The following is a 54,760-nucleotide window of genomic DNA, read 5'->3' as shown; positions in this document are numbered from 1 at the left end:
CCACCCGGGTCGTGGAGCCCCGCGCGATCACCCGGGTCGGCGACGCGACGTACCTCGACGCGTGGTGCCACACCGCGGGTGGCGACCGCGTCTTCCGGCTGGACCGGATGCTGCGGGCCACCGAGCTGGACGTGCCGGTGTCCGACCGGGCCGGCCACGCCCGGGACCTGGGATCCGGTTGGTTCGCCGACGAGGGGTCGGCCACGACGGTGACCGTCCGGCTGGCCCCGCCCGCGCACTGGGTCACGGAGTACTACCCGGTGACCGCCACGCGCCCCGGGCCCGACGGCAGTCTCGACGTGGATCTCGAGGTCGCCGGTGAGGCATGGCTGCGCCAGCTACTGTTCCGGGTGGCTCCGCACGCCAGCGTCGTGGCCCCCCGGGAGTTCGCCGACTCGTTCACCGCCAGTGCCCGAGCGGCGGTCGGGCTCTACACCGCACCCGGCGTACGATGAAAATGAACCGCACGATCCCCGACTCACCCTGGAGAGACTCATGATGATCCACCCCCTCATCGGCATGCCGCAGGGCGCGGAGTGGCTGGTCATCCTCGCCATCGTGGTCCTCGTCTTCGGCGCGGCCAAGCTCCCCGACCTCGCACGCGGCACCGGGCAGGCGCTGCGCATCTTCAAGACCGAGACCAAGGGTCTGCGCGACGACGACGACGAGAAGTCCACGCCGCCGGCCGCCACCTCCGAGCTGCCGCCCCTGCCCCCGACCCACACCGACCTCGGGCGCGACAGCACGCGCGGCCAGGGCACCGACCTGCCCACCGATCCGCGCTCCGACAAGCACACCAGCTGACCTGCGCGGCCGTCGTACGTCAGTGAAGGCCCCCGGACCCCTCCGCTTCTTCTCCACCCGCCCCTCCCACCCGGTCGGTCCCGACGGCAGCATGGCGCTGTCGGACCACCTGCGTGAGCTGCGCGCGCGGATCCTGCGTGTCGCCCTGGTGGGCATCGTGGCGCTCGGCCTCGCCCTGTGGCAGTTCGACTTCCTCTACGACCTCGTCTACGGGCCGTACCAGAAGGCGTCCGCGGCGCTCGCCGAGGGCACGACGTTCGCCACCACCAGCGGGGCCGGCGGCGGGCTCATGCTCTACCTCAAGCTGTGCGGCTTCGCCGCCCTGGTGGCGACCGCTCCCTACTGGCTCTACCAGGTGTGGGCGTTCATCCTGCCCGGCCTGCACGCCAACGAGCGCAAGTGGACGCGGGTCTTCGTGCTCGTCGCAGGGCCGCTGTTCCTCATCGGCGTGGTCCTCGGCTACGTCACGCTGCCCAAGGGGCTGGAGGTCCTCATCGGACTCAACCCCGAGGGGGTGACCAACCTGGTCGACTTCACCGAGTACCTCCAGTTCTTCACCCGCACGCTGCTGGTCTTCGGGCTGGCCTTCGAGATCCCGGTCTTCGTGGTGATGCTCAACCGCGCCGGCGTCGTGTCGGGCAAGACCCTCGCCGCGCACCGGCCGTGGATCATCGTCGGGATCTTCATCTTCGCCGCCGTCGCGACGCCGTCGGCCGACCCCTTCACGATGACCTTCATGGCCGTGCCGATGGTGATCCTCTACATGATCTCCGAGGTCCTCGCCCGCTCCCACGACCGTCGCAAGGCGAGCAGCAGCCCCAATGCCGGCCTCAGCCCCGACGAGCTCTCGCCCCTCTGACGTCTGACAGGCTGCACCCATGGACGTGCAGCCGGTGGTCGATGTCGACCCCTTCGACCTGCCCGACTGGCTGGGCACCGCCCAGGTGGTCTGGCACGCCGATGCGGGCCTGCGGGACGGCCACCGGGTGGCGGGCCGGCTCACCACCCCCGGGGAGCCCGACCTCGTGTGCGACCTGCTCGCCGTCGACGAGGCCTACCCGGTCCCGGTGGCCGACGACGTCGCCCGGCTCCGGGCCCACCAGGCCTGGCGGCACGAGCAGGTGCTCATCGTGGAGTACGCCGACCGGCTGACGCTCGCGGTGCCCGGCACCCGCTTCGACGCGGGTCTGGTCCTCGAGGTGATGGGTCGCCTGGCGAAGGCCGTGGGTGCCTCACCCGACCACTGGGCCGCCCTGCTGCGGATCGGCGAGGAGAAGTCGCGCCGCTCCGGCTGACGCGGGCTCCCCGGCGCTAGGGTCGCACCCATGGACGCGGGCGCGGGACGAGTCGCTGGTGGCGCAGGTGTCGGCGAGGTGGCCATGCTCACCAACCCGACCGCGGGCGGCGGGCGCGGTGGCCGCTACCGCGAGGCCGCCCTGGGACGCCTGCGTGACAGCGGCCTGGTCGTGCGCAACCTCGCCGGGCGCGACGCCGACGAGGCGGCCGACCTGGCCCGGGCCAGCGTGGCCGACGGGGTCGAGGCGCTCGTGGTCTGCGGGGGCGACGGGCTGGTCCACCTCGCCGTGCAGGCGCTGGCGGGCACCGGCGTCCCGCTGGGCATCATCCCGGCCGGCACCGGCAACGACGTCGCCCGCTACCTCGACCTGCCGCGGCGCGACCCCGTGGCGGCCGCGGACCGCGTCATCGCGCGGCGTACCCGGACCATCGACCTGGCGCGCAGCGGCTCGCGCCACTACGTCACCGTGATGGCGGCCGGCTTCGACGCCGTCGTCAACGAGCGGGCCAACACGATGCGGTGGCCGAAGGGGCAGATGCGCTACAACCTGGCCACCGTCGCCGAGCTGCGGACCTTCCACCCGCTGCCCTACACGCTCGACCTCGACGGCGCCGCCCGACGGGTGGATGCGATGCTCGTCGCGGTGGGCAACGGACCCTCCTTCGGGGGCGGCCTGCGCATTACCGAGGGGGCCCTGCTGGACGACGGTTTGCTCGACGTGGTCATCATCAAGGAGATGTCTCGAGCCAAGCTGGTCCGCACCTATCCGAAGCTCTTCTCCGGCACCCACACCACGGTGGCCGAGTACGAGCACCACCGAGTCCGTCGGGTGACCGTCGCCGCACCCGGCATCGTGGCCTATGCGGACGGCGAGCGCTTCGGCGAGCTGCCGATCACCGTCGAGGCGGCGCCCGAGGCCCTGGTGGTGCTGGCATGAGCGAGGACATGGAGCTCCCCGGTCCGGCGCAGCGCTACGCGGCGTACGCACGTGACAAGGCCTATCCCGCCTTCCGCGACTTCGCGGGCCACTACGACTTCCCCCTCGACGACTTCCAGGTGCGCGCCTGCAAGGAGATCGAGGAGGGCCGCGGCGTGCTCGTCGCGGCGCCCACCGGCTCCGGCAAGACGATCGTGGGCGAGTTCGCGGTCCACCTCGCGCTGGCCACCGGTCGCAAGTGCTTCTACACGACGCCGATCAAGGCGCTGTCCAACCAGAAGTACAACGACCTGGTCGCGCGTCACGGCGCCGCGAACGTCGGCCTGCTCACCGGCGACAACGTCGTCAACGGCGAGGCACCCATCGTCGTGATGACGACCGAGGTGCTGCGCAACATGCTGTACGCCGGCTCGCGCACCCTGCTGGGCCTCGGCTACGTCGTGATGGACGAGGTGCACTACCTCGCCGACCGGATGCGGGGCGCGGTCTGGGAGGAGGTGATCATCCACCTGCCGGAGTCGGTGTCGCTGATCTCGCTCTCGGCCACCGTCTCCAACGCCGAGGAGTTCGGCGAGTGGCTCTCCACCGTCCGCGGTGACACCGCCACGATCCTGGAGGAGCGCCGACCGGTGCCGCTCTTCCAGCACGTCATGGTCGGACGGCGGCTGCTCGACCTCTTCGCCTCCTCCGACGTGGACGCCAGTGCCGGCTTCGTGCGCGAGGGTGCGCCCGTCAACGACGAGCTGGTGCGGATCGCCCGCGACGACTGGGCCAGCTCCCGGCTGATGCGCGACCGTCGCTCGCCGCGCAAGGGCAAGCCCGGCTCGCCCAAGGCCAAGGACTCCAAGGACGGCCGACAGGTCGGCAACGGCCGCAGGGTCTGGATCCCCAGCCGCGTGGACGTGATCGACCGCCTCGACCGCGAGGGCCTGCTCCCGGCGATCGTCTTCATCTTCAGCCGGGTCGGCTGCGACGCGGCGGTCACCCAGTGCCTGTCGGCCAACGTGCGGCTCACCAGCTCCGAGGAGCGCGACGAGATCTACGCGTTCGTCGAGGAGAAGTGCCGGCACCTGCCCGACGACGACCTGCACGTGCTCGGCTACCACGAGTTCCTCGACGGACTCACCCGAGGCGTCGCGGCCCACCACGCCGGGATGCTGCCGACCTTCAAGCAGTGCGTCGAGGAGCTGTACGTACGCGGCCTGTGCAAGGTCGTCTTCGCCACCGAGACGTTGGCGCTGGGCATCAACATGCCCGCCCGCACGGTGGTCATCGAGAAGCTCTCCAAGTGGAACGGCGAGACCCACGCCGACATCACGCCGGGGGAGTACACCCAGCTCACCGGCCGGGCGGGGCGCCGGGGCCTCGACGTCGAGGGCCACGGCGTCGTGCTGTGGCAGCCGGGGATGAACCCGCGCGAGGTGGCCGGTCTCGCGTCCACCCGCACCTACCCGCTCCGCTCGTCGTTCCGCCCGTCGTACAACATGGCGGTCAACCTCGTGCACCAGTTCGGCCGGGCGCGCTCGCGCGAGCTGCTGGAGCAGTCGTTCGCGCAGTTCCAGGCCGACAAGGCCGTCGTCGGGCTGGCCCGGCAGCTGCACAAGGCCGAGGAGGCGCTCGACGGCTACGCCGAGGCGGCGACCTGCCACCAGGGCGACTTCATGGAGTACGCCGCCCTGCGCCGCCGGATCACCGACGTGGAGAAGGGGGCCGCGAGGGAGCGGCGCCAGGATCGCCGCCAGGAGGCGATGGACTCGCTCGGCAAGCTGAAGCCCGGCGACGTGATCATGGTGCCGTCCGGCAAGTTCTCCGGCTTCGCCGTCGTCATCGACCCCGGTCTGTCCGGTCACGAGCCACGGCCCTACGTGCTCACCCAGGACCGGCAGGCCCGCCGTCTCGCGGCGATGGACTTCCCGACCCCCGTGGAGGCGATCACCCGCATGCGGGTGCCCAAGTCCTTCAACGGCCGCAACCCGGCGATGCGGCGCGACCTCGCGTCGGCACTGCGGTCCAAGACCCACGACTTCACCCCGCCGCCGCGGCGCCGGGACCGGGGCGACGCGTTCACCGACTCGCCGGTCGACCGCGAGATCGCCGAGCTGCGCAACCGGCTCAAGACCCACCCCTGCCACCAGTGCCCGGAGCGGGAGGACCACGCCCGGTGGGCCGAGCGGTGGTTCAAGCTCGAGCGCGACACGCAGACGCTCAAGCGGCGCGTCGAGCAGCGCACCAACACGGTGGCGCGGACCTTCGACCGGGTGTGCGACGTGCTGACCGCCCTCGACTACCTCGAGGGGGACAAGGTCACCGAGCGCGGGAGCCACCTGCGACGCATCTACACCGACATGGACCTCGTGGCCGCCGAGTCGCTGCGTGAGGGCCTGTGGGACGACCTGACGCCCTCCGAGCTGGCGGCCGTGCTGTCCGCGCTGGTCTTCGAGGCACGGCGTCCCGACGACGCGTCCTCGCCGCGGGTGCCGGGCGCACGGATCCAGAGCGTCCTGGCGGAGATGGTGCGGCTCTGGGGGCAGCTCGACGCCCTCGAACGCGACCACAAGCTGGACTTCCTGCGCGAGCCCGACCTCGGCTTCGCCTGGGCGGCCTACCGGTGGGCCGAGGGGGACGACCTCGACGAGGTGCTCAACGGCACCGACCTGGCGGCCGGCGACTTCGTGCGCTGGATGAAGCAGCTCCTCGACCTGGCCGGACAGGTGGCCGACGCGGCCGGCGGGACGCCGCTGCGGGCGACCGCCCGCGATACCGTCGGCCTGCTCAAGCGTGGGGTGGTGTCCTACTCGGCGCTGACCGAGTAGGCGCGGCGCAGGGTGTCGGCGGCCTGCCGGCGGGGTTGTCGGCGGCCGTCAGCGGCCGTCAGTGGGCGGCCAGCACCCCGGTGAGCCGCTCGACCGGGCTGGAGAGCCCCCAGCGCTCGGCCAGGGCGGTCAGGGCGTCGGCGTCGGCGGGCTCGGTGGGGAGGGCGTGGTCGTGGGTGCCGAGGTCGATGTCGCGGGCCACGGCCACGACCGTCGGGGCGACGTCGAGGTAGTCGGCGGCAGCGATGATCTTGCCGCGCGGCCCGGGGCCGAGCGCGGAGTCGGGGTCCTGGGCGGCCGCCCGGATGCCGGCCAGGTCGCCGTACGACAGGAGCAGGGAGGCGGCGGTCTTGTCGCCCACGCCGGCGACCCCGGGGAGGCCGTCGGAGCTGTCGCCGCGGAGGGTGGCGAAGTCGGCGTACTGCTGGGGGAGGACGGCGTACTTGTCGACGACCGTGTGCTCGGTGATCCGCTCGTGCTTGCCCACGCCGCGGGCGGTGTAGAGCACCCGCACCTCGGCCTCGTCGTCGACGAGCTGGAAGAGGTCGCGGTCGCCGGTGACGATGTCGACCGGCATCCCGGCGCCGGTGGCCAGCGTGCCGATGACGTCGTCGGCCTCGTAGCCCGGGGCGCCCACGACCGATATCCCGAACGCGGCCAGCACCTCGCGGATGACCGGGACCTGGACCTGCAGCGGGTCCGGCACCTCCTCGATGTCCGGGTTGTCGCCCGGTCGCACCGCGACGACCCGGTGGGCCTTGTACGAGGGGATCAGGTCGACGCGCCACTGCGGGCGCCAGTCGTCGTCCCAGCAGCACACCAGGTGGGTGGGCCGGTACTCGTCGACCAGCCGGGAGATGAAGTCCAGCAGGCCCCGGATCGCGTTGACCGGGGTGCCGTCCGGCGCCTGCACGGAGTCGGGGACGCCGAAGAAGGCCCGGAAGTAGAGGGACGCTGTGTCGAGGAGCATGAGTCGCTGTGYGGTCACTGCGTGATCCTCGCACGATCTTCTCGCTAGCCTGTGGCGCGTGACGATGTCTGAGGTGGAGTCCACCGACCGCAAGATCCTCGCGCTGCTGGCCGAGGACGGTCGGATGTCCTTCACCGACCTGGGGAAGGCCACCGGCCTGTCGACCTCGGCGGTGCACCAGCGCGTGAAGCGTCTCGAGGGCAAGGGCCTGATCACCGGGTACGCCGCGCTGGTCGACCACGAGCAGCTCGGCCGCCCGCTCACCGCCTTCATCTCGATCACCCCGATCGACCCCTCCCAGCCCGACGACTATCCCGAGCGGCTGGCCGGCATCGCGGAGATCGAGTCCTGCTGGTCGGTGGCGGGGGAGGAGTCCTACATCCTGAAGATCCGGGTCGCGACCCCCCGCGTCCTCGAGGACCTCCTCGCCCGCGTCCGCTCCGCCGCCAACGTCTCGACCCGCACGACCATCGTGCTCTCCACGGCGTACGAGAACCGCCCGCTGGGCTGAGGGTCGGTGGGTGCACCCCGGTGGATGAGTCCCCGCTCAGCCGGGGACTTTGTCACTGTGTGACCGTTGCAACCGTCACACAGTGATCGACTCGCCCATCCAGTAGGGCTCAGGCACCCCGCTTGGCCCGGCTCTCGAGCAGCGCCACGATCCGGCGGGCGGTCCGGACCGGGTCCTCGAGATGGGCCCACCCGATGCGGATGCAGACCCAGCCGGTCAGTCGGCAGATGTCCTCCTCGCGCTTCTTCTCCCGCATCAGGTACTGGTCAAGGGTCTCGCCGGGACGGCGGTACTTCGTGTACTTGATCTTGCCGTCGAACTCGAGGAAGACACCGTGCTGTCGCCAGAGGAAGTCGACGATGCCGACGAGATCTCCCCACTCGTCGTGCACCGAGACCTGCGGCTCGGGTCGGACCACGCGCTGCTCGTGGAAGAGGTGCCAGGCACGGGCCTCCCCGACACTGGTGAGGCGCGCGTCGGCCCGCGACAGCACGATGCGAGCCGACAGGCTGTGCGGCCAGTGCTCGGCGAGGTCGACCTGGGCCCGGAGCTCATCGGTGGTGGCTACCTTGTGGGCCAGCACGCCGCTCGCCGCCACCAGTCCGACCTCGGAGCTGTGGGTGAGGATCACCCCGAGGGCGGCACGAGCGGCTGACACGACCGGCACGCCGTGGAGCAGCGCCCAGTCGCCGTCGTCCAGCCTGGCCCGGTGGTGCACTACGCCGGCTTCCCGCCGTCCACTCCTCCCGTCCGTACGGATCAGGTGGGTCTCGTCGAGGTCGACTCCCCACAGGGGTACGTCGTACTCCGCCAGCGCGTTGTGGTCCGCGAGCACGGAGGTCTCGTGAGTAGTGCGCAGGACTGCACGCGAACGCACCCGCAGGTGCTGCGTGGCATCGAACTCCTTGACGAGCTCGGTGCGGACGTAGGCGCCGTACCGCACCTTGATCAGGACGCCTGAACGCACCCGTTGCGCGATGGCTCGGTCCGTCCAACCGTCGGCGATGAGGTCGCGACGGAGGTCGATGTCGGTCAGCCCGACCGGGAAGTCAGCGGTCATGCCCCTGTCGTGCCCGCCCGGCCGGGGCTGCGAAACCGCCGATCACGAGCCTGTGGAGGACGCGCCGAGCGCCGCCAGACTGTGTCGGCGAGTTGCGCACTTAGTGACGGTTGCAACCCCCTGTCAGTGACAAAGTCCCCGGCCAGCCGGGGACTTCGACACAGGGGGTCGACCGCGCCTCACCAGGCCTGGAGGGCCGCCGTACGCCGGGATGCCTCGGCGACCTCGGCCGCCTTGAGCTCCGACTCGTCGAGGTTGCCGTGCTCGGCCCACCACTGCTGACCGGCCTCGGGGAGGGTGTGGATCGGGTCGTAGTACTCGTAGGTGCGCGAGAGCGCGTCGTCGGAGGTGGCCTCGATCGAGGTGCGGTAGTTCTTGGTCCAGTAGGAGATGCCGCGCTCGGTGTCGTAGTCGGCGAGCTGGTGCACCCAGCGCTTGCCGACGAACGGCACGTCGCACACGATCCGCGGCGTCGCGAAGCCCGGCAGGTAGCCCATGATGTGGTGCTGCAGGTGCTGGGCGTCGGCGACCGAGACCCGCCAGTGCTCCGAGAACGGGATCATGTCGCACATGTAGAAGTAGTAGGGCATGATCCGGGCGCCGTCGAGCAGGCGGAAGCACAGGTCGAGCAGCGCGTGCGGGTCGGCGTTGACGCCGTTGAGCAGGACGCCCTGGTTGCGTACGTCGCGCAGGCCGGCGTCGAGCATCGCGGTCGTCGCCTGAGCCACGATCGGAGTGATGGAGTTCGCGTGGTTGGCGTGCGTGTGCATCGCCAGCGAGACGCCGCGCGAGCGGGCCAGCGTGGCGACGCGGCCCACGCCCTCGACGACGTCGGGCTGCAGCCAGTGCTGGGGGAGGCCGATGAGGGCCTTGGTTGCGAGCCGGATGTCGCGGATGTTCTCGATCTCCAGCAGCCGGGTGAGGAAGTCCTCGAGTCGGGGCCACGGCATGTTGGCGACGTCGCCACCGGAGACGACCACGTCGCGCACCTGGGGCGTCCGACGCAGGTACTCGAACATCGAGTCGAGGCGGTCCACCGGCTTGGCGGTGAACTTGAGCTTCTCGATCACCGGGGTCGAGTTGCCGACCAGGTCCATGCGCGTGCAGTGGCCGCAGTACTGCGGGCAGGTCGGCAGCAGCTCGGCGAGCACCTTGGTGGGGTAGCGGTGGGTCAGGCCCTCGGCCACCCACATGTCGTGCTCGTGCAGCGAGTCGCGGGTGGCGTGCGGGTGCGACGACCAGTCGGTGCGCCGGTCGCTGAACACCGGGATCATGTAGTGACGGACGGGGTCGGCGTAGAACGCCTCGGTCATGGAGCCGGCGGCTCCGGGCGAGAAGGTCGGCACCATCGTGTTCATCATCTGCGGCGGGACGAGCATCGACATGGTGGCCCGCTCGGCCTGGTCGCGCTCGAGGTCGGCGTAGAAGCGCTCGTCGAGCAGGTCGCCCATGAGCTCGCGCAGCTGCTTGATGTTCTTGATGCAGTGCGCCCGCTGCCACTGGACCGAGGCCCAGTCGTCGGACGTGACGGAGGCCCAGCCGGGGAAGCGGGTCCAGTCCGGCTCGACGAGCTCGACGCGCTCGTACGGGTACGGCTGGCCGGTGGCGAGGCCGATCGCGGTCTCGATGCTCATGTCTGGTGCTCCTGATGTACGGATGGGGCCGGGCGGGCAGGGGCGGCGCGTCGGTTGTGTGACGCGCGACTCCTCTGTCAGAGTAGGCGGAGATCCTCCGGTGAGTCCAATGACGCGCCGCAATATTTCCCGTCTCAAGCACCAAGCAGCGAAGGAACAAGCGGTCATGTCGACCTCGCCGACCTCATCGATCAGCACGGCCATCAGCGATCCCACGGGTCTGCACAGGGTCCTCGACGACGGGACCGTGCTGCCGCAGGCGGCGCAGCGCCTCGACACCCGGCGCGAGCTGTGGCCCGACGAGGTCCGGATCAGGGTCGAGCGGCTCAACCTGGACGCCGCGTCGTTCCGCCAGCTCGAGCGCACCCACGGCGACGGGGACGGCGTACGCCGCGCGGTCCGCGACATCGTCGCCACCCGCGGCAAGATGCAGAACCCCGAGACCGGCTCCGGCGGGATGCTCGTCGGGACCGTCGAGGAGGTCGRCCCCGAGTCGCCGCTCGGCCTCGCCGTCGGCGACCGCGTCGCCACCCTCGTCAGCCTCACCCTCACCCCGCTGGTGATCGAGGACGACCTCGCCGCGTGGGACGGGACGAGCGAGCAGGTGCCGTGCGACGGTTACGCCATCCTCTTCGGCCGCTCGATCGCCGCCGTCCTCCCCGTCGACCTCGGCCCCGAGCTCAGCCTCAGCGTCATGGACGTCTGCGGCGCGCCCGCCCTCACCCGCCGTGTGGTCGAGGAGCACGCCGCCCGCGGACGCGGCGTGACCGTCGCCGTGGTCGGGGGAGCCGGCAAGTCAGGGTCGCTGAGCCTGGCCGCCGCCCGCGACGCCGGCGCCACCCGCACCATCGGCGTGGTGCCCCACGAGGCCGAGGCCGACCTGTTGCGCGGCGCCGGGCTCGCCGACGCCGTGGCGGTCGCGGACGCCAGGGACCCGGTCGCGCTGCGCGACGCCGTCACCGCCGCCGGCGGGCCCGCCGACGTCACCGTGGTGTGCGTCGACGTCCCCGGCTGCGAGGGAGGCGCGATCCTGGCCACCGCCGAGCGGGGCACCGTGATCTTCTTCTCCATGGCCACCTCCTTCAGCGCCGCCGCCCTCGGGGCCGAGGGCCTCGCCGCCGACGTGCGGATGATCGTCGGCAACGGCTACGTCCCCGGCCACGCGGCGTACGCCCTCGACCTGCTGCGCGCCCATGATGGCGTGCGCGGACTCTTCGAGCGGAGGCTCTGATGGGCAAGCTCACCCTCGACGCCGCAGACGTACGACGCGCGCGCACCCTCGCGCGTCAGGTCGGGCGTCCGATCGTCAAGACGGCGCAGCAGCACACCACCGTCAGCGTCGAGCGCGCCACCCTGCGCCTCGCCGGCCTRGGCGGCGCCGACGGCGAGGGCACCCCGTGGGTCAACCGGCTCTCCGACGTGGTCCGCGCCGACGTCGGCCTCGAGCACGGCGTCGCGGTTCCCGTCTGGGACGCGCTGCTCCGGGGCGAGGCCGAGGACCTCACCACTCTCGCCCAGAAGGCCAGCGCGGGGTCGGTGACCTTCCGCCTCCCCGAGGGTCGCGACCTCACCCGCGCCCGGGCCGCGTCGCGCAAGGCCGTCGGCGTCGGCATCAAGCAGATCGACCGTCGACGCGTCGAGCGCGAGCGGATGATCGCCAAGGTCGGCGACGCCCCCCGCAAGCCGTGGATCTACCTCATCGTCGCGACCGGCGACATCTACGAGGACATCCCGCAGGCCCAGGCGGCCGCGCGGGAGGGTGCCGACGTCATCGCGGTGATCCGCAGCACCGGTCAGTCGTTGCTCGACTTCGTGCCCGAGGGCGCGACCCGTGAGGGCTTCGCCGGCACCTACGCGACCCAGGAGAACTTCCGCCTGATGCGGGCGGCCCTCGACGAGACCAGCCGCGAGCTGGGTCGCTACGTGCGCCTCACCAACTACGCCTCGGGCCTCTGCATGCCCGAGATCGCGGCCCTGGCCGGCCTCGAGCGCCTCGACATGATGCTCAACGACTCGATGTACGGGATCCTCTTCCGCGACATCAACCCGATCCGCACGTTCGTCGACCAGCGCTTCAGCCGCCAGGTCCACGCCCGCGCGGGCATCATCATCAACACCGGCGAGGACAACTACCTCACCACCGCCGACGCCGTCGAGGCCGCGCACACGGTCACCACCAGCCAGCTGCTCAACGAGTACTTCGCCAAGGAGGCCGGTCTCGAGGACTGGCAGCTCGGCCTGGGCCACGCCTTCGAGATCGACCCGGYGGTGCCGGACTCGTTCCGCCTGGAGCTCGCCCACGCGATGCTCGCGCGCCAGCTGTTCCCCAAGGCGCCGCTGAAGTGGATGCCACCGACGCGCCACATGACCGGCGACGTCTTCCGCGGCTACCTGCTCGACGGCTTCTTCAACCTCGTCGGCGCGCTGACCGACCAGGGCATCCTGCTCGTGGGGATGATGACCGAGGCCGTGGTGACGCCGTGGATCTCCGACCGCGACCTGGCCCTGCAGAACGTCCGCTACGTCATGGACTCCGCCGGCAAGCTGCACGAGGACTTCCACCCCCGCCCCGACGGCTTCATCAACACCCGGGCCCGCCAGGTGCTGGGCGAGTCCATCGGCCTGCTCGAGGACATCAAGGCCCACGACAACGGCCTCCTCGACGCGATCGCCGACGGCACCTTCGGCCTCATGAAGCGACCGGCCCACAAGGGCCGTGGCCTCGACGGAGTGGCCCGCAAGGCGGCCGACTACTACAACCCCGCGACCGAGATCCTGGAGGACGTGTGACCTGCACCCCACGCCGTCCTTCGCCTCCTCCGCTTCGCTCCTCCGACGAACAACACCCTGGGGACCCCGCATGAGCATCGTCCGCCCGTACGGCGACACCACCGGCGACGGCATGGTGCAGCTGTCCTTCACGCTGCCGATCAAGCACTCCAAGGTCGCCGAGGGCGCCGCTGCCCAGCTGGCCAACAAGATGGGCATGGACCCGGCGTTGGTGGTCCACGCCAAGCCGATGGGTGACGACTTCACCTTCTTCGTCGTCTACGGCCGCGTGAACCACCTCGTCGACACCGACCAGGTCGAGGTCGTCGAGCGCGACTACCCGCTGCTCACGCCCAAGGAGGCCAACGCCGCCATCAAGCGCTCGCTGCGCCGGCGGATGGTCGTGGTCGGCGGGTGCATCGGGACCGATGCCCACACGGTCGGCATCGACGCGATCCTCAACATCAAGGGGTTCGCGGGGGAGAAGGGCCTGGAGTACTACCGCGAGGTCAAGGTGGTCAACCTCGGCGCCCAGGTCAGCGTCCCGGAGCTCGTCGACGCCGCGATCACCGAGAAGGCCGACGCCGTCCTGGTCTCCCAGGTGGTCACCCAGCGCGACGCCCACCTGCTCAACACCCGTGAGATGTCTGCGGCGTTCCGCGAGTCCTACCCGGCGGCCAAGCGACCACTGCTCGTGGTCGGCGGGCCGCGCTTCGACGAGACGATGGCCGACGAGCTCGGCGTCGACCGCGTCTTCACCCGGGGCACGACGCCCGGGGAGGTCGCCTCCTACCTCGTCCACCGCATCACGAACAGGAAGGCCTCATGACCGACTCCGGCTCGCGCGTGGGCACCACCGTCACCCACCGTCGCTACGTGCCCTACAGCCACGCCCACTACGCCGGCAACCTCGTCGACGGCGCCTACTCCCTGGGCCTCTTCGGCGACGTGGCGACCGAGATGTGCATCCTGCTCGACGGCGACGAGGGCCTCTTCGCGTCGTACTCCGACGTCCAGTTCGCGGCGCCGGTGCGCGCCGGCGACGTGCTCGAGGTCACCGCGACCCTGGCCCGCGAGGGCACCCGCAGCCGGGTGATGGACTTCGCCGTGCACGTGGTCGCCCGCGGCGCCGCGACCGACGACGCTCCGGGCGCCGCGGCCCTCCTCGACCCCCCGGTGGTGGCCACCACGGCCACCGGCACCGTCGTCGTTCCGCCGACCCAGCACTGATCTCGGCGTGTCCTGCGACGACACGCCGCCGCCCGGTGAAATTTCTTACCCTGTTCTTGGGATCTGCTCGGTCGCTGACCTGCGATTTCGCGCATTTGTGCAGGTCAAGACCATGTTGACACGCTCGCCCGGGCGAGACAGGGTTCCCCGGTCCGCCTGTGCAGATCGTGGCCAGCGGACCGACGTCCGAGTGGCCGGTGGGTGGGTGTGAAGCCAGCATCTGCGCCCGCTTGTCCACGGAGGTCGGTCTCGCACCACGAGGGTGGATACGGGGGGCCAGCTGGCTCCGTAGACAACTTCCCACTGCCGGCAGCCGGTCGGTCGTGGGTTGGTCCGAAGGGTCAGCGTGCCCCCCGTCCGCCTGCAGGCCCCCGGCATCGGAGCCGTTGCCGGCCCCGGCCGTGGTCGGGCCGGATAGCGTGAAGCCGTGATGCTCCGCTGCCTCGCCGCCCTCGTGGGCGGCGTCGTGCTCTCCCTGGCCTTCGAGCCCGTCGGTCTCGCCGTCCTGATGCCGGTGGCCCTGGCCATGCTGGTCCTGGCGGTCCGTGGTCTTCCGGTCCGCTGGGGGGCGCTCGTCGGCTGGCTCTTCGGCGTGGGCTTCATGACCACCCTGCTGTGGTGGATGCGGGCGGTCGGCACCGACGCGTGGGGGGCCCTCTCGTTCTTCCAGGCGCTCTACTTCGCGCCCCTGGGCATGGTGCTGGCGCTGGTGACCCGGCTGCGGGCCTGGCCCGTCTGGGCCGCCGTGGCCTGGGTGGCCGCGGAGACCTGGCGGGGGACCTGGCCCTTCGGGGGTCTCCCGTGGGGGCGGCTCACCTACGCCACCGCCGGCACCGTGTGGCAGCCGGTCCTCCCGTGGCTGGGCATGACCGGCGTGAGCCTCCTCGTCGCGCTCACGGGCACCACGCTGGCGTGGCTGGTCACCAGCCGGTTGCGACGCCCCCTCGCCGCCCTCGTCGCCGTCGGGGGACTGGGGGCAGTGACCCTGCTGCCGCTCCTGGGCTCGTACGCCGCCGTCCCCGGCGTCGCCGACACCGGCGAGGAGCTGACCGTCGCCGCCGTGCAGGGCGACGTCCCGGGGGACGGCACCGACGTGCCGTCCGTGCACCGCCAGATCACCGCCAACCACGTGGCGCTCACCGAGCAGCTGGCCCGCGACGTCGAGGCCGGCGACGAGCCCCGCCCCGACCTGGTGGTCTGGCCCGAGAACTCGACCGCCGTCGACCCCTTCACCGACGTCGGCGTCCACGCCGGCATCGTGGCCGCCTCCGACGCCATCGGCGTCCCCATCCTCATCGGAGGCATGTCCGACTCCCCGCGCCCCGACGAGGTCCTCAACCAGGGCATCGTGTGGCGACCGGGCCTGGGCGGGGGAGACCGCTACACCAAGCGCCACCCCGTCCCCTACGGCGAGTACATCCCGTTCCGCGGCTCGCTCCTGCCCGACACCTACGGCCAGCTCGCGCTGATCCCGCGTGACATGGCCCGCGGCACCAGCCTCGAGCCGCTGCAGGTCGGCGACGCGCTGGTCGCCGACGCCATCTGCTTCGACATCGCCTACGACGACGTGGTCCACGGCCAGGTCATCCACGGCGGCGAGCTCGTCACCGTCCAGACCAGCAACGCGATGTTCATCAACACCGCCCAGATCGACCAGCAGTTCGAGATCAGCCGCCTCCGCGCCGTCGAGACCGGGCGGTACGTCGTCGTGGCCGCCATCAACGGGGTCTCGGGCATCGTCGCCCCGGACGGCAGCGTCGTCCAGAGTGCCGCGCCGCGCACCCAGGACGTGCTGGTCGCGGACGTCCCGCTCGTCCACGGGGTGACCCCGGCGGTCCGGCTGGGGCCCTGGCCGGGACGCGCCGCGGTGGCGATCACCCTGGTGGGCGTGGCGTTGGCCCTGGTTCCGTATCGTCGTCCTGCACGCCCCGACAGCGGGGGACAGACCGGAAGGGCACGGACCATGACGCGGGTCCCCGCATGAGCACCGACGGCCTGGGCCGCGTCGTGATGGTCATCCCGACCTACAACGAGGTCGAGAACCTCGAGTGGATCGTGGACCGGATCCGCGCCGCCCAGCCCACGGTGGACCTCCTGGTGGTCGACGACGGGTCGCCCGACGGCACCGGGGAGGTCGCCGACCGGCTGGCGGAGGCGGACCGGCAGGTCTCGGTGCTGCACCGCGCTGAGAAGGCCGGTCTCGGCGCGGCGTACCTCCACGGCTTCCGGGTGGCCCTGGACGCGGGCTACGACGTGATCGGCGAGATGGATGCCGACGGATCGCACCAGCCCGAGCAGCTGCACCGCCTGCTGGACGCGCTGCGCTCGGCCGACCTGGTGATCGGCTCGCGCTACGTGCCCGGCGGCTCGGTGGTCAACTGGCCCCTCCGCCGTCAGGTCCTCTCGCGCGGGGGCAACCTCTACGTCCGCCTGCTGCTCGGGATCCGCGTCAAGGACGCGACGGCCGGCTTCCGGCTCTTCCGGCGCGAGGCACTGGACAAGATCGACCTCGACACCGTGCAGAGCACGGGCTACGTGTTCCAGACCGACCTCGCCTACCGGGCCGTGCGCTCCGGGCTGCGGGTCGTGGAGGTGCCGATCGAGTTCATCGAGCGGGTCCGCGGCGACTCCAAGATGAGCGGCTCGGTGGCCTCCGAGTCGCTGCGACGGATCACGCGGTGGGGCCYGCGGGAGCGCCGCGCCCAGCTCGCCCACGCCCGGCAGGGACGGCGTACCCGATGAGGCGCGTGCGGATCCCCGGCTGGCTGCTCTTCGTGGCCTTCATCGTCGTGCCCCTGGTCGAGATCTTCGTGCTGATCCAGGTGGGTCAGGTCATCGGCCCGTGGTGGACGATCCTGCTGCTCGTCGTGGACAGCATCTTCGGCACGTGGCTCATCAAGCGGGAGGGGGCGCGGTCGTGGGCCGGGCTGCAGGCGGCACTGCAGACCGGCCGGATGCCCGCCCGCGAGCTCGCCGACGCGGGCCTGATCCTCGTCGGCGGCACCCTGATGCTCACCCCGGGCTTCGTGAGCGACATCCTCGGCATCGTGCTGATCCTGCCGGTCACCCGCCCCGTCGCCCGTCGCCTGCTCACCCGCGTGGTGACCAGCAAGCTGCTCGGTCCCACGGGTCGTGGCCCCGGCGGAACCGGCGCCCCCGGCAACGCACGACGCCCCGGACCGGGTCCCGAAGGGCCCGTGGTCCAGGGCGAGGTGGTCGACGACTGAGTCGTCGGGTGCTGCTGCCGGTCAGGCAGTTGCCTTGCGCTTCTTGGCGTTGGCACGGTGCAGGTGCGCCGGGCCGATCTCTCCGCCGCGCAGCAGCTCGAGGCGCTCCTTGAGGATGTCCTCGAGCTCCTTCTCCGAGCGGCGCTCCAGGAGCATGTCCCAGTGCGTGCGAGCAGGCTTCTCCGCCTTCTCCTCGGGCTTGATGCCCGCGGTGCTGAGTGCCTTCGCCCCACAGCGAGGACACTCCCAGATCGCAGGGATGTCCGCCTCGACCGACATCGTGACCTCGAACTCGTGACCCTGCTCGCAGCGGTATCCGACCTGCTGTCGGGCTGCGAACTCGATCCCGCGCTCGTCTTCGAAACTCTGGCCGCCGAGCCGTGCGCCACGTAGCGTGCGCTCCGCCATTGAGCCACCTCCAGATGATGTGTGCTGACCCCGAGTGAGTCGGGAGTGGAACGATCGGATYCACCATCCGTGACGCCATTCGTGCAGCGTCGTACGTTCTCTGTTCACTCCAAGGTAGCGGGGTGGCCAAAGATCCGACCAATCAACCGGGAGGGTCCCACCCGATCGGGTGGGAGAGGTCACACGACGGCGGGGCGGGCGTTGCCCGCGTCCCGGATGCCTCGCTCGGTGTCGACGCGGGTGAGGATGTAGCCGCCGAGCAGGAAGAACGCGATCAGCGCGAAGATCGCGGGCCGGTAGGAGTCGGTGAACTGGTAGACGAGACCGAAGACCAGCGTCCCGAACCACGACGTCCCACGGTCCATCGCGTGGTAGAAGCTGAAGTACTCGGCCTCCTTGCCGCGGGGGATGAGAAGCGAGTAGTAGGACCGGGCCAGGGCCTGGGTGCCGCCGAGCACGATGCCCACGGCGACGCCGAACACCATGAAGAGGGCCACGTTTCCGGCGGGCAGGAACAGTGCCGCGGTGACGATGACCATCCAGATCACCAGCCCCATGAGGATCGTCTTCTTGGCGCCCTGACGCTGGGCCAGCCGCCCGAAGAGCAGCGCGCCGAAGAACGCGACGAACTGCACCAGCAGGATCGTGCCGATCAGCACCGACTGCCCGTGCCCGAGCTGCTCGGAACCGTACGTCGACGAGCTGGCGATGACGGTCTGGATCCCGTCGTTGAAGAACAGGTAGGCGACCAGGAAGGTCAGCGCCATCGGGTAGTTGCGCATGTCGCGCAGCGTCTGGGCGAGCTGGCCGAAGCTGCGCGCCACGACGTTGCCCTCGGCCGGCTCGACATTGGTCGGCGGGTGGTTCTCGAGCCGCACGAACGGGATGATCGAGAACACGGCCCACCAGATCGCCGCCGAGAGCATGCAGAGCCGTGCGGCCTCACCGGTGGACAGCCCGAAGGGCAGGATCGTGACGACGGCCAGGTTGACCGTGAGCAGCAGGCCGCCGCCGAGGTAGCCCCAGGCCCAGCCACGCGAGGAGACGCGGTCGCGGTTGGCCTCGTCGGAGATGAGCGGCAGGATCGAGTCGTTGACGACCATCGACGCGGCCAGGCACAGGTTGGCGCCGATCACCGCGACCGCGCCGATCTGCCAGTTCTCCCCGCGGCAGAACCACAGCAGGGAGGCGAACGCCGCACCCGTCCAGGCGAAGCCGGCGAGCCACTGCTTCTTCTTCTCGGTGCGGTCCATCATCGCCCCGAGCGGCGGCAGGATCAGGGCCGAGAGGATCGTGGAGAACGTCACGAGGTAGGACGGCAGCGATCCCGGGGCCACCGCCAGCCCGAGCACGCTGATCCGGTTGTCGACCGCCGCCTCCTTCGCGATCGCGATGAGGTAGGGCGCGAGCAGCACGGTGCCGATGGTGGTGACGTAGGCACTGTTGGCCCAGTCGTACCAGTACCAGGCCTTCTGCTCGCGCTCCTGCGCCAGGGGCCGCAGGTCGGCGATGCCGCCGGGCGCGTCGGGGTTGGTCACGTTGGTTCCTCCCACAGGCCACGGCTGCGCAGCACGTCCCTGAGTATGTCGGTGCGGTCGGTCATGAGGCCGTCGACGCCACGGTCGACCAGCTCGTTCATCTCGGACGGGTCGTCGATGGTCCACACGTGCACGTCGAGGCCGTTGGCGTGCGCGCGGCGCACCAGCCCGGGGGAGACCACGACCAGGCGCCCGCGCCGGTGCGGCACCTGCAGGGCGCGGGGCTGGTCCCCGGTGAGGCGGCGCACGAGGCGGGCGCTGGGGAGCACGACGTACGCCGCGACCTCCAGCGGGTGCGCCGACGTGGCCACCCGGCCGCCGGTCCGGCGGCGGAACGCGTGCATGCGGCGGATGGAGAAGGAGCCGACGACGACCCGGTCCCAAGCCGCACGCTCGTCGAGGAAGGCCGCCAGCGCCTCCACGGCCCCCTCGGACTTGAGGTCGATGTTGAAGCGGGCGTCCGGGAAGGCGTCGAAGAGCTCGGCCAGCGTCGGGACCCGCTCCCGGCCGCCGATCAGGGCCTGCTGGACGTCGGCGTACGACGTCTCGGAGATGGAGCCGACCCGGTCGGTGACCCGGTCGAGCACGGTGTCGTGGAAGGCCAGCAGGACGCCGTCGCTGGTGACGTGGACGTCGGTCTCGAGGTGGCGGTAGCCGAGCGAGACCGCGTGGCGGAAGGCCGCCATCGTGTTCTCGAGGCCCTCGATGTCCGGGTGGTAGGCGCCGCCGCGGTGCGCGAAGGCGAGCACCGTGGGGCGCTGGCGGGACTCGTGCCGTGTCACGCGAGCAGTATGGGCCCCACCGGGAGTACCGTCTGGGAAATGGAGTCCCTCACCTGCCCGCGTTGCGGGACCGAGATGCGCGAGCGCTCGCTGGGCCTCGCCACCGTCAACCAGTGCCCCGACGGCCACGGCGTGTTCCTGGACCGTGCCGACATGGGGACGCTCGTCGAGGCGGAGACCGACTGGCACGCCGGCTCGGCCACGCGCACGGCCCCGCTGCCGCGCATCACCCCGGACATGACCGCGCCGCCGGCCGCCGCCAAGCGGACGAGGGCGTGGGTGGAGACCCTCTTCGACTGAGACCGGTGAGCAAGCTCGATCAGATGTCTCGGAACGTCTCGATGTTGGCGCCGAGCAGGTTGAGCCGCTCCGCGAGGTCCTCGTAGCCGCGGTGGATGACGTACGTCGACCGCAGCACCGAGGTGCCCTTCGCGGCGAGCATGGCGATGAGGATCACCACGGCCGGTCGCAGGGCCGGCGGGCAGACGATCTCGGCACCCGACCAGTGGGTGGGGCCCTCGACGAGCACGCGGTGCGGGTCGAGGAGCTTGACCTGGGCGCCGAGCTTGTTGAGCTCGGTGAAGTAGATGGCCCGGTTCTCATAGACCCAGTCGTGCAGCAGGGTCTGGCCGTCGGCGACCGCCGCGATCGCGGCGAAGAACGGCAGGTTGTCGATGTTGAGCCCGGGGAACGGCATCGGGTGGATCTTGTCGAGCGGCGCACGCAGCGAGCTCGGGTGCGTGGTGATGTCGACCAGACGGGTCCGGCCGTTGGCGGCGACGTACTCCTCCGACTGGGAGTAGATGAAGCCCATCTCCTCGAGGATCGCGAGCTCGAGCTCCAGGAACTCGATCGGCGCACGCCTGATGGTGATGGACGACTGGGTGACGATCGCGGCCGTCAGCAGTGACATCGCCTCGATCGGGTCCTCCGAGGGGGAGTAGTCGACGTCCACGTCGATGACGGCCTGTCCGGTGACGGTCAGCGTGGTGGTGCCGATGCCCTCCACGATCACGCCCAGCTTCTGGAGGTAGAAGCAGAGGTCCTGGACCATGTAGTTGGACGAGGCGTTGCGGATCACCGTGGTGGCGGGCCGGAGCGCGGCCGCCATCAGCGCGTTCTCGGTCACGGAGTCGCCGCGCTCGGTCAGGACGATGGCGCGGTTCGGCTCGATGGTGCGGTTGACGCTCGCGTGGTAGCTGCCGTCCGTCGCCTTCACGTCGAGGCCGAAGGGCCGCAGCGCGGACATGTGGGGCTCGACGGTGCGCTCGCCGAGGTTGCAGCCGCCGGCGTAGGGCAGGTCGAACTCGTCGTAGCGGTGCAGCAGCGGGCCCAGGAACATGATCACCGAGCGGGTACGCCGCGCGGCGTCCTCGTCGATGCGCGCGAGGTTGAGCTCGGTCGGCGGGATGATCTCGAGGTCGTTCTGGTCGTTGAGCCAGCGGGTCTGCACGCCCAGGGAGGTCAGCACCTCGAGCAGGCGGTTGACCTCCTCGATCCGCGCGACCTTGCGCAGCGTGGTCCGGCCGCGGTTGAGCAGCGAGGCACAGAGCAGTGCGACACCGGCGTTCTTCGAGGTCTTGACCTCGATCGATCCCGACAGGGTGGTCGGTCCGGTGACGCGCAGGTGCGTGGGGCCGGCGCCCAGCGCGACGATCTCGGAGTCGAGTGCCGCGCCGATGCGGGCCAGCATCTCGAGGGAGAGGTTCTGGTGACCCTTCTCGATGCGGTTGATGGCGCTCTGGCTGGTGGCCAGGAGCTCGGCGAGCTGGTGCTGGGTCAGCCCCCGGTGCTTGCGGGCGTCCCGGATCAGGTTGCCGATGCGGCCCTTGTAGTCGGTCTCCATGCCGACCAAGGTATCTCAGATATGAGATACGACAACTCTCCTCGAAAGCCGTGTCGGTCACCCCCTCCGGGGGCATGCGAGGATCGGCGACATGCGTGCAACCACCATCCATGCCCCCGGCGACATCCGCGTCGAGGACGTCCCCGACCCGACCATCCAGGCGCCCACCGACGCCATCGTCAAGGTGGCCGCCGGCTGCATCTGCGGCTCGGACCTGTGGCCCTACCGGGGGGCCAACGACGTCACTCCCGGGGACACCATCGGCCACGAGTGCATCGGGGTGGTGGAGGAGGTCGGCAGCGAGGTCACCGACTTCAAGGCCGGCGACTTCGTCATCGTGCCGTTCGACCACTGCGACAACACCTGCGTGCACTGCCGGGCCGGGGCCCACTCGGGCTGCGTCAACCTCGGCTTCACCTCGAGCGGCCAGGCCGAGTACACCCGGGTGACCCAGGCGAACGGCTCCATGGTCAAGACCGACGGCACGCCCGACCGCTCGCTGTACCCCTCGCTGCTGACGCTCTCCGACGTGATGGCCACCGGTTGGCACGCCGCGGTCTCGGCCGGTGTGACCCGGGGGAGCACGGCCGTGGTCGTCGGCGACGGCGCGGTCGGCCTGTGCGGCGTCCTCGCCGCGGCCCAGCTCGGCGCCGAGCGGGTCATCGCCATGTCGCGTCACGAGCCGCGCCAGGACATCGCGCGACGCTTCGGGGCCACCGACATCGTCGCGGAGCGCGGCGAGGAGGGTGCCGCTCGCATCGCCGAGCTCACCGGCGGGGTCGGCGCGGACGCCGTCCTCGAGTGCGTCGGGACCGGCGACTCCATCACGCAGGCCTTCTCGGTCGCCCGTCCCGGCTCGACGGTCGGCTTCGTGGGCGTGCCCCACGGCGTCGAGCTCCCCGTGCGCCGGATGTTCCAGCGCAACATCGGTCTCGCCGGTGGCATGGCGCCGGTCCGCAAGTACCTCCCCGAGCTGCTCGAGCTCGTCGTCAGCGGCGCCATCGACCCAGGCCTCGTCTTCGACATGACCCTGCCGCTGGAGCAGTCCCCGGAGGGCTACCGCGCGATGGACGAGCGTCGCGCCATCAAGGTCCTGCTGGAGCCGTGAGATGACCTCCACCTCCGCCGACCTGGTGGTCGGACCGCTGCTGCGCCACGTCGACGAGACGTCCGCCTCCGTCTGGGTCGAGACCCGCGAGCGCTCGCGGGTCACCGTGACGCGCGAGGGCGAGTCCTGGTCGGCCGGCACCTTCACGGTGCACGGGCACCACTACGCCCTGGTCGAGCTCAGCGGGCTCGAGCCGGGGTCGCGGGCGGCGTACTCCGTGTCGATCGACGACCGGCCCGTGTGGCCCCCGGAGGGTTCCACGCTCCCGGAGCCGGTGATCGCCACGCTGGTGCCGGGCAAGCCGCTGCGGATGGCGTTCGGCTCGTGCCGCACCTCGGTGTCGCACGACAAGAAGGGCAACACCACCCACGGCATCGACGCGCTGCGCACGTACGCGCTGCGGATGGCCGGGGTGTCCGAGGCGCACGACCCCGACCCCGACCTGGCCGAGCCTCGCTGGCCGGACCTCGTGCTCTTCCTCGGCGACCAGGTCTACGCCGACGAGACCACCGACGCGATGCGCGAGTTCATCAGTGCACGCCGTGACATCGAGCAGCCGCCGTGGACCGAGCTCCAGGACTACGAGGAGTACGCGCACCTCTACTCCCTGGCGTGGACCGACGACACCAACCGCTGGCTGCTCTCGACGCTGCCGTCCGCGATGATCTTCGACGACCACGACATCCGCGACGACTGGAACACCTCGCAGTCGTGGCGCGACGAGATGGAGGCCACCTCGTGGTGGCACGGACGGATCGTGGCCGGGCTGGCGTCGTACTGGGTCTACCAGCACCTCGGCAACCTCTCGCCGCAGGCACGCCTCGAGGACGAGATCTGGCGCCGGGTGGTCGAGCACACGGGTGAGGACGAGCTCGACCTCACCGAGGTGCTCGACGCGTTCGCCGAGCGGGTCGACCAGGAGCCGCAGACCTACCGGTGGAGCTACGCGCGCGAGTTCGACGACCAGGCCCGCCTGGTGGTGGTGGACTCCCGCGCCGCCCGCGTGCTGGACCCGGACAAGCGTGCGCTGCTCGATCCCGACGAGCTGGCGTGGCTCGACGAGCACATGCGCGGCGACGTCGACCACCTGCTCATCGGCACCTCGCTGCCCTTCATGCTCGCCCGCGGCCTGCACCACCTCGAGGCGGCCAGCGAGGCGATGGCGGCCGGGGCGTGGGGCGAGCGCGGGGCCGGTGTGGGGGAGTGGGCCCGCAAGCTGGTCGACCTCGAGCACTGGGCCGCCTTCCAGGACAGCTTCCGGCGCGTGGCGGAGATGGCGATCGAGGTCGCGGCGGGCAAGCGGGGCCGGGCGCCGGTGAGCGTGACCTTCCTGTCCGGCGACGTGCACCACAGCTACGTCAGCGAGGCCCGGTTGTCCCGGCGTACGGCACGCCGCAGCCCGGCGCTGCAGAGCAGGCTGATCCAGGCGGTGTGCTCGCCGATCCGCAACCCGCTCTCGCGCAACATGCGCTTCGCGACGGCAGTGCTCAGCTACGGCGTGGCCGGTCCACTGGGACGCCTGGCGTCGAGGTCGACCAAGGTGCCGACCAGCCCGATCACGTGGAAGTACGCCGAGGGGCCGTGGTTCGACAACAACCTCGCGTTCCTGGAGCTGGCACCGAGGTCGCTGCGGATGTGGTGGGTGAGCGGCAAGGTCGTCGACGGCGACCACGAGGCGCCGCAGCTGACCAAGGTCGCGGACTACACCCTGGGCGACTAGCTGTGATGTCCAGCCAGGTTGTCCGACCGGGTGATGGGCGGGAGGCCACCGAGGGCTGAGTGTGGCCGGTGGTGGTTGTACTGGTGTAGCCATCCTGCCAGCGCGGCACGTCGGGCAGATTCGGAGTTGTAGAGCTTCTTGTAGGCCCAGCCGTCGGCCATGGTCCGGTGGAGTCTTTCGATCTTGCCGTTCGTCTGTGGTCGCCGTGGTCGAGTTCGCTTGTGTGTGATGCCGAGGTCCGMGCAGCTGTCGCGCCACAGGTGCGAGACGTAGGCCGAGCCGTTGTCGGACAGCACGCGCTCAACGGTGACGCCGCGCTCGGCGAACCAGGCGACTGCGCGGTACAAGACGCCGGCCGCGGTGACGGCCTTCTCATCGTCGTGGACCTCGGCGTACGCGACACGGGAGTAGTCGTCGATCACGGTGTGCACGAAACAGGTGCCGACCCGGGGCTTGTAGTGCGCAGCCTTCGCGCCCGTGCGGTCYCGCGTTGCTTGTCGATTCCAGTCACCTTGGGTCTTGCCGACGAATCGCCAACCCCCACCGTCGGGGATGTTGCCGAACTTGGTCACGTCGACGTGGATCATCTCGCCCGGTCGTTCGCGTTCGTAACGGCGAGCGGGCTCGCCGGTGACGCGGTCGATGTGGCTGAGTCGGTTGAGTCGACACCGGACCAGAACCGCATGGACCGTCGAGGCGGGCATGTCCAACTTGGCTGCGATCTGCACCGGTCCCAGGCGCTGCTTCCAGCGCAGATGCACGATCTTCCGAACCATCGGCTGCGGGGTCTTTGCGTGCTGGCGGTGTCGGGCCGAGGGCCGGTCGAGCATGCCGTTCACGCCTTCGTCGCGGTAGCGCTGGGCCCATTTCGCGGCAGTGCGCCAAGAGACGTTGMAGAACTCGGCCGCTCGCGACGGTGGCCAGCCGTCGTCAACGATCAGGCGCGCCAGACGGAGTCGATGTTTCGGGGTCAGAGCCGCGTTAGCGTGGACCATGAAGGCCTCCTCGTGGGTGAAGTCCTAGACAGCTCCACTCCACATCCGGGAGGCCTTCACCTATCTACGGCTCGCCGTACCCACTCGCACAACGTGCCTGGGCATCACAGCTAGCCACCCCACGCCCTCTGCTCGAGAGAATCGAGCGCGGCCAGGACATCGGCGTTCCCTCGCAGATGCAACACGTCGATGGGACGAGCACCCTCGAGGTAGGAGTCGTGACCAAACAGCCAGTCGTGGACGATCTTGGGGGCATAGATCAGTGACCCACGACCCACCACGTGGTCCAGATCGACGAGCAACTTCGCCTGTGCCGGCGTCGGCATCACCGTGCCGGCGCGCCACTTGGACAAGAGTGGACGCGTCACACCGAGGCACTCCGCCACCCGCGTAGCCGTGCCGAGGGCGTCGATGAGGAACTCAACGCGAGTTGCCACCAGCGATTCGAGGGTCTGACTGCTCCATGCCATGGCGCCATCCTCGCCCTCGCAACTGACAATCCCGCGAGTACGGGCGGAGGTCGCCGAGAGCCGGCCCGGAGGGAACCTAGGTCTGAGGGTGACTTCAACCGGCCGGGGGATCGGCGACGGGTGCAGAAACGGTTGCAGGAACCCCTCCAGAAGCCCGTTTGATAACGATTTGCCGCACGGCCCACCACGAGCCCTCACACGGCACCCGGTAGGCCTCTGACCTGCGCAAACACCTAGCCGCAGGTCTCAAAGATGACGGAGCTCGGCTAGGCCCGAAGACGGTTACGCGCCGCTACGGATCGGGCGGTTTGGGTTCGACTCTTGGCGCGCATTTCGACAAAGCAGCATATGCGAGCTCGCTGCCCTGCGGTCTTGTCCTTCTCCGGGCTGACTGTTGAGCGACCACCCGCTCACCCGCGGCCGACCCATGTCGGTGGTGCAGGCGACACCGGCGCGGTGAGTACAGCCGCGGGCCCGGCTCTGGTGAGCCGGCGCGCTCTTCGGATATCGATGGCGACGACTTGCTGATCCTCGACGCCTCCGACGGCGTGCAGTTGCGCGCCCTTCGAGCCACCTGCTGTCCGTCCGTTGTGGCGGCCGCGTCGAGAGCGCCGCACCAAGCGGGCAGTTCGGCATGCCTGTCGAAACCGGCACCGCAATCGTCAGGGTCGGAGCTGGACCGAAGGAAAGTATTCCTTGGACCATGTTCGCGCGGCCCCGTCCATCGTGAACACCTCGGCGTTGAGTCGTTCGCCAAGGATGATGAGCTGTTCGTCGGTCAACCCGGGACATGAGAAATCCTCAGTAGCTGAGCGTGCGTGGAGCTCGAGCTGGCGGCGGCAGTCATGAGCGGACTCGTCCTCGGCGATGTGTAGTTCGCGCCCTTGGAACCGCCCTCGGTGGATGTCACGCAGACCCCGTCGAGCCTCGCCACGTGGAATCCCGCGCCCAGCAGCAGCCGGAAGCGAATGACTCAGGAGCTCGAGTGCGACACGGTGCGGCAACAGCACGTCGGAATGTCCTTCCATCGCGTCGCGCACGCCCGGGCTGTCATGGACGTCTGGGTGAAGCATCACGTGGGTATCGAACAGCGGGCCGCGGACGCGACCTCCCCCGGTACGGGCCATCCGGCTGACCGGAGCCGTGCCGAGCGCCGCAAGCGCGTCGAACGGACCGGGCCGGTACCCGCCCTGCACGCGGGGCGCCTGGGCCGAGACGCGGACGTAGAGGCTTTCGTTGTAGAGATCAACGACGAGCTGCGCCAGCGAGTCGCTCTTGGCCACGACGTGGGTGCGTACCCGCGCTCCGTCGTCGCGCACTACGTCATCGAGCTCCCGAATCGCTCCGATCATGACCAACTGGTGGACGTACAGCTCGTACTTGCTGACCAGGTCGCGTGCTTGGGTCGTCAGGCGGATGCTCGACCGAACCACCGCCTCGTCCCTTAGCAGCACGACGAGCTGCTGACCTTCAGGCAACGCGGGGGCGCGGCCCAAGAACGAGAGCGTCTCCGCATACCTTTCTCGTGCTTCCGGCGTGAGGTCCGTGCATGACTTCTCCGAGATTCTTGCGACCGTGTCGGAAAGGACGCAGAAGACTGACGACCGCATCTCGGAGGGGAGTTTCGGCACGGCGCGTCCATGGGCGAGGTCAACAGTCGCTTCCAGGTCGAGGAGCACTATGTCGGACGAGCGCTCCACCAACTCGCTCCGGCTGATGCGGATCACTCTGGGTCCGGCGGGAACGTCGGGACGACGTCTTCGAGGTCGTCGTAGTCGCTGTACTCGAGCAGCAACTCGGCCTGACGTAGCCACGCTTGGCGGGTGCGCGCGAACGCAGAGTCAAGCATCTCGACGCAGCCGACCACGCCCATGCTCGCCTTGTCGACGTACATGGTGGGAGCGAAGGACCCCTCGGTAGCTGTGAGCTCGGTCCACGCGGTGGCCGAGAACCTCCCCGAGCGGTAACAGATCGGCAGGAGCATCCCCCATGGGTGGCGCTCGCGGAGCCGGGTAGCAAGGACGTGTCCCTCCAAGCGCGTCGTGCCGCCCTCGGGCGGGAAGTCGTGGTCGAGGATCAGGACAAACGGCTCCTCGCGTCGGATGAGCGCCGGTACGGCGCTCGTCAGCTGCTGATACGTCACGACCTCGCGGCCCGGGTAGTCGAACCCGAGGTAGGCAACGTCGTCCCGCAGCACATCTGGGTCGTCGTCGACGACGACGACCGGCAGCTTCCGAGAATTCACTTCAGCGCCCTTCCTGCGGGGAGCTCGATCGTCACCCACGCGCCGCCGCCCTGGTCCAGCGCCGCGAGGCGCCCGCCTGCCAGGTCGACGCCTTCGGCGGTCGATCGTAGACCGATCCCCAGTCCGTGGTCTGGCGAACTCGTGTAGTTCCAAGACCGGATATCGTCCATGAGGTTGGGGGGYAGCCCAGAGCCGTTGTCCCGTACTCCGATCGTTACGATCCCGTATCGCTGGTCGTCGCCTAGCTGCGGAGCTCGGAAGTGCGTCGACACCGATATCCGGAAACCCCCCTCCGGTGTGCGTCCTTGCGAGCGCAGGAGGTCGCCCTGCTTGACGCTGTTGCTTATCAAGTTTTCGATGAGGAATGCGACAAGCCCCGCGTTGGCCTCGGTAGTGAGGCCCTCCTCGAGGTCGCGCTCCACCATGATCGACAAACGGTCGGTCGTGGACCGGAAGGACGCAAGGACCTCGTCGATGACGGGTTCGAGCAGGGTCGTCCCGCTCACGTCGTCACGCTCGCCGATCCGCAGCAGGCGGCGCAGCCGTTCAATCCGTTGGCCGGCCTCCTCAAGACTTGGCCGCACGAGGGTCAGTGCCGCACGCGCTCGGTCGTCGGACTCCTCCGCCCGCCGAAGGACCGGGAGGGCGTCGTTCAGGTTCTTCCCTGGAACGGCCATCATGTGAAGCACGAGACCCTGGAAGTTGCGAAACTGCTCGGCTGTGAGTACGTCCGCCCGCCGCTCGCCTGAGACGGGGTCGCAAAGGTCTTCGATGCCGGTGACGTGGCTTGGGGCTGACGGGAAAAGCGCGGGGTGCAGGTCGGCCGGCATGATGACCCCCAGGTGCTCAGCGAGGCGGTGCAGGACCGAGACGGCATGGCCGTCGCGTCGGGCCTGGGCACGGCGCAGCTCGACCGCGAGGACGGAGCGGCAGTCGTCATTGACGTCGGCTGTACCAAGTGCGGTCAACACGTGACGGGGCTCGACGGTGTTGAACTCGCCGGAAGCGCGTGCCAGCCGAAGGAAGTCCGGTGAGCTCCACTCCATGCCGTCAACCCCCAGCCCGGCCGCGGCGAGGTCAACTTCGGGACCCGAGCCCGCGCGCCCCGCTGCCTCCAGACGGTCGAGCTGTGCGTCGCGGCTGGCACGGTGCTCGATCGTGTCGAAGGCGCGGTGCACTCGATCGACTCCAGCAACCAAGCCGTAGCGCGCGTGGGCCGCGCTGATCGCGGACAGGGTCGCAACCAACCCGTCGTGAGCGGTGTGGCACGACCGGAGGCGGCTACGGACGTCGTTGGCGAGCGGACCGTACGCCTTATAGCGGCTCGTCGGGTAGGAGTCGGCTATGCGCAGCAGCTCGCCTTGGCTGAAGTTGGCGTCGACCGCGGACAGTCCTGGAGCAGAGCGGAGTGCGGCTATGGCCTCTAAGAGGACTTCTTCGCCCCGGGCGAGGCACGTGGCAACGTTTTCCCGAACTGTCGTTGGGGTGCTCTCGCTGGACTCGACCCGGGAGATCGAGAGACCACCCACGACGAAGGTCGTCCACAGACCTGCCGTCATCGACTGACCGCCGAGCAGTGTTCGGACTCGGTCGAGGTGACCGAGCCGGGCTTCGCGCGGCAGTGCCACCATGAGTGACTCGAGCGTCGCGGGCGTGGGGTCGATCCGGGCGCTCGTCAGCCGCTCCACCTGTCGGTCGATATGCGAGTAACGACCGACCTGGTTGAGCTCCGCGAAGGCCTCCACGAACGCGCGAACCGACTCGGTCGCCCGGTGCTGCAGCCGCAGTGCCTCCTCCCTGCCGGGCGTCGGCGGCTGACTCTGATTGACCCGTAGCTGGCGTCGCACCCAGATCATGCGCTGGATGGTGGCTCCGCAGTCGCGCTCCCACCGGTCTGGTCGGCCCCATCGGAGGGCGCGCACCCAGCTCTGGATGACGGATGGCGGACACGCGATCAGGACCTGGTCGTCGCCGAAGTCCCACAGCTGCTCCAGTATCTCGAGCGCGCGCGCGGGCTGCCGCTCGACGGTGAAACGGTCCGCCACGGCCGCGACCAGGTCGGCGTACTCGTCACTGCGCCTTTCGAACGGCAGTGYCGCCAAAGCTGCGGTCCATGCGTCCAATTCGTCTACGGGCAGCTCAGCGACCCGTAACAGCCCGTGCATCACTAGTGCCTGGTTGACGTGGGGAGGAAGCGAACCGGCCCGCGGGAAAACGATCTCAAGCAGGGAAAGGTCATCCGCGGCGGTGAGGGACGCGACAGCTCTGAGCTGGTCCGACTCAGCCTGCTCGCGGGCGGCGCCCAGCCAAGCACAGACACTCTCTCCGTTATCGAGCAGAAGCCGAAGAACCGTGTGCCACGTCTCCTCGTCGACTCGGAAGTGAGTGCGGTGGCCGAGTAACCACGAGACCGCGACATCAGCACCGCGAGCAACCATGACGGCAGCGAGGATCTCCTCGAGCATTCGGACGGTGACCCGGACACCCTGCCAGGACGCAAGCACGTCGGCGGCCAGCAGCGGACGTGTGAGTGCAGCCGACCGGATTGTCCTTTGCACGATCTCCATCGAGAAGCACGACCTGCCGTCGCGCATGGCGGCGCTCAGGACTTCCACCGCATCGGAGACCAGGTCGGCGTTAAGCAGCGCGTTCAGTCGGCGGTTCTGCGCTTCGGCCAACTGGAACCGCGGCAACTGCTTATGCTTCTCGTGAAGGCCCGCAGCTTCGAGCCAGCGGCCGGAGTTCTCGTAGGCACACGTCAGTGCAAACAGCATCTCGCCGCCGTCATCCTCGGGGCCGAACGGCGAGGCGGCGCACAGCGCCGTAACGGCGTCGACATCGCCTTTCATGGAGAAGCTGCGGGCCGCGGTGCCGTAGAGGCGGGCGCTGCTCTCACGCGCGTTCTCGGCCACGGCAATCGCCACTCGCACAAGCTCCAGGTCGCCCCCACGAGCGGCCCGGCCGACGATGCGGATGGCTGCCGCGCTATCGCCGAACCCTCCGGCCGCTTCGGCGCGTCGCACCTTGGACGCTATCCCGGCCGTGCCGATACCACTGGCCAAAAGGGCCTCGTCGAGTCGATCCTGTGCTTCCTGGTCGAAGCGCAGCGAGGCGTGTTTGGCAGACTCCAACCGGTCGTCGATCCAGGTCGGGGCGAGGTCGACGAGCGACTCGATAGTCGCGACTGCTCCATCGATGTCGCCGCAGCGCAGCTGCCACTGCACCAGGAGCGTCCGTGGTCCCACGGCCTCAGGAAATGCGTCCACGTGCCGCCGGAACGCGCCGGAGACCACATCGCGCTGCTCAGTGAAGTGCTGCAACTGCGACAACACCGCACGGCAAACTCGCTCGTCTTCGGAGTTCCGGACCTGCGCTGCGTGCAGCTTATCGAGGTTGCGTGCATCGACCTCGAACCTGTCCTGAGCGTTCCCGGAGTCAGAGGTCTTGAGTCGGGACAGGACCAACTCGGCGGACGGGATCGCGTCGGTGGTGCTGTTGTAGACGGCGTACCGGAGGTTCTCGAGAAGTCTGATGAGGTCGGGATCCGGTGATGCGGTCATGGCTGGAGGCTAGTTGCTCTAGACCCACAGTACGCAGGTCGTTGTCAAAGCGGGCTGTCTTACGGCCGGGGCTGCACGCGCATCATCTCCCGCCGCGCCAACGGCCTTCTCTAAACTCGGACGACTTCGGCCTAGCGTCATAGTGCAGCGCGCGTTCTCGCATTGAACCGGCCTGCTGGTGCATGCTCTGCGACCTGGCATCGTGCTAGAAGCGAACTGGGCATGTCGAACCTGTGAGCGGCGCACCCTGTACTTGACCCGGTCGACACGACGGCGCTCAGGGGAATCTCAGCGCATACGGGGCATGTCCGAGGCTTGGGCGTCACACGCGTTGTGGTGCCCGAGTTGCATCACAGGTCTGGAACGAGTCGAGCCCAACCGGCCGTCCCTCGATCTGGCTGCCGCCGCTGCGGCCTCGAGCTCGAACTCAAATCGACAAAGATCAGCGGGCGCCGACGGCCGACTGGTGCGACAAAGTCTCACCTCGCGAGGCGGACGGTCGACGTCCTCCGCGTGGTTGAGTCTCTTCCAATCAAGTTCACCCTCGCTGAGTTGTACGTCGCAGGAGCCGAATTGGCTGCGCTCGACCCGGTTAACCGGCATGTTCGGGACAAGATCAGGCAGCAGTTGCAGGTCCTGCGCGATGCGGGTCGACCCAGATTCCGCGGGCAGGGAGTACACGCGCCTCGCACCCGAGCTTGAGACAGATTGGCCGCGGTCGAGCGCATTAGGAGTCCCCGGACTGCGTAGCACGGACCATACGGCCCGCAAGCCTCTTCCAAACGATGATCAGCCGAGTGGCCCGCTCCCTTCGACACGGGTGACCGGCCACCGAGTACCGGGACCGCCTGCAGACCTGCCTGCGCCGCGTGGTCGGTGTCACGGGTAGCTGCGCAGCTATGGCAGCGCCGCACGCACGGAGACGTTCCATCCCCCTGATTGAGGGTGCAGAAGCAGTTGCAGGAACCCCTTCAGAAGCCGTCCTATAACGAGCTCCCGCACGACCCACCACAAACCTCACGCGGCATCCAATGCGGCTCCGACCTGCGCAAGAGTCTGTGAGCGCGCCTTGAAGATGACATCCCCGCGTGCCGCGCTAGTGAGACTCCACCACATGCTCTTGAGGACTCGATGTACATCGTGTACATTCAATCTCAAGCGGCCGGTTGCGGCCGCGAACCGCACCACACTCAGGAGCACCACCATGGCCACCACCCACTTCCCAACCATGGCCGAGGGCCGAAACCACTTCAAGGACGTTCTCGACGCAGCAGTCGAAGGGCGCCCTGCGTCGGTTAGTCGTGATGACACCCGAGTGGCCGCAGTGGATGCTAGGCGACTCGTTCACTTCCTCAGCAGTCTGCGCCCAGCACGTGCGCAGCTCGTTGCCGAGGACGGCGGATGGAGCTTGTTCCTGCCTGGCTTGCCGATCGCAGCGTCCGGGGAATCAGTCGAGGAAGCGCTAGACGAAGGGGTCGAAGCTCTCCGCGACTACGCCGAAGCGTGGTCCGATCGGCTACGTCTTGCCCCGAATCACGAGGACAACTGGGGAGTCGTTCAGTTGGTCGAGCTGTCGTCCGATGGACAGCTGAAGGCTTGGCTGCGCGGGCGGTGAAGTTTCCGGCGGCCACACGGAAGGACCACCAGACCTTCTGTGTAACTGAGGGATGGGAGAAGCGGAAGTCAGCCCGAGGCAAAACAGGGGATCATCACCGCTACGAACTTGTGCTCTCAGACGGACGCATTCTCTACACACGCGTCAGTTTCCCGGTGAACGACCGCGATACATACGGCCCGCAGTTATGGAGTCATATTCTTCGCGACCAACTCGACGTCACGAGCGAAGAATTCTGGGCCTGTGTGAATGAGGGGGTAAAGCCCTCTCGAGGGGTGGTGGAAGTTGAGCCTCACGAAGCGATTCCCGCCGGCGTGGTCGCGACACTCCTCGGTTTCGGTGTGCCCGAGCATGACATCCATGGCATGACCAAGCAGCAAGCGATCAAACGCATGACTGACCTTTACTCAGGGACGTCTGACTAGGACCGGCAGCCGTGCCAACGCCTCGCCTGAACGACCTCGATCTCCAGTGTGGTTGGCCGTCCCCTTCTGCGTCGGCTCCAGCACTTGCAGCGGTCGCTCGTGACGTATCGCAATCCCGGTCCGCAGAAATGCAAGGCTGTCGTTAAGCAGTGGGTTGGGCCTCCCAGCTTCAATACCTCATCCGCTCCTCTGGTGACCCCGGCGCGGCGCACTGCAACTGTGGCGCGGACGGAGCTGCACGCGAGATGGGGCAGTCCCTGAATGGAATATGGTGGCAGCCGTTGTCGGTCGCTATCCGCCCCAAGCCGTCTGTTCGAGCGAGTCAAGCGCGGCCAGCACATCGCCGACCCCTCGAAGATGCAACACGTCGATGGGCCGAGCTCCCTCGAGATACGAGTCGTGGCCAAACAGCCATTCGTTCACGATCTCGGGGACGTAGATCAGCGACCCGCGTGCCACCACGTGGTCGAGATCGACCAGCAGCTTCGCCTGTGCCGGCGTCGGCATCACCATGCCGGCACTCCACTTAGACAGCRGAGGACGGGTGACACCCAGGCACTCCGCTACTCGCGTAGCCGTACCGAGAGCCTCGATGAGGAGCTCGACGCGAGTCGCCACCAGCGCTTCGAATGTAGGACCCTTCCGTGCCATGGCGACATCATCGCCCAAGCAACCGACAGTCCCGCGAGTGTGAGTTGCAGGGCCACGACCGATGGCGAGGCGCATCGACTTGGGCCTGATGACGACCACACCATCCAACGGGCTCTTCACAACTCGGTGCAGAAACGGTTGCAGGAACCCCTCCAGAAGCGTGTTTGATAACGATTTGCCGCACGGCCCACCACGGGCCTTCACGCGGCGTCCAACACGCCTCTGACCTGCGCAAACGTCCGCAAGCGCTCCTCGAAGATGACTTGACTCGATTGGGCCCGAAAAGCGTTACGCGCCGCTACGGATCAGAAGGTTTGGGGTTCGAATCCCTACAGGCGCGCAGATGGACCCCGGCTGACCTACAGGTTGGTCGGGGTCCTTGTCGTTGGACGGCCTGTCGCATCACGTCGAGGTGCTCAGGTCTCGTCCTCGATCACATCCTCACCAAGCGGTACGTCCACACAGAGGCAGCCTCGATCAAGGGAGCCGCCGAGACCCCGGCCGCGTCGGTGACTCCGAGCGCTCCGCGCCGTCACACAGTCAGTGCGTCCTTCGGCTTGAGCAGGAACGCGGCCAGGTAGAGCAACGCGACCAGGACGAGCAGGTTGCGATAGCCGGTCAGCAGCGCCGCGTACTCCAGGCAGCCGCCGACGATCGCTCCGAGCAGGTTGACGCCGAACGCCGACTGCGAGTCTCCCGATGCTGCGAACCGCTTGGCGAAGGCGATGTTCGCCAGGTAGATCGGCAGGAAGGCGAGGAGCACGGCGGCGACCAGCCGGGCTGCGAAGTCCAATTCGAGCAGCCACTCCGGCTTGATGACGTACGCCAGGAACAACGAACCGGCCACCAGCGCGAACACCGTCGGCAGGGGCGGGGTGGGGAATCTCCGCGTCGTCTCCACAGCGGCCAGCACGATCACGAGCACACCGGCGAACACCATGGCGTTCACGATCCACGTCGTGCCGAAGAGCAGCGCGAACGTCGCGATGCTCTTGGTCTCCAGCAGGAGGAACGCCGCACCCATGAAGAACAGGTCGGCGTACGGCCGCATCTCGCGGAAGGGGCCGCCGAAGATCCGCACCACGACGAGCGACAACAGCAGGATGCCTCCCAGCGCCCACAGGTAGATCGTCGGCACCATGCCACCCGGGTAGTAGAGGAACGGCGCGTCGTCACGCGCGGGCTCGACGTACGACGCGGGAAGGACGTGGTTCTCCGGTCCGCAGCGCTGGTTGACCGGCTCCTTCGCCGCGGACACGACAGCGGTGGCACCGCCGAACAGGTCGATGCAGGGCGCGTGGCCGAACACGGTGGCGACCGTGCCGCCCAACCGATCGATCAGCCAGTCCTCGCGGTAGTAGTTGTACATCGCGAGCACGCCGTCGTCGGTCAGGTGCTCGTAGGCCGACCGCATCGCCTCCTCGGTGAACAGGAACGACTCCAGTCGTATCTGCGAGGCGCCGCTCACCAGCGACAGGGAGTCGGGCAACGCGAAGAGGATCAGGTCGTACATCTCGTCGGTGCCCTCGAGGAAGGCGCGTCCGTCATTGATGTGCCGAGCAACGCGGGGACTCTGGTAGGCGTCATCGGGGTTGCGCTCCACGCCGATCTGGACGATGCGCGGGTCGATGTCGACGGCGTCGACCCGCTCGGCTCCCTTCGACAGCGCGATGGCGACGTCGGAGCCGGAGCCGGCGCCCACCACGAGCACGTTGTCGAGCGGCGTGCCGTTGCGTCGTTCGTACGGTGCCCCGTAGATCTCCGATGCTCGGGAGAGCTTCCACCGCACCGATGACATCGACTGGTGGGGGACCCCGTTCACGTCGATGTAGACCCGGGTGCCGAACTCGCGGTCCTGCACGTCGTGCGTCGAGATCTTGTAGTACGGCGACCACGACACGCCGGCCGCAACGGACTCGACCACGAGAGCCACGACGATCGCGCTGCCCGCCAGCACCGCGAGCCAGCGCTGCCACCCCCCGATCAGGACGACGAAGGCGACCGCGACCATCGAGCCCCAGACGTACGACGGCGCCCACAGCACGGACAGCAGCGCGAACAGGCCGATGCCCACGAGGGACCCGACCAGGTCCCAGCGGTACGCCGTCAGCGGAGGCAATCGGCCGAAGCAGCGGCCGACGACCTCGGCCGGACCTACGAGGATGAAGGCACTCAGCACGAACACGACCGGCAACACCAACCACGCGGGCGGGCCGGTCGTGTCCAGTGCCGTGAAGAAGATGACGTCGGCACCCGAGCGGTCCACGGACACCGGAAAGACCAGCACGGTGACGACGAGCAGCGCCAGCACCACCGGCGACCAGGGAAGCACCGACCGGCTTTGCCTCGAGATGAGGAAGCCGACCCCGATCCCCAGGAACGAGCCGAGCAGCACGAAGTTCGTGAAGTAGGACAAGTGCACGATGTTGGCGCCCAGCCACCGGATCAGGGCCAGCTCCAGGAACAGCATCAACGCACTGCCGAGGATCAGCCGAGGAACCGGCCGCCTCATCGACGACGTGGGGTGATCAGCGACCGACCCGTGGAGGTGGGTGTCCCTCATCCTCGATGCCCCCTAGCGGGGATGCTCCTGACAACGACCTCCCGATCATGGCAAAGCCCACGCCGTCCGAACACCCCACTCCCGCCCCGATCTGCCCTCGGCTCTCGACGCTCGGTCCGGTGCCGTCCCTCAGGACGGGCGCCAGCCCAGTGCCGGCGCGACGTGCGCGGCCAGGTCGCCCAGCAGTCGCACGTTGTCCGGTCGGGTGAACGCGGGCGGAAGGAAGAGCACGAGCTCGTCGGCCGCGCAGATGCCCGGGTCAGCGAGGACCGCAGTCGCGACCTCGTCGGGCGTGCCGTGATGCACGGGACTGATCCTCATGCCGGCGGGCAGGTCTGCCGTGACCACCGGCGTCAGCGCTCCCGCCGGACGCGAGGCCGCCATGCCTTCGGTGCGCCGCTGGTGGTCGTAGGCCCGGTAGGCCTCGAGCAGGGTCGGCGAGGTGCCGGGCAGGACGGAGGCGGCGACCGCGACGGGCGGTGCCTCGCCGCCCTGGACGCTCGCCCAGCGCGCGCGGTACGCCCCGATGACCCGGGCCTGGTAGTCCGGGAAGCTCTCACCTTCGGCAAGGTCGTGCAGCACGGTGCCGCAGATGATGCCGAGCCCGAGGTCGGCCGCGTGCTCCGCCGAGCCGACGCTGGCCACGCCCTGTCGGACCCGGCCGCGCAGCCCGGGGCTGTGGGGCGTGACCCGGAGCTCGGTCCCGATCGGTGCTCCCTGGCCCTCGCCGTCGACCACGTGCAGCGTCTCGCCCGCGACGCCGTCGAGGAAACGGCGCAGCCTCCGCTGCGCCTCGCTGCGCGAGTCAGTCTCGACGGGGCCGAAGACGGCGTCAAAGGCCCCGGTGGCGCCCGCCGACAGGGCGAGCTGGAGCCGCTCCCCGACGAGCAGGTCGGTGACCCCGGCGGCCTCGGCGAGCAGCACCGGGTCCTGGTAGCGCATCGGGAGGACCGCGGTGCCGAGCGAGATCGCCTCCGTGTGCTGTCCGACGGCCGCCAGGAACGGCAGCGGCGAGGACAGGTAGTGGTCGAAGTGGCGCTGGTAGACCCACCCGGACTGGTAGCCGAGCTGCTCGGCCGTACGGAACAGCTCGACGCCGTCCCGCAGGCCAGCGGCCGGACCGTTCGTGGCGTCGAAGGAGACCCTCGTGTTGAAGCCGAGGCGCAGCTTCGTGCGGGGGACGGCGGCGAGCGTGGTCACGTCGTCGACCTCGAGCCGGGGATGGAGTCCAGCAGCGTCCGGGTGTACTCCTCGCGGGGGGCGCCGAAGATCTGGGCGACGGTGCCCTCCTCGACGACGCGGCCGCGGCGGACCACGGTCACGGTGTGCGCGAGCTGGCGGATCAGCGCCAGGTCGTGAGAGACGAAGACGTACGTGATCCCGAGCTCGGCCTGCAGGGTCAGGAGCACCCGGACGATGTCGGCCTGGACGCTGACGTCGAGCGCCGAGGTCGGTTCGTCGAGCACGATGACGTCGGGCTTGAGCACGAGGGCGCGGGCGATCGCGACACGCTGTCGCTGGCCGCCCGAGAGCGCGTCCGACCGTCGCGAGAGAAGCGACCGGTCCAGCCCGACGGCGTCGATGGCCTCCTGGACCGCCACCCGCTGCTCCTCCCGTGTGCCGATCCTGAAGCGGTCAAGGGGCTCGCGGACCAGCCTCTCGACCTTCCACGTGGGGTCGAGGGAGGTGAAGGGGTTCTGGTAGACGAACTGGAGATGGCGTCGCACGGACCGCAGGGCTGCGTGCGAGCGGCCGTCGACGCGCTCCCCCGCCACCATGATCTCGCCCGAGTCGGGAGTCTCCAGGCCGAGCAGCAGACGGATGGTCGTGGTCTTGCCCGAGCCCGACTCGCCGACGATCGCGTGGGTGGTCCCTGCGGGTACCTCGAAGGACAGGTTGTCGACCGCGGTGAGGCGACTGCCGTCCACGGTGAACGAACGGGTCACCCCCCGCACGGCGATCTTCGGCACGTCGCCCGTCGCCAGCCGGCTGCGCGTCGAGCCGACCTCGCGCAGGTCGGCATAACGGTCGGGGTTGAGGGCCGGGACGTCGGCGTGCAGCTGACGGGCGTACGCCGAGGTGGGGGCGGTCGAGACCTGGGCGGTCGGACCCGCCTCCTGCACCCGGCCGTCCTTGAGCACGACCAGCGAGTCGGCACGCTCGGCAGCGATCGCGAGGTCGTGGGTGATCAGCAGCAGGCTGATGTCGAGGGAGCGCCGCAGCTCGCTGAGCAGGTCGAGGATCCGCTTCTGGATCGTCGCGTCGAGTGCCGAGGTGGGCTCGTCGGCGACCAGCAGCGCCGGCTGGGGAAGCACGGCGAGTCCGATCAGGACACGCTGCAGCATCCCACCCGACAGCTGGTGGGGGTAGGACGCCAGGACTCGCTCCGGGTCGTCGAGCCCCACCCGGGTGAGGATGTCCACCACGGCCTGACGGCGGTGGGCCTGGGACAGCTCGCCGGGCAGGAGTGCGGCCGCCTCGCGCGCCTGGGAGCCGATCGTGCGCACGGGGTTGAGCGAGCTTGCGGGGTCCTGGGGGACGAAGCCGACCGTGCGTCCCCGCAGGGCCCGGAAGTGTCGTTCGGGCAGACCCAGCACCTCCTGTCCGTGCACCTCGATCCGCCCGGTGGCACGACCGACCCCGGAGGGCAGCAGCCGCAGCAGCGAGCGGGCGATGGTCGACTTGCCCGAGCCCGACTCCCCGATGAGGGCAAGGCTGTGTCCGCGCGGCAGCTCGAAGGAGACGTCGGAGACGACCTGGTGGCCGCCGTAGGACACGTTCAGGCCGTCCACGCGCAGCAGCGGTCCCTCCGCCTTGCTCGGGACCGGGGCCTCGAGGGTGGTGGTGGTGCCGTTCAGTCGGTCTTGCGGAGCCATCGGCTGATCCTGTTCGCAGAGAGGACGGTGGCGATCGTGACGAGGGCCGGGGCGTAGACCAGCCAGGGGGCGAGGGGATAGTCCTTGCCGTTGGAGATCAGGAGCCCCCAGTCGGAGGCGGGCGGCGGGTCGCCGTACCCGAGGAACGCCAGGCCGGCGATGACCAGGATCGACAGCCCGAACTGCAGGACGGCGAGGTTGAGCACCGACCTCGACGCGTTGGGCAGCACGTGGCGCAGTAGCACGTGCCACCGCGACCCACCCAGCAGCAGCGAGGCCTCGACGAAGACCGCCCTGCGGATCTTGAGCACCTCCGAGCGCATGACACGGGCGAAGACCGCGACGGCGGAGACTCCGGTGGCGATCGCGGCGTTGATGGTCTCGAACCCGAGGGCGCTGACGACGACGACGGCGAGCAGGAAGCTCGGGATGGCCAGCAGCACATCGATCACGCGAGCCAGCCCCACGTCGACCCAGCCGCCGAGGAAGCCGCCGACGAGCCCCACGAGTCCACCGACCAGGACCCCGATGGCGACGGCGACCAGCGCGCTGGTCACCGAGGAGGCGGAGCCGTGGATGACGCGTGAGAGCTCGTCGCGACCGAGGTGGTCGGTGCCGAACCAGTGGGCGACGCTCGGGCCCTGGAAGGCGTCGGCGGGTACGCCGCGGACGGGGTCCTGGCTGGTGAAGAGGCCGGGAGCGACCGACCATCCGACCACCAGGAGGAGGAGGACGAGCGACAGCACGACACCGAGCGGAGGGACCCGTCCGGGCATGCGGCGCTGACGACGGAGGGCGGATGGCCGCCAGCCGCCATCGGATGCTGTGTCTTGGACCTCAGTGGTGATGGTCATGCCCTCACCGCCGTGTCGATGGTGGTGACGGCTGCGGGCTCGTCGACGACCGGGCGCACCCGGCGGGTGGCCCCGCGCAGGTCGACCCGGGGATCGAGCAGGGGGTACAGGAGGTCGACGACGAGGTTCACGACGACGAACGTGACCGCCGAGAGGGCCACGACCGCCTGCAGGACGGGAAGGTCCTGGGTGGTGACCGAGCGCTGCACGAGGCTGCCGATCCCGGTGCGGCCGAAGATGGTCTCGGTGATCAGGGCTCCACCGAGCAGCTCGCCGACCGTGAGCGCCACGACCGTGACGACGGGCAGCGACGATGGCTTGAGCAGGTGCCGCCAGAAGAGCGCTGCGCGGCTGAGCCCGCGTGACGTGGCGAAGCCGGCATACTCCTGGCGGCCCTCGTGGTCGAGGTTCGCGATCAACACCTCCGCGACCTGCGCGGAGACGGGGACCCCGAGGGCCACGGCGGCGAAGAACGTCGCCGCCGGACCCTCGGAGTCGATCACCTGGAACAACCCCAGCTGGAAGGCGAAGATGTTGATCAGCAGGAGCCCGATCACGAAGTTGGGCACCGAGAGGAACAGCGAGGGGAAGGCGCGGAGCGCCTTCGCCACCGGAGCGGGCGCGTTGCGGGTTCCGTACGCGATCCCGAAGGCCAGCACCAGCGCCACGACCAGCGCGCTGAGCGCCAGCACGACGGTGGACCCGATCACGTCGCCGACCAGCCTCGAGACCGGGAGGTTGGAGCGCATCGAGACCCCCAGGTCGAAGGTCAGGAAGCGGGAGAGCGACTCCCACAGCTGGACCCAGACCGGCTGGTCCAAGCCGTAGTACGCGACGATCCGGGCGACCTCCTCCGGCGTGAAGTTGTTCTGCGGGTCGTTCAGCGTGTTGCTGACCGGGTCGCCGGGCAGCACGCTGATCACCAGGAAGGTGAACACGTAGGCGAGCAGCACGACGGCGACGGCCTGGGCCACGCGCTGCGCCGCGTAGATGACGTACGGGGTGGACACCGTGCTGGACATCCGGCGTCAGCCCTCGAGGTAGGCGGTGTAGAAGTTCGCGTAGGCCACGCCGTTGTAGGTGACGCCCTTGAGCTTGGGCGACTGCAGGTAGAGACGCTGCACGATCTGGGTCAACGGCACGAAGTAGCCCTGCTGGAGCACGTAGCCCTGGAGCTCGTCGAGCGCCGTGGCGCGCTGGTCGACGTCGACCGAGCCGGCGACCTCCTTGCCCAGGTCGGTGAGCCTGGTGTCGGACTGGCCGAGGTTGAACCAGTCCTCCCCACCGTCGGTGTCGGTGAGGATGCCCGCCACCGTGCCCGCGTCGATGAAGCTGCGCGTGATCTCGTACGCCGGCACGGCCTCGCCGCCGATCGCGACCCGCTCGCCGTACGTCACGACGTCGTAGGCCTGGATCTTGACGTCGAAGCCGATGTCAACGAGCTGCTGGGCCACGAGCTCGTCGACGGCCTGCGAGGTCGCGAGGTAGGGATTGGGGTAGAGCGTCAGCGCCAGCTTCTTGCCGTCCTTGGTGCGCACCCCGCCGTCGCCCGGCTTCCAGCCGGCCTGGTCCAGGAGGGACTCGGCCTGCTCGGGGTCGAAGGCGAACTCGTCGCGGTGGTCGGTGGCTCCGGGCACGTTGCTCTGGATGAACGACTCGGCCGGCAGCCAGTCGTCGGTGTAGACGGTCGAGAGGATCTCGTCGCGGTCGATGCCGTGCTGGACGGCCTGACGGACCTTCTCGTCGGTGAACGGCCCCACCTGGGTGTTGAGGGCGAAGCCGTTGACGAAGCCGAGGTAGCGCGGAGCGGCGACCGTGTAGCCCTGCTCCTTGAAGGGCTCGAGCTCCTGTGGCGAGGGGTTGTAGGCCACGTCGGCCTGGCCGGACTGCACGGCGGAGGTGCGGACCGAGGGCTCGGCCACGAGCTTGTAGGTCACGGTGTCGAGCGTCGCGGGACCGTCATGGTCGAGCGCTTGGGGGCCCCAGTCGTAGTCGTCGCGCTTCTCGAGGACGACGCTGTCTCCCTCCCGCCAGGACTTCACGGTGAACGGTCCGCTACCGATGTCGTTGCTGAGGTCGGCCTGCTCCTCGGCGGGCAGCGCCAACGTCTCGGGAGAGACGAGGATCGAGCCGTGGTAGCCCAGCGTGGGGATGAACCCCAACGTGGGGGCGGTGAAGGTGGCCCTGACCGTGGTGGCATCGACCGCCTCGGCACCCTTGAAGGTCGGCGGGAACAGGCCGATCGGGTTGATGCCCTCGTCGGGTCGGCCGTCGGCCCAGATTTCGAGGTTGGCCACGACGGCCTCGGCGTCGACGGGACTGCCGTCGGAGAAGGTCACGCCGTCCTTCAGGTGCAGGGTGAACTCGGTCGCGTCGTCGTTCTGCTCCCAGCTCTCGGCGACCCAGGGGCTGACCTCGCCCTTCTCGTCGACGTACACCAGCTTGTCGGTCACGTGGCCCCAGATGTGGCCCTGGAAGCTGGAGATGGCGCTGTTGTTGGGGATCCAGGTGTCACCGAGGGAGTCGATGAGGAAGGTGATGTCGCCGCCCGCCTGCTTCTCCCCGTTTCCCTGCTGGCTGCCCGCTCCCGAGGCGGCGCATCCGGCGGTGAGGGCCAGGGTGGCGGCTGCAGCGGCGACGACGCGCCAGTGGCCGGAGGGTCGCCGGGGCCGCAGACGCACTCGGCCCGCGGTCAGGATGGTCTTCATGGGGTTCTCCTCGGTCGACACGCGGCGCGATTCCGCGAGACACAGGTAAGTTGATCAGATTAGTAGTATTTGACGTGCTGGGACTGCCCCGTCCACGCTGCGGTACGACTGTAGGAGCGGCGACCGGGCGCGGTCCAAGAGCAGTCGTGGATGCAATCCCATCCACGAGTCTGATCAGCCCACGCCTGTGATCCGGCCCCCTTCGCAGCGCACCCGCGCTAACGTCTTACGCCGTGCACACGACCTCCGAGACCAGCTCCCACTGGGGCTCCTACCTCGTGGAGGTCGACGCGTCGGATCGGGTGGTCGGCGTGGCTGCCCACCCCGGGGACGAGATCTCTCCGGCGACCGGCAACGTCGTCGACGGACATCGGCATGCGTCGCGTGTGGCTCGGCCCAGCATCCGACGGGCCTGGCTCGAGGGCGGTGCCGGGCCGGACGAGCACCGCGGCGACCCGGACCAGGAGTACATCGAGGTCGACTGGGACACCGCGCTCGACCTCCTGGGCGCCGAGCTCGACCGCGTGCGCACGACCCACGGCAACCGGGCGATCTACGGCGGCTCCTACGGCTGGGGCAGCGCCGGACGGCTGCACCACGCGCAGAGCCAGGTGCACCGATTCCTCAACGGGATCGGCGGCTACGTCCGCTCGGTCAACGACTACAGCCGGGGTGCGAGCCTCGTGCTCCTCCCCCATCTCGTCGGCGCGGCGGCCGCAGCCGACATCCGGATGCGGCCCGTGTCCTGGCCCCACGTCGCGGAGCACACGGACCTCCTCGTGACCTTCGGCGGCGTCCGCCGCTCCAACGGCTGGGTCGTCCCCGGCGGACAGACCCGCCACACCGGCGCAGCGCTCGCGCAGGCGGCGGCTTCGACGACCCGCGTCGTGTCGCTGTCGGCCCAGCGCGACGACGCCATGGAGGGCCTCGACGCCGAGTGGATCGGTGTCATGCCGGGCACCGACACCGCCGTCATGCTCGCGCTGGTGCACGTCCTCGTCGTCGACGGCCTGGCCGACGAGTCGTTCCTCGATGCCTGCACGGTCGGCGCCCACCGGATCCGGGCCTACGTCCTCGGCGAGACCGACGGTGTGCCCAAGACCCCGGAATGGGGCGAGCGCATCTCGCGTGCGCCCGCGGGGCGGATCAGGACCCTGGCCCACGAGATGGCCGCGAGCCGCACGCTGGTCAACGTCGTCTACGCGCTGCAGCGCGGCGAGCGGGGCGAGCAACCGGTCTTCGCCGGGGTGACGCTCGCGGCGTTCCTCGGCCAGCTGGGGACGCCCGGCGGAGGCTTCACCCACGGGCTCGGCTCCATGGGCGACTACGGGGTCGGACGGGTCAGCGTGCCGCTGCCGACCTTCCCGCAAGGCACCAATGCGGTCGGCGACCACATCCCCTGTGCCCGCATCGCCGATCTGCTGCTCCATCCCGGTGCAGACCTGCCCTACGACGGCCACCGCCTGCGGTTGCCCGACGTCCGCCTGGCCTACTGGGCCGGCGGCAACCCGTTCCACCACCACCAAGACCTGCGCCGGCTGCGGCGCGCCCTCGCACGCCTGGACACGCTCGTCGTGCACGAGACGCACTGGACCGCCACGGCCAAGCACGCTGACGTGGTCCTTCCCGTCGCGAGCAGCCTCGAGCGGGACGACGTCGCGGCCGGCAACGGCGACACCCGGCTCCGGGCGTCGCCCCGGGCCACCGGTCCGTACGCCGACGCGCGCGAGGAGCTCTGGATCTTCGGCCGACTGGCCGAGCGGCTCGGCTCCGACCACGACGAAGGTCTCGATGCCCGCGGCTGGCTCGAGCGGATCTACGAGCAGTGGCGGGTCGCGCCCGGAGCTCCGGCGGCGCCACCCTTCGAAGACTTCTGGCGCGACGGAGGCGTCGACCTGACGGCCGACCACTATCCCGACCCGGTCTTCACCGCCTTCCGGGACGACCCGTCGGGCCACCCGCTGCAGACGCCCAGCGGCCGCATCGAGCTGTGGTCGCAGACCATCGCCCAGGCCGGTCTGCCGGACATCGGCCCGCACGCCGAGTGGCGCGAGCCCCGCCGCTGGTGGCGCTCGCCCGATGCCGCCGAGTTCGACCTCCACCTGCTCTGCAACCAGCCGTCGCACCGCCTGCACAGCCAGCTCGACATGGGGTCGGCCAGCCGTTCGACGAAGGTGGCCGGCCGCGAGCCCATCCGGCTCCATCCTGCCGACGCCGCCGCGCGCGGGCTGGAGGACGGCGACGTCGTCCGCGTGCGGAGCGCCCGGGGCAGCCTGCTGGCCGGCGTCGTCACCAGCGACGACCTGCTGCAGGGCGTCGCGCGGATGCACACCGGCGCCTGGTACGACCCGTCCGCGCCCGAGATCGCCGACTGCGTCCACGGCAACGTCAACGTGCTCACGCCCGATGAGCCGACCTCGACGCTCACCCAGGCCACCAGCGGGGCGCACGTGCTGGTGCGCGTCGAACGCTACGACGGCGTGCTGCCGCCGGTGCGCGCCCACGAGCCCCCACGGCTCTCCGGGCTCGAGTCCCTCGACCGCCCTACCCAGGACGTCAGTCCTCGGTGAGGCCGAGCTCCACCGCACGGTCGAAGGTGTCGTCGACGTGCACGACCTCGAGACCTCGGCCCTCGAGCAGCGAGGCGGCCGCGCCCGCGCGGAACCCGCCGGCGCAGTGAAGCCACACCCGGCCCCCGCCCGCGAGGTCGTCGGCCCGCGTCTCCAGCTCGTGCAGCGGAAGGTTGAGGGATCCACTCACGCGGCCCGCGGCGTGCTCGTCGCTGCGTCGTACGTCGACGACGACGTCGCGCGATGATCGAGCGGCCGCCAGGTCGTCGAACGACGCGCGCCGGTAGGACCGTCGTCCTCCCCCGTCGGGCGCGAGCTCGGCCAACGGCCCCCATGACGCAACGATGTCGTCGAACCCGATCCTGGCGAGCTGACGGCGGGCCTCCTCGAGCTGGTCGGACCCGGCTCCGAGCACCACGAGGGGGCGGCCCCATGGGGCCAGCCAGCCGACGTAGGTCGCGAACTGCGTCCCGAGGTTGACACTGATCGACCCCGCGAGGTGCTCGGCCGCGAAGTCGGCGGCCGGGCGGAGGTCGACGCAGGTCGCGCCGGCACGGACCAGCGCGGCGACCTCCTGCGGGGACGCACGTACGAGGGGTGTCGCGAGGTCGATACCTGCGGCCCCGGTGCGGTTGAGGTCGGCCATGTGCTCGTAGTAGGCCGGGTACGCCGAGAACGAGGCGACCAGCAGGTCGACGAACTCGACGGTCGAGGTGGTCGTGAGCGCCGCGTTGTGGCGGCGCTCGTCAGCGATGGTCGAGGCCTCCGCCCCAGACGTGGCCCCGCCCGCGCAGAACGACCCGAATCCGTGTGTCGGGTAGAGCGCCGCGTCGTCTGGCAGGGCGCCGAGCCGGCGTGCCGACGCGTGCTGGGCCGCAGCCAGGTCGCGCGTGCGGGAGGGCGAGACGAGGTCGGTGCGACCGACGGTGCCGTAGAGCAGCGACCCCCCGCTGAAGACGGCCGGCGGCGCCAGCGGGTCGACGAGGTCGCGGACGACGTAGGACAGGTGGGTCGGGGTGTGGCCAGGCGTGGCCAGGACGCAGACGGACAGCGAGCCTGCGCGCAGCGTGTCACCGTCGCGGAGGGGCAGACGTTCGAATGCCACGTCGTCGGCCGCGTTGACGCCGTACGCCGCACCGGTGCGGCGGGTCAGCTCCAGCCCGCCGGAGACGTAGTCGTTGTGGACGTGGGTCTCCAGCACGTGCGACACGTCGTGCTGGAGGAGGGCGTCGAGGCGGTCGAGGTCGCGCTGGGGATCGATGACGATGCTGGCGCCTCCGCCGTCGACCACGTAGCTGCGGTTGCCGAGCTCTGGGGTGCTGAGGACGCGGATACGCATCAGTGCGCCAGGTGCGTGCCGTAGGACCGCTGGTGGTAGGTCAGCGGCGTGCCCTCGTCGCTCGTGGCGTTGACGACGTCGCCCAGCACCAGCACGTGGTCGCCTGCCGGCACCAGGCGGGCGACCCGGATGGCGATCCATGCGTGTGCCTCGCAGAGCGCCGGCGCGCCGTCCAGCAGGACCCAGGGGATCCCGGTGAACCGCTCGTCGTGCCGGCCGGCGAACTGGCTGGCGGTCGCGGCCTGGTCGGCGCCGAGGACGTTGACGCCGACCGTCGCGCCGACGGACAGCAGCGACAGCAGGTAGGAGCCGCGCATCAGCGAGATCAGGAGCATCGGGGGCTCCATCGACAGCGACACGAAGGCCGACACGGTGGTGCCGGCGGGCTTGCCGGCCGCGTGGGTGGTGACGACGGAGACGGGGCCGGCGACGTTGGCCATGGCGGCACGGAAGGCCACCTGAAGGTCGGGGTCGGGCTCGATGCCCAAGGGCTGTGCCATCAGAAGGCCTTCCCGGGGTTGAGGATGCCGTGCGGGTCGAGTGCCCGCTTGAGGGTGTGGTGCACGTCGAGGCTCTCGGGCCCGAGCTCGCGCGCGAGCCACTCGCGCTTGAGGAGCCCGACGCCGTGCTCGCCCGTGACGGTGCCGCCCAGCTCCAGGGCGAGGCCGAAGATCGCGTCGGCCGCCTCGCGGACAGCCGGGGGGATCTCGGCGAGGTCGGGGTCGAAGGAGATGATCGGGTGCAGGTTCCCGTCGCCGGCGTGGGCGAAGGAGAAGATGGAGACGCCCGTACGAGCGGCGATGGCCTCGACGCCCTCGATGGCGTCGGCGAGCCTCGACCGGGGAACGCAGATGTCCTCGATGAGGGCGCGGCCGAATGCCTCGATCGACGGCAGGGCGAGGCGACGGGCGGCGAGGAGGCGCTCCGAGGACTCGTCGTCGACTCCCTGCTCGACCCAGGTCGCCTCCTTGCCCAGCACGGCGGCGATGGCCTCGATCTCCTCGAGCGCACCGGGTCCGTCGCTCTGGGCGATGACCAGGGCACCGCTGCGACCGGTCAGGTCGGTGCCCTGGGCGCGGTCGATGACCGTCAGCGTCGCCTGGTCGAGCAGCTCGAGCAGGCTGGGCTGCAGCCGCTCACGGCTGACCGCGGCGCATGCGGCGGCGGCCGCGCGAACGTCGATGTAGGCCGCGGCAGCGGTCCGGGTCGAGACGGGGCGGGGACGCAGTCGTACGGAGGCGCCCACCACGACGCCGAGAGTCCCCTCCGAGCCGACAAAGAGCGAGGTCAGGTCGAGCCCGGCGACGCCCTTGAGGGTGCGCCGGCCCGTCTGCAGCAGCCGGCCGTCGGCGAGCACGACGTCGAGGCCGAGCACGGCCTCGCGGGTGACGCCGTACTTGACGCAACGCATGCCGCCCGCGTTGGTGGCGATGTTGCCGCCCAGCGTGGAGATCGCCGCGCTGGCCGGGTCGGGGGCGTACATGAGGCCGTGCTCGCGCGCGGCCGCGTCGAGACGGGCGGTGATGACGCCGGGCTCGACGACCGCGATCTCGTCGACCGGGTCGAGGGTCACGATCCGGTCCATCGCGCTGAGGTCGAGGACGACCGAGCCCCGGGTGGCCACCGCCCCACCGGCGACGCCGGACCCGGCGCCGCGCGGGACGACGGGGACCCGGTGCTCGTGGGCCCAACGCATGGTCGCTCGCACGTCGTCCACCGAGCCGGCGCGGACCACCACCAGCGGCATGGCGAGGGGCGACTCGCCCGAGCGGTCGGTCGCGTGGGCGCGCAGCACCGCCGGGTCGGTGGTGGCGCCCGGCACGCGCTCCAGCAGGGCGGTGACGACGGCAGACACGGTCAGCCCGCGTCGCGGACGATGACGGGCAGGTCCGCGCCGAGCTTGAGGCGCTCGAGGAAGAGCACGATCGTGGCGGCGACCGAGCGATGGGTCACGTCGTTGAGGACGTCGTGGCGACCGCCCTCGACGACCCAGGTCTGGGTCGCGGCTGCGCCCCGGAACGCCGTCAGCGCCTCCTCGGCCGGTGTGAGCGGGTCGTGGCTGCCGTGGATGACCAACGTCGGCACGTCGGCGGGGCCAGGGGCCACGCCGCTCCAGGACGAGGGAAGGTCCTGCGCGAGGGCACCACGGCGGAAGGTGTCGTCCTCGCCGAGCACGCGGCGGTGCGCCGGGCACGCCGAGCGGGCCTCGAGCTCCTCGTCCCACGTCTGGTCGGCGACGACGCTCTCCCCCGGGAGAGCCAGCCCGGCCAGCACGAGGGCATCGACCGGAAGCTTGCCCTCGCGCGCCAGCACGGCGGCGAACGTGGCGCCCACGTCGGTCCCGACCAGCACCCTCGGCGCGGGGAGGGTGTCGTCGGCCCACAGCTCGTGGACGTGGTCGCGGGTGGCGTCGAGGTCGTCGAGATCCACCTCGACGACGCGCACCTTGTAGGCGTCGGCGGACAGTCGCCGGCCGAATCGGCCGTAGGCGGCGGCGGTCTCACCGCGGCCGGACAGCACGACGAGCGTGCCACGGGCGGCGACGCCGTCAGGCTCGTCCCAAGCGTGCAGGGGCTGGTCGGGATGGGCAACGGCCGAGGCCGAGAGGAGTGTCGAGGTCACGGCATCGAGGCTGGCACCCCGGGCCGCCGTGCGTCCAAGAGCAGTCGTGGATCACTTTGCTTGCCCGATCGTGATCGATCCTTCACCTGTCATCGGCGAGATCGGCTTCGACGATGCCCGGGCAGGCAGTACCTTCCATACATGATCAAGTCGCTAGACATTGAGCACCTTCGTACTCTCGTCGCCATCGCCGAGTGTGGAGGGTTCAGCCGCGCCGCCGCCGTGCGGCACATCAGCCAACCGGCGCTCAGCCAGCACGTGCGGCTGCTCGAGCGTGGCCTGAAGCGCAAGCTCTTCGAGAAGGACGGGCGAGTCATGCGCTTCACGCCGGACGGCGAGGCCGTGCTGGTCGAGGTCCGCAAGATCCTGGCGGTGCACGACCAGGCCATGGAGCGGCTGACCGCCGAGAAGCCACGCACGATCGTCGTCGGGTCGACCGAGCACGCGGCCGAGCAGGTGCTGCCCGAGATGCTCCGAACCTTGAGCTCGGCCTTCCCCGGCGCCACGACCCGCTTCGAGATCGGCCGCTCCACGGCGCTGGCCGACGCGGTCGCCAAGGGTGTGGTCGACCTGGCGTTCGTGATCGACCCCGGGTCCGCCGGTGCCGGTCACGAGGTGGCACGACTGCCCCTGACCTGGCTCTCCGTGCCCGGCTGGGAGCCCCCGACCGATGGCTCGGGCTATCCGCTGGTGGCGTTCGAGGAGCCGTGCGGACTCCGTGAGCGGGCCCTGACCGCGCTCGACGGGGAGGGCCACCGGGTCACCGTGACCGCCCAGTCATCGACGCTGGAGGGGGTCACCGCCGGCGTTCGCGCCGGGCTGGGCGTGGCCCTGCTGCCCACCAGCGGAGGTCGCCCGCACGGCCTGGTCGTCCGCGACGACCTCCCCGAGGCCGGCGAAGTCAGCCTGCGCATGGTGGTACGCCGCGGCCTCGAGCCCGACGTCGAGCTCGCCGCCGTGGAGGCGGTGGCCCGCTTCTTCAGCACGCGACCGCGACTCCGACTCGTGCCGGCGGACCTCGAGCGCACCATCCCGGGAGCCTGAGATGACCGTCCTCATCACCGCCGACGAGCTGGCCGAGCTGGTCGAGGACCCGGAGCGGACCGTGGTCGTGCTCGACGTCCGCTGGAAGCTGGGCGGTCCGCCCGGCCACGAGACCTATCTGAGCGGGCACGTGCCCGAGGCCGTCTACGTCGACCTCGACACCGAGCTCGCCTCGCGCGGCGAGCCCCTCGACGGACGCCATCCGTTGCCCCACTTGGCCGACCTCCAGTCCGCCGCCCGCCGCTGGGGCGTGCGCTCGGGCTGTGCTGTGGTCGTCTACGACGGGGAGGGCAACCTCTCCGCCGCGCGCGCCTGGTGGCTGCTGCGCTGGGCCGGGCTGGCCGACGTACGCCTGCTCGACGGCGCGCTGCCCGCGTGGGTCGCGGCCGGCCACCCGCTCAAGACCGACGACGTGACACCGGAACCGGGCGACGTCGAGCTCACCGCCGACAATCTGCCCACCCTGGACGTCGAGGACGTCGCGGCCTTCGCCTCCACCGGCGTCCTGCTCGATGCACGCGCCGCCGAGCGGTTCCGCGGTGAGGTCGAGCCCGTCGACCCCAAGGCCGGCCACGTCCCGGGCGCCGTCAGCGCACCGACCGGTGGCAACCTCGCTCCCGACGGCACCTTCCGGCCCGTGGCCGAGCTGCGCGCCCGCTTCGCGTCGCTCGGCGTGGCGGACGGCGGACCGGTCGCCGCCTACTGCGGGTCCGGGGTCACGGCCGCCCACGAGGTCGCCGCACTGGCGATCGCCGGCTTCGACGCCGCGCTCTACCCGGGGTCGTGGTCGCAGTGGAGCAACCTCGACCGGCCCGTCGCGACCGGCCCGTGACATGGGCTGGACCGACCCGGCTCGGGTCGACCCGGCGGTCGCCACCATCACACCCACCCATCACGCTCGACTATGGATACGTATTCCGCATTGCTGTTGGACCCGCCGGTCGTGGCGGACCTAGCGTGGACCTCATGAGGCAGCAGGCCTCGGGCCGGTCCTGATCGGCCCGCCTCTCCTCCTTCATCCCGTACCCACGCCGACCCTTGGTCGCGCGTGCGGATTCGCGCACCCCAGCCCGAAAGGAACCGACGTGGTCGTCGAGTTCATCAGTGCCATCAACGTCAACGCGAGCAACGAGATCAACCGGCTCGGGCAGACGGCGGTCGACCGTGCCTTCTTCCGGCGTTACGTGCGCGAGCTCGAGGCGGCCGAGTTCGACTACACCCTGGTGCCCTACGCGTCCTCGTACCACGACCCCTTCGCGGTCGCGAACGCGATCGTGGCGGTGAGCGAACGGGTCGCCCCCATCGTGGCGCTGCGGCCCAACATCATGTACCCCACCGTGGCGGCCAAGGCCCTCGCGACGCTCGACCAGCTCGGCGGCGGTCGGGCCGTCGTCCACTTCATCGCCGGCGGCAACGACCACGAGCAGGCCCGCGAGGGCGACCACCTGACCAAGGCGCAGCGCTACGAGCGCACGGCTGAGTACATCGACATCCTCCGCAAGGTCTGGACGAGCACCGAACCGTTCGACCACGAGGGCACCTACTACCAGTTCCAGGACTTCGTCAGCGCGGTCCGCCCGACGCACGGCACGATCCCGATCTCCGTGGGCGGATCATCGGCCGAGGCGTACCAGGTCGGTGGGTCGCGCGCGGACATCTTCGGGCTGTGGGGGGAGCCTCTGGCGGACACCCGTCACCAGATGGAGYGTGTCGCCGGCGAGGCGGCGAAGGCCGGGCGATCCGACCGCCCGCGCACGTGGGTGACCTTCCGCCCGATCATGGCCGCCACCGAGGAGCTCGCCTGGGAGAAGGCGCACCACACCCTCTCCGTGCTGCAGGACGGCGTGTCCGGAGCGTCCGGCTGGCGACCGGTCACGCTGGGCGGTCACGACCCGGCCAACGTCGGGTCCCAGCGGCTGCTGGAGATCGCGTCGCGCCAGGACGTCCACGACCGCGCGCTGTGGACGCCGACCATCGCGGCCACCGGCGCGGCGGGCGCGTCGACCGCACTCGTCGGCACACCGGAGACAGTCGCGGCCGCGATCCTGGACTACGTCGACCTCGGCGCCGACCTCATCTCCATCCGCGGCTACGACAACCTCGACGACCTCATCGACTACGGCCGCCACGTGCTGCCGCTCGTACGCTCCGAGCTCGCCCACCGCGAGGCGACGGGGCAGCGCGGCACCCTGCAGGACGACCACCCCGGCGCCCTGCCCCCCACCCRTGAAGGAGTCCTCGCATGAGCACCGCCGTACCCGAGACCGCGGCCCGCAAGGTCGAGTTCATCAGCCTCTCCCACCTCAACCCCTCGACCGAGCTCGCGCCGGTCCCGACGCGCGGCATCGACGTCGCCTACATGCGCCGCTACGTCGCCGCGCTGGAGGACGGCGGCTATGACTACACGCTGCTCCCCTACGGCTCGGCCACCGCCGACTCGTTCGTCGTCGCCTCCGCGGTCGCCCAGCTCACCGAGCGGCTTCGCCCGATCGTGGCGTTGCGGCCCAACACGACACCACCGCAGGTCGGTGCTCAGAAGCTGGCCACGCTCGACCAGCTGTCCGAGGGCCGCGCGGTCGTCCACATCATCTCCGGCGGCAGCGACGCCGAGCAGGCGCGGCAGGGCGACTACCTGGCCAAGGGGGAGCGCTACGCCCGCTCCACCGAGTACGTGGAGATCCTGCGTCGCGCCTGGCACGAGCCGAAGGCGTTCAGCCACGACGGCAGGTACTACCGGTTCGACGACTTCGGCCCCGGCTTCGCGCCGTACGGCGACACGATCCCGATCTCCATCGGCGGGTCCTCCGACGAAGGGTTCACGCTCGGCGGCCAGCTCGGTGACATCTTCAGCTTCTGGGGCGAGCCGCTGGCCGACATCCGCTCCCAGATCGAGCGCGTCCACGCGATCGCGGACGCCGCCGGCCGGCCGCGGCAGCGGATCTGGGTGACCTTCCGCCCCATCGTCGCCCAGACCGACGAGCTGGCGTGGGCCAAGGCCCACGACTACGTCGAGAAGATCGGCCGCACCTTCCAGCAGGGCACGTTCCACAAGAAGTACCTCACCGGCAACGCCCCGCAGAACGTCGGCTCCCAGCGCCTGCTGGGCTTCGCAGCACAGCAGGACGTCTACGACCGGGCGTTGTGGATGCGCACAGCGGCCGTCACCAACGCCGGTGGCGCGTCCACCGCCCTGGTCGGCAGCCCCGAGACGGTCGCCGCGGCCATCCTCGACTACGTCGACATCGGCGCCGACCTGATCTCCATCCGCGGCTACGACACCCTCAACGACGCCATCGACTACGGCCGCCACGTGATGCCCCTGGTCCGCCAGGAGCTCGCCCACCGGGAGACCACCGGCCAGCGCGGCAGCCTCCAGGCCGAGCACCTCGGCGCCTACGCCACCGCGGGTGCCTGAGATGACGGTGACCTCGGACCTTCCGGTGCTCGCCGACGTCGACGTCTCGACCGAGGCGCTGGCTGCGGTGACTGCCGAGGTGGCCCTGACCGCCGCCGAGCACGACCGCACCGGCGACGTGCCGTGGGCAGGCCTCGACGCCGCCCACCGAGCC

The 54,760-nt window shown here is 70.0% G+C and carries 48 protein-coding genes; 25 read left to right on the top strand and 23 right to left on the bottom strand.

What is annotated here, in order from left to right:
• The 6 genes from AC1DQF_RS06265 to AC1DQF_RS06240 all read left to right on the top strand — a co-directional run.
• A partial coding sequence (locus tag AC1DQF_RS06265; protein WP_477524344.1) for a WYL domain-containing protein occupies positions 1–455 on the top strand: 455 nt, incomplete at its 5' end.
• Between the two features lie 40 nt (positions 456–495).
• Complete coding sequence (locus AC1DQF_RS06260; RefSeq protein ID WP_477524343.1) at positions 496–804, top strand: Sec-independent protein translocase subunit TatA; 309 nt, start codon at positions 496–498, stop codon at positions 802–804.
• Between the two features lie 22 nt (positions 805–826).
• Positions 827–1,663: a twin-arginine translocase subunit TatC gene (gene tatC, locus AC1DQF_RS06255; RefSeq protein ID WP_477524342.1), complete on the top strand. Its 837-nt coding sequence runs from the start codon at positions 827–829 to the stop codon at positions 1,661–1,663.
• Between the two features lie 19 nt (positions 1,664–1,682).
• Positions 1,683–2,099 carry a hypothetical protein gene (locus AC1DQF_RS06250; protein ID WP_477524341.1) on the top strand — a complete coding sequence of 139 codons (417 nt, stop codon included), beginning with the start codon at positions 1,683–1,685 and terminating at the stop codon, positions 2,097–2,099.
• A 30-nt stretch (positions 2,100–2,129) separates the two neighbouring features.
• Positions 2,130–3,038 carry a diacylglycerol kinase gene (locus AC1DQF_RS06245; protein WP_477524340.1) on the top strand — a complete coding sequence of 303 codons (909 nt, stop codon included), beginning with the start codon at positions 2,130–2,132 and terminating at the stop codon, positions 3,036–3,038.
• Positions 3,035–5,851, top strand: coding sequence for a DEAD/DEAH box helicase (locus tag AC1DQF_RS06240; protein WP_477524339.1), 2,817 nt, complete (start codon positions 3,035–3,037; stop codon positions 5,849–5,851). Before AC1DQF_RS06245 ends, AC1DQF_RS06240 begins: the two co-directional genes overlap by 4 nt.
• A gap of 58 nt (positions 5,852–5,909) precedes the next feature.
• Here the strand turns inward: AC1DQF_RS06240 and AC1DQF_RS06235 are convergent, their stop codons facing one another.
• Positions 5,910–6,821, bottom strand: a complete 912-nt coding sequence (locus AC1DQF_RS06235; RefSeq protein ID WP_477524348.1) for a 5'-3' exonuclease — start codon at positions 6,819–6,821, stop codon at positions 5,910–5,912.
• Between the two features lie 64 nt (positions 6,822–6,885).
• On the opposite strand from AC1DQF_RS06235, the gene AC1DQF_RS06230 reads away from it, so the two are divergent.
• Positions 6,886–7,332: an Lrp/AsnC family transcriptional regulator gene (locus AC1DQF_RS06230; protein ID WP_477524347.1), complete on the top strand. Its 447-nt coding sequence runs from the start codon at positions 6,886–6,888 to the stop codon at positions 7,330–7,332.
• 109 nt (positions 7,333–7,441) lie between these two features.
• Here the strand turns inward: AC1DQF_RS06230 and AC1DQF_RS06225 are convergent, their stop codons facing one another.
• Positions 7,442–8,392 (bottom strand): hypothetical protein, encoded by a 951-nt coding sequence (locus tag AC1DQF_RS06225; RefSeq protein ID WP_477524338.1) that lies wholly within the window; start codon positions 8,390–8,392, stop codon positions 7,442–7,444.
• Positions 8,393–8,571: 179 nt separating this feature from the next.
• Positions 8,572–10,026 (bottom strand): KamA family radical SAM protein, encoded by a 1,455-nt coding sequence (locus AC1DQF_RS06220; protein WP_477524337.1) that lies wholly within the window; start codon positions 10,024–10,026, stop codon positions 8,572–8,574.
• 166 nt (positions 10,027–10,192) lie between these two features.
• Here AC1DQF_RS06220 and kdd point away from each other — a divergent pair, with 166 nt between their 5' ends.
• The 7 genes from kdd to AC1DQF_RS06185 all read left to right on the top strand — a co-directional run bounded on the left by kdd (position 10,193) and on the right by AC1DQF_RS06185 (position 17,252).
• On the top strand, positions 10,193–11,257 hold the full coding sequence (gene kdd, locus AC1DQF_RS06215) for an L-erythro-3,5-diaminohexanoate dehydrogenase (RefSeq protein ID WP_477524336.1): 1,065 nt from the start codon (positions 10,193–10,195) through the stop codon (positions 11,255–11,257).
• Positions 11,257–12,816 carry a lysine 5,6-aminomutase subunit alpha gene (gene kamD / locus AC1DQF_RS06210; protein WP_477524335.1) on the top strand — a complete coding sequence of 520 codons (1,560 nt, stop codon included), beginning with the start codon at positions 11,257–11,259 and terminating at the stop codon, positions 12,814–12,816. Before kdd ends, kamD begins: the two co-directional genes overlap by 1 nt.
• Positions 12,817–12,886: 70 nt before the next feature.
• Positions 12,887–13,624 (top strand): lysine 5,6-aminomutase subunit beta, encoded by a 738-nt coding sequence (kamE, locus tag AC1DQF_RS06205; RefSeq protein ID WP_477524334.1) that lies wholly within the window; start codon positions 12,887–12,889, stop codon positions 13,622–13,624.
• On the top strand, positions 13,621–14,025 hold the full coding sequence (kal, locus tag AC1DQF_RS06200) for a 3-aminobutyryl-CoA ammonia lyase (protein ID WP_477524333.1): 405 nt from the start codon (positions 13,621–13,623) through the stop codon (positions 14,023–14,025). Before kamE ends, kal begins: the two co-directional genes overlap by 4 nt.
• Before the next feature lie 430 nt (positions 14,026–14,455).
• Positions 14,456–16,009, top strand: coding sequence for an apolipoprotein N-acyltransferase (gene lnt / locus AC1DQF_RS06195; RefSeq protein ID WP_477524346.1), 1,554 nt, complete (start codon positions 14,456–14,458; stop codon positions 16,007–16,009).
• The gene (locus tag AC1DQF_RS06190) at positions 16,006–16,767 is read left to right on the top strand and encodes a polyprenol monophosphomannose synthase (protein WP_477524332.1); all 762 of its coding nucleotides are present in this window, start codon (positions 16,006–16,008) and stop codon (positions 16,765–16,767) included. The genes lnt and AC1DQF_RS06190 overlap by 4 nt, the downstream gene beginning before the upstream one ends.
• Positions 16,764–17,252: an FxsA family protein gene (locus AC1DQF_RS06185; protein WP_477524331.1), complete on the top strand. Its 489-nt coding sequence runs from the start codon at positions 16,764–16,766 to the stop codon at positions 17,250–17,252. Before AC1DQF_RS06190 ends, AC1DQF_RS06185 begins: the two co-directional genes overlap by 4 nt.
• Positions 17,253–17,273: 21 nt before the next feature.
• On the opposite strand, the gene AC1DQF_RS06180 is transcribed toward AC1DQF_RS06185, so the two are convergent.
• The 3 genes from AC1DQF_RS06180 to AC1DQF_RS06170 form a co-directional block, all read right to left on the bottom strand.
• The gene (locus AC1DQF_RS06180) at positions 17,274–17,660 is read right to left on the bottom strand and encodes an RNA polymerase-binding protein RbpA (RefSeq protein ID WP_056889132.1); all 387 of its coding nucleotides are present in this window, start codon (positions 17,658–17,660) and stop codon (positions 17,274–17,276) included.
• A 179-nt stretch (positions 17,661–17,839) separates the two neighbouring features.
• The gene (locus tag AC1DQF_RS06175) at positions 17,840–19,198 is read right to left on the bottom strand and encodes an MFS transporter (protein WP_477524330.1); all 1,359 of its coding nucleotides are present in this window, start codon (positions 19,196–19,198) and stop codon (positions 17,840–17,842) included.
• On the bottom strand, positions 19,195–19,980 hold the full coding sequence (locus AC1DQF_RS06170; protein WP_477524329.1) for a glycerophosphodiester phosphodiesterase family protein: 786 nt from the start codon (positions 19,978–19,980) through the stop codon (positions 19,195–19,197). The genes AC1DQF_RS06175 and AC1DQF_RS06170 overlap by 4 nt, the downstream gene beginning before the upstream one ends.
• A 39-nt stretch (positions 19,981–20,019) precedes the next feature.
• On the opposite strand from AC1DQF_RS06170, the gene AC1DQF_RS06165 reads away from it, so the two are divergent.
• Complete coding sequence (locus AC1DQF_RS06165) at positions 20,020–20,280, top strand: TFIIB-type zinc ribbon-containing protein (RefSeq protein ID WP_477524328.1); 261 nt, start codon at positions 20,020–20,022, stop codon at positions 20,278–20,280.
• 19 nt (positions 20,281–20,299) lie between these two features.
• Here AC1DQF_RS06165 and AC1DQF_RS06160 read toward each other — a convergent pair whose 3' ends face one another.
• The gene (locus AC1DQF_RS06160) at positions 20,300–21,826 is read right to left on the bottom strand and encodes a helix-turn-helix domain-containing protein (protein ID WP_477524327.1); all 1,527 of its coding nucleotides are present in this window, start codon (positions 21,824–21,826) and stop codon (positions 20,300–20,302) included.
• A 91-nt stretch (positions 21,827–21,917) separates the two neighbouring features.
• Here AC1DQF_RS06160 and AC1DQF_RS06155 point away from each other — a divergent pair, with 91 nt between their 5' ends.
• Together AC1DQF_RS06155 and AC1DQF_RS06150 are read left to right on the top strand one after the other, a co-directional pair.
• Positions 21,918–22,934 carry a zinc-dependent alcohol dehydrogenase family protein gene (locus AC1DQF_RS06155; protein WP_477524326.1) on the top strand — a complete coding sequence of 339 codons (1,017 nt, stop codon included), beginning with the start codon at positions 21,918–21,920 and terminating at the stop codon, positions 22,932–22,934.
• A 1-nt stretch (position 22,935) separates the two neighbouring features.
• Entirely contained in the window at positions 22,936–24,654 is a 1,719-nt protein-coding gene (locus AC1DQF_RS06150) for an alkaline phosphatase D family protein (protein WP_477524325.1), read from the top strand.
• Here AC1DQF_RS06150 and AC1DQF_RS06145 read toward each other — a convergent pair.
• The 5 genes from AC1DQF_RS06145 to AC1DQF_RS06125 form a co-directional block, all read right to left on the bottom strand.
• Entirely contained in the window at positions 24,651–25,649 is a 999-nt protein-coding gene (locus tag AC1DQF_RS06145; protein WP_477524324.1) for an IS481 family transposase, read from the bottom strand. The genes AC1DQF_RS06150 and AC1DQF_RS06145 overlap by 4 nt on opposite strands.
• A 110-nt stretch (positions 25,650–25,759) precedes the next feature.
• Positions 25,760–26,119, bottom strand: a complete 360-nt coding sequence (locus tag AC1DQF_RS06140) for a hypothetical protein (RefSeq protein ID WP_477524323.1) — start codon at positions 26,117–26,119, stop codon at positions 25,760–25,762.
• A 662-nt stretch (positions 26,120–26,781) separates the two neighbouring features.
• Entirely contained in the window at positions 26,782–27,846 is a 1,065-nt protein-coding gene (locus AC1DQF_RS06135; RefSeq protein WP_477524322.1) for a hypothetical protein, read from the bottom strand.
• A complete protein-coding gene (locus AC1DQF_RS06130) occupies positions 27,843–28,403 on the bottom strand; it encodes a hypothetical protein (RefSeq protein WP_156411480.1) in 561 nt (186 codons plus the stop codon). The genes AC1DQF_RS06135 and AC1DQF_RS06130 overlap by 4 nt, the downstream gene beginning before the upstream one ends.
• Positions 28,361–31,924, bottom strand: a complete 3,564-nt coding sequence (locus AC1DQF_RS06125; protein ID WP_477524321.1) for an ATP-binding protein — start codon at positions 31,922–31,924, stop codon at positions 28,361–28,363. The genes AC1DQF_RS06130 and AC1DQF_RS06125 overlap by 43 nt, the downstream gene beginning before the upstream one ends.
• A 333-nt stretch (positions 31,925–32,257) precedes the next feature.
• Here AC1DQF_RS06125 and AC1DQF_RS06120 point away from each other — a divergent pair, with 333 nt between their 5' ends.
• From AC1DQF_RS06120 to AC1DQF_RS06110, 3 genes are all read left to right on the top strand, one after another.
• Positions 32,258–32,626 (top strand): hypothetical protein, encoded by a 369-nt coding sequence (locus AC1DQF_RS06120; protein ID WP_477524345.1) that lies wholly within the window; start codon positions 32,258–32,260, stop codon positions 32,624–32,626.
• A gap of 502 nt (positions 32,627–33,128) precedes the next feature.
• The gene (locus tag AC1DQF_RS06115) at positions 33,129–33,539 is read left to right on the top strand and encodes a prevent-host-death protein (protein ID WP_082624016.1); all 411 of its coding nucleotides are present in this window, start codon (positions 33,129–33,131) and stop codon (positions 33,537–33,539) included.
• 155 nt (positions 33,540–33,694) lie between these two features.
• On the top strand, positions 33,695–33,964 hold the full coding sequence (locus tag AC1DQF_RS06110; protein ID WP_477524320.1) for a hypothetical protein: 270 nt from the start codon (positions 33,695–33,697) through the stop codon (positions 33,962–33,964).
• Between the two features lie 291 nt (positions 33,965–34,255).
• Here AC1DQF_RS06110 and AC1DQF_RS06105 read toward each other — a convergent pair whose 3' ends face one another.
• The 7 genes from AC1DQF_RS06105 to AC1DQF_RS06075 all read right to left on the bottom strand — a co-directional run bounded on the left by AC1DQF_RS06105 (position 34,256) and on the right by AC1DQF_RS06075 (position 43,616).
• Positions 34,256–34,477: a hypothetical protein gene (locus AC1DQF_RS06105; RefSeq protein WP_156411481.1), complete on the bottom strand. Its 222-nt coding sequence runs from the start codon at positions 34,475–34,477 to the stop codon at positions 34,256–34,258.
• A gap of 670 nt (positions 34,478–35,147) precedes the next feature.
• The gene (locus AC1DQF_RS06100; RefSeq protein WP_477524319.1) at positions 35,148–37,178 is read right to left on the bottom strand and encodes a spermine/spermidine synthase domain-containing protein; all 2,031 of its coding nucleotides are present in this window, start codon (positions 37,176–37,178) and stop codon (positions 35,148–35,150) included.
• A gap of 129 nt (positions 37,179–37,307) precedes the next feature.
• Positions 37,308–38,378, bottom strand: coding sequence for an LLM class flavin-dependent oxidoreductase (locus AC1DQF_RS06095; protein ID WP_477524318.1), 1,071 nt, complete (start codon positions 38,376–38,378; stop codon positions 37,308–37,310).
• The gene (locus AC1DQF_RS06090) at positions 38,375–40,054 is read right to left on the bottom strand and encodes a dipeptide ABC transporter ATP-binding protein (RefSeq protein ID WP_477524317.1); all 1,680 of its coding nucleotides are present in this window, start codon (positions 40,052–40,054) and stop codon (positions 38,375–38,377) included. Before AC1DQF_RS06090 ends, AC1DQF_RS06095 begins: the two co-directional genes overlap by 4 nt.
• Positions 40,033–40,800 carry an ABC transporter permease gene (locus tag AC1DQF_RS06085; protein ID WP_477524316.1) on the bottom strand — a complete coding sequence of 256 codons (768 nt, stop codon included), beginning with the start codon at positions 40,798–40,800 and terminating at the stop codon, positions 40,033–40,035. Before AC1DQF_RS06085 ends, AC1DQF_RS06090 begins: the two co-directional genes overlap by 22 nt.
• A gap of 104 nt (positions 40,801–40,904) precedes the next feature.
• On the bottom strand, positions 40,905–41,930 hold the full coding sequence (locus tag AC1DQF_RS06080) for an ABC transporter permease (RefSeq protein WP_477524315.1): 1,026 nt from the start codon (positions 41,928–41,930) through the stop codon (positions 40,905–40,907).
• A 6-nt stretch (positions 41,931–41,936) separates the two neighbouring features.
• Positions 41,937–43,616 (bottom strand): ABC transporter substrate-binding protein, encoded by a 1,680-nt coding sequence (locus tag AC1DQF_RS06075; protein WP_477524314.1) that lies wholly within the window; start codon positions 43,614–43,616, stop codon positions 41,937–41,939.
• 233 nt (positions 43,617–43,849) lie between these two features.
• Here AC1DQF_RS06075 and AC1DQF_RS06070 point away from each other — a divergent pair, with 233 nt between their 5' ends.
• On the top strand, positions 43,850–46,186 hold the full coding sequence (locus tag AC1DQF_RS06070; protein ID WP_477524313.1) for a molybdopterin-dependent oxidoreductase: 2,337 nt from the start codon (positions 43,850–43,852) through the stop codon (positions 46,184–46,186).
• On the opposite strand, the gene AC1DQF_RS06065 is transcribed toward AC1DQF_RS06070, so the two are convergent.
• From AC1DQF_RS06065 to AC1DQF_RS06050, 4 genes are read right to left on the bottom strand one after another with little or no spacing between them, the layout of a single operon-like run.
• On the bottom strand, positions 46,173–47,525 hold the full coding sequence (locus tag AC1DQF_RS06065) for an MBL fold metallo-hydrolase (RefSeq protein ID WP_477524312.1): 1,353 nt from the start codon (positions 47,523–47,525) through the stop codon (positions 46,173–46,175). The genes AC1DQF_RS06070 and AC1DQF_RS06065 overlap by 14 nt on opposite strands.
• The gene (locus tag AC1DQF_RS06060; RefSeq protein ID WP_477524311.1) at positions 47,525–48,025 is read right to left on the bottom strand and encodes a flavin reductase family protein; all 501 of its coding nucleotides are present in this window, start codon (positions 48,023–48,025) and stop codon (positions 47,525–47,527) included. The genes AC1DQF_RS06065 and AC1DQF_RS06060 overlap by 1 nt, the downstream gene beginning before the upstream one ends.
• Complete coding sequence (locus tag AC1DQF_RS06055) at positions 48,025–49,380, bottom strand: FAD-binding oxidoreductase (protein ID WP_477524310.1); 1,356 nt, start codon at positions 49,378–49,380, stop codon at positions 48,025–48,027. Before AC1DQF_RS06055 ends, AC1DQF_RS06060 begins: the two co-directional genes overlap by 1 nt.
• A 2-nt stretch (positions 49,381–49,382) precedes the next feature.
• Positions 49,383–50,147: an alpha/beta hydrolase gene (locus AC1DQF_RS06050; RefSeq protein ID WP_477524309.1), complete on the bottom strand. Its 765-nt coding sequence runs from the start codon at positions 50,145–50,147 to the stop codon at positions 49,383–49,385.
• A gap of 141 nt (positions 50,148–50,288) precedes the next feature.
• Between AC1DQF_RS06050 and AC1DQF_RS06045 the strand changes: the two genes are divergently transcribed.
• The 4 genes from AC1DQF_RS06045 (at position 50,289) to AC1DQF_RS06030 (ending at position 54,606) form a co-directional block, all read left to right on the top strand.
• Entirely contained in the window at positions 50,289–51,191 is a 903-nt protein-coding gene (locus tag AC1DQF_RS06045; RefSeq protein WP_477524308.1) for a LysR family transcriptional regulator, read from the top strand.
• Position 51,192: 1 nt separating this feature from the next.
• Complete coding sequence (locus tag AC1DQF_RS06040) at positions 51,193–52,023, top strand: sulfurtransferase (protein ID WP_477524307.1); 831 nt, start codon at positions 51,193–51,195, stop codon at positions 52,021–52,023.
• Between the two features lie 253 nt (positions 52,024–52,276).
• A complete protein-coding gene (locus AC1DQF_RS06035; RefSeq protein ID WP_477524306.1) occupies positions 52,277–53,437 on the top strand; it encodes an LLM class flavin-dependent oxidoreductase in 1,161 nt (386 codons plus the stop codon).
• The gene (locus AC1DQF_RS06030; protein ID WP_477524305.1) at positions 53,434–54,606 is read left to right on the top strand and encodes an LLM class flavin-dependent oxidoreductase; all 1,173 of its coding nucleotides are present in this window, start codon (positions 53,434–53,436) and stop codon (positions 54,604–54,606) included. The genes AC1DQF_RS06035 and AC1DQF_RS06030 overlap by 4 nt, the downstream gene beginning before the upstream one ends.
• Positions 54,607–54,760 lie beyond the last annotated feature (154 nt).

The organism is Nocardioides sp. P4_G4, from assembly GCF_056401085.1.
Note: the sequence above shows the minus strand (reverse complement) of the source record. Positions and strands in the feature narration are given on the sequence as shown.

Coding starts and splice junctions, on each gene's coding strand:
- AC1DQF_RS06260 (WP_477524343.1), top strand. CDS start 496: ATGATGATCCACCCCCTCATCGGCATGCCGCAGGGCGCGGAGTGGCTG.
- AC1DQF_RS06250 (WP_477524341.1), top strand. CDS start 1,683: ATGGACGTGCAGCCGGTGGTCGATGTCGACCCCTTCGACCTGCCCGAC.
- AC1DQF_RS06245 (WP_477524340.1), top strand. CDS start 2,130: ATGGACGCGGGCGCGGGACGAGTCGCTGGTGGCGCAGGTGTCGGCGAG.
- AC1DQF_RS06240 (WP_477524339.1), top strand. CDS start 3,035: ATGAGCGAGGACATGGAGCTCCCCGGTCCGGCGCAGCGCTACGCGGCG.
- AC1DQF_RS06235 (WP_477524348.1), bottom strand. CDS start 6,821: ATGCTCCTCGACACAGCGTCCCTCTACTTCCGGGCCTTCTTCGGCGTC.
- AC1DQF_RS06230 (WP_477524347.1), top strand. CDS start 6,886: ATGTCTGAGGTGGAGTCCACCGACCGCAAGATCCTCGCGCTGCTGGCC.
- AC1DQF_RS06225 (WP_477524338.1), bottom strand. CDS start 8,392: ATGACCGCTGACTTCCCGGTCGGGCTGACCGACATCGACCTCCGTCGC.
- AC1DQF_RS06220 (WP_477524337.1), bottom strand. CDS start 10,026: ATGAGCATCGAGACCGCGATCGGCCTCGCCACCGGCCAGCCGTACCCG.
- kamE (WP_477524334.1), top strand. CDS start 12,887: ATGAGCATCGTCCGCCCGTACGGCGACACCACCGGCGACGGCATGGTG.
- kal (WP_477524333.1), top strand. CDS start 13,621: ATGACCGACTCCGGCTCGCGCGTGGGCACCACCGTCACCCACCGTCGC.
- lnt (WP_477524346.1), top strand. CDS start 14,456: ATGCTCCGCTGCCTCGCCGCCCTCGTGGGCGGCGTCGTGCTCTCCCTG.
- AC1DQF_RS06185 (WP_477524331.1), top strand. CDS start 16,764: ATGAGGCGCGTGCGGATCCCCGGCTGGCTGCTCTTCGTGGCCTTCATC.
- AC1DQF_RS06180 (WP_056889132.1), bottom strand. CDS start 17,660: ATGGCGGAGCGCACGCTACGTGGCGCACGGCTCGGCGGCCAGAGTTTC.
- AC1DQF_RS06165 (WP_477524328.1), top strand. CDS start 20,020: ATGGAGTCCCTCACCTGCCCGCGTTGCGGGACCGAGATGCGCGAGCGC.
- AC1DQF_RS06160 (WP_477524327.1), bottom strand. CDS start 21,826: ATGGAGACCGACTACAAGGGCCGCATCGGCAACCTGATCCGGGACGCC.
- AC1DQF_RS06155 (WP_477524326.1), top strand. CDS start 21,918: ATGCGTGCAACCACCATCCATGCCCCCGGCGACATCCGCGTCGAGGAC.
- AC1DQF_RS06150 (WP_477524325.1), top strand. CDS start 22,936: ATGACCTCCACCTCCGCCGACCTGGTGGTCGGACCGCTGCTGCGCCAC.
- AC1DQF_RS06140 (WP_477524323.1), bottom strand. CDS start 26,119: ATGGCATGGAGCAGTCAGACCCTCGAATCGCTGGTGGCAACTCGCGTT.
- AC1DQF_RS06115 (WP_082624016.1), top strand. CDS start 33,129: ATGGCCACCACCCACTTCCCAACCATGGCCGAGGGCCGAAACCACTTC.
- AC1DQF_RS06105 (WP_156411481.1), bottom strand. CDS start 34,477: ATGGTGATGCCGACGCCGGCACAGGCGAAGCTGCTGGTCGATCTCGAC.
- AC1DQF_RS06100 (WP_477524319.1), bottom strand. CDS start 37,178: ATGAGGGACACCCACCTCCACGGGTCGGTCGCTGATCACCCCACGTCG.
- AC1DQF_RS06090 (WP_477524317.1), bottom strand. CDS start 40,054: ATGGCTCCGCAAGACCGACTGAACGGCACCACCACCACCCTCGAGGCC.
- AC1DQF_RS06080 (WP_477524315.1), bottom strand. CDS start 41,930: ATGTCCAGCACGGTGTCCACCCCGTACGTCATCTACGCGGCGCAGCGC.
- AC1DQF_RS06075 (WP_477524314.1), bottom strand. CDS start 43,616: ATGAAGACCATCCTGACCGCGGGCCGAGTGCGTCTGCGGCCCCGGCGA.
- AC1DQF_RS06065 (WP_477524312.1), bottom strand. CDS start 47,525: ATGCGTATCCGCGTCCTCAGCACCCCAGAGCTCGGCAACCGCAGCTAC.
- AC1DQF_RS06060 (WP_477524311.1), bottom strand. CDS start 48,025: ATGGCACAGCCCTTGGGCATCGAGCCCGACCCCGACCTTCAGGTGGCC.
- AC1DQF_RS06045 (WP_477524308.1), top strand. CDS start 50,289: ATGATCAAGTCGCTAGACATTGAGCACCTTCGTACTCTCGTCGCCATC.
- AC1DQF_RS06040 (WP_477524307.1), top strand. CDS start 51,193: ATGACCGTCCTCATCACCGCCGACGAGCTGGCCGAGCTGGTCGAGGAC.
- AC1DQF_RS06030 (WP_477524305.1), top strand. CDS start 53,434: ATGAGCACCGCCGTACCCGAGACCGCGGCCCGCAAGGTCGAGTTCATC.